Here is a 56,288-nt window from a genome sequence, read left to right on the forward strand (position 1 = left end):
CGCGTCCCTCCTCGCTCCGCTGCTCCCCGAGGCGGTCGACCACGTCCTGCTCCAGGCCGACCTCACCGCCGTCGCACCCGGGCCGCTCCGCCGGCCTCTCGCCGACACGCTCGCCGTTCTCGCCGACGTGGAGTCGAAGGGCGGCGCGACGGTCTACCGCTTCACCCCCGCCACGGTGCGCCGCGCCCTCGACGCCGGCCGTTCCGCCTCCGACCTGCACGACTTCCTGACCTCGCACTCCCGCACCCCGGTGCCGCAGCCACTCGCCTACCTGATCGACGACGTGGCCAGGAAACACGGCCATCTGCGCATCGGCGCCGCGTCCGCCTACGTGCGCTGCGACGACGACACGCTGCTCGGCGAGATCCTGGCGGACCGGCGGTCCGCCTCACTGCGGCTGCGCCGCCTCGCCCCGACGGTCCTGGCCGCCCAGACCGAACCGGCGGCGCTGCTCGACGGACTGCGGTCGATGGGATACGCCCCGGCCGCCGAGTCCGCCGAGGGCGCGGTCCTGATCACCCGCGCCGACGTCTACCGCACCGGCCCGCGCACCGCGCCCGCCCCCGTCCCCGACGGCCCGCCCGTCCCCGACCGGACCCTGCTCGGCGCGGCGGTCCGCGCCATCAGGGCGGGGGACCTGGCGTCGACGGCGGTCCGCAAGGAACGCCCGGAGACGACCCCTCCGGCCGGTGGGGCACTTCCGCGTACCTCCGCGGCCGAGACCCTGGCCACCGTCCAGGCCGCCGCGATGACCGGCTCGGCCGTCTGGATCGGCTACGTCAACGCCGAGGGCGCGGCCAGCCAGCGGGTCATCGCGCCGGTGCGGGTGGAGGGCGGCTACGTGACGGGCTACGACCACACGGCGGACGGGGTCCGCACCTATCCGCTGCACCGCATCACGGGCGTCGCGGAACTGGAGGACGACCAGGTCTGACAGGAGGCGGTGCTCCCGGGGCGTACGCACCGACACCAGCCCCGAACGCCACGCACCACCCCAGGGTCGCCAAACGGCCCGCCACAGGGTCCTTCCCCCGTCAACGTGCTGCGAACGGCGCTCAGGGCGGTCTCAGGACGGTTCAAGGGGCGCAGTCCGCACTCTGACGCTCGGGCGAGGTAGAGTTCTCTGTTTCCCGCGAAAGGCGGACACAGATGGCTGCGCGCATTCCCGGCGCATTGGCCGAGACGCCCTCGGGGCGACGGGTATGGGGCAAAGTCCGGGCCGTGGCAGATGTGGTGTCTGTCACGCGGCGATCCTATCTGCGGAGGTACGTGTGTCCTGCCTGATCGTCCAAAGCGACAAGACTCTTCTCCTGGAGGTCGATCACGAGCAGGCCGACGCCTGCCGCCGTGCCATCGCGCCCTTCGCCGAGCTGGAGCGGGCACCGGAGCACATCCACACCTATCGGGTGACCCCGCTCGGCCTGTGGAACGCCCGCGCCGCCGGACACGACGCCGAGCAGGTCGTCGACGCGCTGGTGGAGTTCTCCCGCTACCCCGTCCCGCACGCGCTCCTCGTCGACGTCGCCGAGACGATGGCCCGCTACGGCCGGCTCACCCTCGGCAAGCACCCCACCCACGGACTCGTCCTCACCACCACCGACCGGCCGGTGCTGGAGGAGATCCTCCGCTCGAAGAAGGTGCAGCCGCTGGTCGGGGACCGGATCGACCCGGACACGGTCGTCGTGCATCCCTCCGAGCGGGGGCAGATCAAGCAGACGCTGCTGAAGTTGGGCTGGCCGGCGGAGGACCTGGCCGGCTACGTGGACGGTGAGGCGCACCGCATCGATCTCGCCGAGGACGGCTGGGCCCTGCGCCCGTACCAGAAGCAGGCCGTCGAGGGCTTCTGGCACGGTGGCTCGGGTGTCGTGGTGCTGCCCTGTGGCGCGGGAAAGACGCTGGTCGGCGCGGGTGCCATGGCGCAGGCCAAGGCCACGACGCTGATCCTGGTCACCAACACCGTCTCGGCGCGGCAGTGGAAGCACGAGCTGGTGAAGCGGACCTCGCTGACCGAGGACGAGATCGGCGAGTACAGCGGGACGAGGAAGGAGATCCGGCCGGTCACCATCGCCACCTACCAGGTGCTGACGACGAAGCGGAAGGGTGTCTATCCGCACCTGGAGCTCTTCGACTCGCGTGACTGGGGCCTGATCGTCTACGACGAGGTACACCTGCTGCCCGCCCCGGTCTTCAAGTTCACCGCCGACCTCCAGGCGCGGCGGCGGCTCGGTCTGACCGCGACCCTGGTGCGCGAGGACGGGCGCGAGTCGGACGTGTTCTCGCTGATCGGGCCGAAGCGCTTCGACGCCCCGTGGAAGGAGATCGAGGCGCAGGGCTACATCGCGCCGGCCGACTGCGTCGAGGTCCGGGTCAATCTGACGGACTCGGAGCGGCTCGCGTACGCGACGGCGGAGGCGGAGGAGAAGTACCGCTTCTGCGCGACGACGGCGACGAAGCGGAAGGTGACGGAGGCGCTGGTGCGGAGGTTCGCCGGGCAGCAGATCCTCGTCATCGGCCAGTACATCGACCAGCTCGACGAACTCGGCGAGCACCTGGACGCACCGGTCATCAAGGGCGAGACGTCCAACGCGCAGCGGGAGAAGCTCTTCGACGCGTTCCGCAACGGCGAGATCAGCGTGCTCGTGGTGTCGAAGGTGGCGAACTTCTCGATCGACCTGCCGGAGGCGACGGTCGCGATCCAGGTGTCGGGGACGTTCGGTTCACGCCAGGAGGAGGCACAGCGCCTGGGCCGGGTGCTGCGTCCGAAGGCCGACGGTCACCAGGCGCACTTCTACTCGGTGGTCGCCCGGGACACCATCGACCAGGACTTCGCGGCGCACCGGCAGCGGTTCCTGGCGGAGCAGGGCTATGCGTACCGGATCTTGGACGCGGACGAGCTGCTCGCGGGCGACACCCCGGAGGACTGAGGCGGGTGCCGTCCCCTACGGGGCGTACGGCGCCGGTCCCCCGGCCGTACGCCCCCGGGGGGCGAAGGCCGCGCGGCAGGGCCGTCCGGGTGGGAATTCCGTTCGCCGACGCCTCCGCCCGGAAGCTACACTCACCGACTTCCCGCCTCCCCCCGTGGAGAGCCACCGCCCGGTCGGAAACCGGCGGTCGCCGCGACACACCCGCACACGCTCTGGAGGCACCGCCATGTCCGCGCCCGCACCCGGCGACCCGCTCGCGCGCGAACGCGCCCATCTCGCCGATTCCCGCGCCGCCCTGCGCGCGATGCGCGAGGACGTGGAGGCCCTCGACATCAAGGACGTCACCGCGAACTGGGTCAACTCGCTGGTGCTCGGCCGCCAGATCGAGGAGCGGATCAAGGCGCTCGCGGACCTTTCCCACACCCCGCTCTTCTTCGGCCGGCTCGACTACCTGAGCAGCACGCAGGAGGGACGGCGGTTCTACATCGGCCGACGGCACGTCCACGACGCCGGCGGCGACCCGATGGTGATCGACTGGCGTGCGCCGGTGTCGCAGCCCTTCTACCGGGCGTCGCGGAAGGACCCGCAGGACGTGGGGCTGCGCCGCCGTTTCGGGTACACCGGGGGCGACCTCACCGCGTACGAGGACGAGCGGCTCTCCGACCCCGGGGAGGAGGAGCGGACCAGCAGGCTGCTGCAGGCGGAGATCGAGCGCCCGCGCGTGGGTCCGATGCGGGACATCGTCGCCACCATCCAGCCGGAGCAGGACGAGATCGTCCGGTCCGGTCTCTCCGGCACGGTGTGCGTCCAGGGCGGACCCGGCACCGGAAAGACGGCCGTCGGCCTGCACCGTGTCGCCTATCTGCTGTACGCCCACCGGGAGCGGCTGGCCCGCACCGGCACGCTGGTCATCGGGCCGAACCGGTCCTTCCTGCAGTACATCGAGCAGGTGTTGCCCGCCCTCGGCGAGCTGGAGGTGCGGCAGGCGACGGTCGACGACCTCGTGGCGCACGTCGAGGTACGCGACGTGGACGAGGCGGCGACGGCCGTGGTCAAGGGCGACGCGAGGATGGCGGAGGTGCTCCGCCGGGCGGTCCGTTCCCACGTCACGCTCCCGACGGAGTCACTCACGGTGGTGCGCGGCTCGCGGCGCTGGCGGATTCCTGCGTACGAACTGGAGGAGATCGTCCGGGAGTTGCTGGACCGGGACATCCGCTACGGAGCCGCCCGCGGCGCCCTTCCCCAGCGGGTCGCGCACGCCGTCCTGGTGCGGATGGAGCAGGCGGGCGAGGCGCCGGACGACCGGGTGCAGGACGCGGTGGCGCGCAACGCGGCGGTGAAGGCGTTCGCGAAGGCGGTGTGGCCGCCGGTCGATCCGGCGAAGCTGGTGCTGCGGTTGCTGGGCGACGCCGCGTTCCTGACGGAGCACGCGGAGGGTGTCCTCGACGAGGACGAGCGTAAGCTGCTGCTCTGGGCGAAGCCGGCCAGGTCGGTGAAGTCGGCGAAGTGGTCGGCGGCGGACGCGGTGCTGATCGACGAGGCGCGGGACCTGGTGGAACGGACGCATTCGCTCGGTCACGTGGTGATCGACGAGGCGCAGGACCTGTCACCGATGCAGTACCGGGCCGTGGGCCGCCGCTGCACGACGGGGTCGGCGACCGTCCTGGGCGACCTGGCGCAGGGCACGACGCCGTGGGCGACGGAGAGCTGGGCCGAGGCGCTGGCTCACCTGGGCAAGCCCGCGGCGGTCGTGGAGGAGCTGACGGCCGGCTTCCGTGTCCCGCGCGAGGTCATCGCATACGCCTCCCGGCTGCTGCCGCACATGTCGCCGGGGCTCGCGGCGGTGGAGTCGGTCCGGGAGAACCCCGGCTCGCTGACGGTCCGCGCCTGCGCACCGGAGGCGCTGGACGCGGAGGTGGTGGCGGCGTGCGTCGCGTCCCTCGGGCACGAGGGCTCGATCGGCCTGATCGCCGCGGACGCGCGGATCACACCGCTGGCGGAGGCGCTGACCGCCGCCGGCCTGCCGTACCTGTCACCGGGTGACGAGACCACGGCCGCCTCCCGGCTGACCCTGGTCCCCGCCTCGCTGGCGAAGGGCCTGGAGTACGACTACGTGGTGCTGGACGACCCGGCGGCGGTCGTCGACGGCGAACCCGACGAGCGGACCGGTCTGCGTCGGCTGTACGTCGCGCTGACGCGTGCGGTGTCGGGACTGACGGTTCTCCACTCCTCACCGTTGCCTCCGCAGTTGGCGTAGCCGCGCGTGCCCGGCGGCCCGCGCCGGTGCGGCGTCGTGTGCCCCCGTCGTGCGGACCGGGTGGGCTCGATGCCGCGTCTGCGGACGACCAGGATGATCACTATGACGATGTCGGCCAGGATGAACAGGCCCGCGCCCGGATGCATCTCGTCGGCGACCCGCCGCCTCATGGGACACGGAGACGCCGGAGCGGGATCGGGCGCGGGACCACCCGGCGGCCCCTGGCGTTTCTCCGGTGGCGGAGGAGGCGGGAGCGGCGGGGTCCGCCCGTGCGTCATGCCCCGGCGGCGTACTCGCCGAGCGCTTCGGTGAAGGTGCGGCGGGCGACGGTGGCCAGGACCGGGTTCCCGACCCGGTAGTGGTGCTCGGTGACCAGGCCCCAGCACAGCGCCCAGCCGCGCCCGCGGGCCCAGGTGGCGTCGTCGACCCGTGCGGCTTCCCGGAACAGCGGCCGGGTCTCGGGGGTCAGCAGGGTCCAGGCGACCATCATGTCGCAGGCGGGGTCGCCGGTCCCGACGCCGCCGAAGTCGATGACGGCGCTGAGGCGCCCGGCGCGGCCGAGGAGGTTGCCCGGCAGCAGATCGCCGTGGACCCAGACCGGGTCGCCCCGCCACTGGGGGAGGCGGAGCACCGACTCCCACGCCTCGGTCACCAGGGCCCGGTCGGCCGTGCCGTCGCCGTCGAGGGCGCGCAGGGCGCGCTCCGGCTGGTCCCCCGCCCACTCGGTGATCCGGCCGCCGCGGAAGGAAGCCGGGCCGCCGTCGGCGTCCACCGCGCGCAGGTCCCGTCCGAAGCGGCCCAATGCCTCTGCCGCGTGGGCGAGATCGTAGATCGGCGCGGTGAAGGCGTCGTCCCCTTCGAGCCAGCCGTACACCGACCAGGGCAGTGGGAAGTCCTTCCCTGGCAGGCCGAGACCGAGGGGCACCGGCACGGGCAGCGGAAGACGCGGGGCGAGGTGGGGCAACCAGCGCTGCTCCTTCGCGACCTGGCGGGCCGCGCCGGGCGCGCGGGGCAGCCGGACGACGAGGTCGTCGCCGAGGCGGTACATGGCGTTGTCCGTACCGGCCGAGGGCACCGCGCGGACCGCGAGCCCGGCCCACCGGGGGAAGCGGTCCGCGACGAGTCCGCGGACGAGGTCCTCGTCGATGTGCGGTTCACCGGTCTTCTTCCTCGGGTCGGCCATGACCCGGGACGGTAACCGGCCGCGGCGCGCGGCGGCCACCACATAAATGCGGGGCCCACGGCCACGGGGCCCCGGAGCCACCGGGCACCCCCCCCGGTCGCTCCTGACGCTCTGGTCGCTCCGACGACGCCCTCTCGGAGCGGAACCAGCGGGAGGCGGAGTCGGCGGGAGCGGAGTCGGCAGGTGGCCGGACCCGCCGGTTCCGGAACCACCGGATTCCATCCGCGCGGCGGCGAGGGCGTGTGGGGGAAGTAGCCCCGTCCGCCCGGAGGGCGGGGCCCGCGGCGCCTGGTGCGTGCGACCGCGAGGCGGAGGATCGTCCTCGTACCGGGCGTACTCGGATGACTCCGACAACGCGGCGAGCGTGCGTACCAGGCGTCACGGGCCGGGAGGGACTCCCGCGACACGTCCTAGGCGTCCAGCGCCTCGCGCCAGGTGCGGACCGCGTCCGCCGAGACCGGGGCGGCCCAGCCCTGGGGGCGGGCCGCGCCGCCGATGTGGAACGCGCCGAGGCCGGCGGCCCGCAGCGTCGGCAGGTGGTCGAGGCGGAGGCCGCCGCCGACGAGGATCTGCGGCTCGTAGCCGGGTTCGTCGCCGCGGGCCGCCTCGGCGCGCAGGACGGGCAGGCCGTCGTCGACGCCGGTCGCCGCGCCCGCTGTGAGGTAGGTGTCCAGGCCCGGGAGGTCCGCGAGTTCCTTGCGCAGCGCGTCGCGGTCGCCGGCGCGGTCGATCGCCCGGTGGAAGGTCCAACGGCAGCCGTCGAGTACCGCGAGAAGGCGTTCGACCGCCACCAGGTCGGGCGCCCCGTCCTCCGTCAGGAAGCCGAGGACGAACTCGTCCGCGCCCGCGTCCCGCAGGTCCCGCGCGCGGTCGACCAGCGCGTCCACGTCTCCGGCCGCGAACCCGTCGGTCAGCCTGAGCATCACGCGCAGCGGGATGTCGACCGCGGCACGGATCGTCTGGAATCCGGTCCGGGAGGGGGTCAGCCCGTCCGCCGCCATGTCGGTGACCAGCTCGAGGCGGTCCGCCCCGCCGGCCTGGGCAGCGACCGCGTCCTCCTCGTCGAGGGCGATCACCTCCAGCACTGCACGGTTGCTCATTGAGCCCATTCCTCCAGGGATGACGACTTCTACAGGTCTAGTCCATTCCCCAGCCTAGCCGTGCCCGTGACCTCCCGCACCGCGCATCGCACTCCCACGCCCGGGCGACCGTCGCACCCGACCCCGGGAATACCCCTAAGAGGTATGTGATCCACCTGTCGGAACGCCTTGCACCCAATACCGCCTGGGGGTATACATGACCAGAGAAAAGATACCCCCCTAGGGTATCTACTACCGCACCGCGCACCGACGTGCCTCGTATCCCTGACGACCGGGTGACACCCGCCGGAAGAGAACCGAACCCAGAGGAGAAAGGCCCCTCATGACCACGACCACGTCCGGCGCCACCCGGGTCGAACTCGCCATCGGCGGCATGACCTGCGCCTCGTGCGCGGCCCGCGTCGAGAAGAAGCTCAACCGCATGGACGGGGTCGAGGCCACCGTCAACTACGCCACGGAGAAGGCGTGGATCACCTTCGGCGCGGACGTCACCACCGCCGACCTCGTCGCCACCGTGGAGGCCACCGGCTACACCGCCACCGCGCCACGGCCGGAGCGCCCCCGGGGTGAGGAGTCCGGCGGCGACGGCCCCTCCGGCGAGGAGCGGGCCGAGGAGGAACTGCGCCCCCTCAGACAGCGGCTGGTCACCGCCGTGACCCTCGCCGTCCCGGTCGTCGCGATGGCGATGATCCCGGCGCTCCAGATCGAGTACTGGCAGTGGCTGAGCCTCACGCTCGCCGCGCCCGTCGTCGTCTACGCCGCCTGGCCCTTCCACCGGGCCGCCTGGACCAACGCCCGCCACGGGGCGGCCACCATGGACACGCTCATCTCGGTCGGTACGACCGCCGCGTTCCTGTGGTCGCTGTGGGCGCTGTTCTTCGGCACCGCCGGAACACCCGGGATGACCCACCCCTTCGCCTTCACCATCGCCCGCACCGACGGCGCCGGGAACATCTACCTGGAGGCCGCGGCCGGCGTCACCGCCTTCATCCTGGCGGGCCGGTACTTCGAGGCCCGCTCCAAGCGCAAGGCCGGGGCCGCCCTCAGAGCCCTGATGCGACTCGGTGCCAAGGAGGTCACCCTCCTGCGCGGGGGTCAGGAGATCACCGTGCCGACCTCCGAACTCCTGGCCGGCACCCGCTTCCTGGTCCGGCCCGGCGAGAAGATCGCCACCGACGGCGTCGTCGTGGAGGGCTCCTCCGCGGTGGACACCTCGATGCTCACCGGCGAGTCCGTACCGGTCGAGGTGTCCGTCGGCGACTCGGTGACCGGCGCCACCCTGAACGCCGGCGGCCGGCTCGTCGTGCGGGCCACCCGCGTCGGCTCCGACACCCAGCTCGCCCGGATGGCGAAGCTGGTCGAGGACGCCCAGAACGGCAAGGCCGCGGCCCAGCGGCTCGCCGACCGGATCTCCGCCGTCTTCGTCCCGGTGGTCATCGCGCTCGCGCTCGCCACCCTCGGCTTCTGGCTCGGCACGGGTTCCGGTCCGACCGCGGCGTTCACCGCGGCCGTGGCCGTACTGATCATCGCCTGCCCCTGCGCGCTGGGACTCGCCACCCCGACCGCCCTCATGGTCGGCACCGGCCGCGGAGCCCAGCTCGGCATCCTCATCAAGGGACCCGAGGTCCTGGAGTCCACCCGCGCGGTCGACACCATCGTCCTGGACAAGACCGGCACCGTCACCACCGGCCGGATGACCCTGCTCGCGGTCCACACCACCGCGGACACCGACGAGAGCGAGGTCCTGAGGCTCGCCGGCGCGCTGGAGCACGCCTCGGAGCATCCGGTCGCCCGCGCGGTCGCGGCCGGCGCCGCCGAGCGGACCGGCACCCTGCCCACGCCCGAGGACTTCGCCAACGTCCCCGGCCTCGGCGTCCAGGGTGTCGTCGAGGGCCACGCCGTCCTCGTCGGCCGCGAGAAGCTGCTCGACGAGTGGGCGGTGGAGCTGCCCGCGGAACTCAGGTCCGCCAAGGCCGAGGCCGAGCGGGCGGGCCGGACCGCCATCGCGGTGGCCTGGGACGGCGAGGCGCGCGCCGTCCTGGAGGTCGCGGACGCCGTCAAGGAGACCAGCGCCGAGGCCATCGCCCGACTGCGCGCGCTCGGCCTCACCCCGATCCTCCTGACCGGCGACAACGAGGCGGTCGCCATGTCCGTGGCAGCCGAGGTCGGGATCGACGAGGTCATCGCCGGGGTCATGCCGCAGGACAAGGTCGACGTCGTCAAGCGGCTCCAGGCGGAGGGCCGTTCGGTCGCCATGGTCGGTGACGGGGTGAACGACGCCGCCGCGCTCGCCCAGGCGGACCTGGGCCTGGCGATGGGCACCGGGACCGACGCGGCCATCGAGGCCGGCGACCTGACGCTCGTACGGGGAGACCTGCGCGCCGCGGCCGACGCCATCAGGCTCTCCCGCAGGACCCTCGGTACCATCCGCACCAACCTCTTCTGGGCCTTCGCCTACAACGTGGCCGCCCTGCCGCTCGCCGCGGCCGGACTGCTCAACCCGATGATCGCGGGCGCCGCCATGGCGTTCTCCTCGGTCTTCGTGGTCGGCAACAGCCTGCGCCTGCGCGGCTTCCGGGCCGCCGACGCGTGACACGGAACCCGGAGGAACGCCCGGCCGGGAACGAACCGGCCGGGCGCAAGCCTGTCGGGGCGCGGGCGGGCCGGCGCCATGTCGGTGGGGTACGCCGCAAGTACCCACGCGCCGGGCCGCCTTCTGCCTACGATCACCCCATGACCCCGCCCCAGACGCCCACCGTGCCCCAGACGCCGCAGCGGTCCTCCTTCCCCCTGCCTCAGTGGCCGTGGGAGTCCGTGCTCTCGATCGGGTCCGTGGGCTCGATCCTCTCGATCGGCTCGGTGGGCTCCACGCTCTCGATCGGCTCCGTCGGGTCCGTCCTGTCCGTCGGGTCGGTCGGCAGCGCGCTCTCGTTCGGCTCGATCGGGTCGGCTCTCTCGCTCCTGTCCACCGGGTCCTGGCTGAGCACCGGCTCGCTGCTGTCGGCGCAGTCGCGGTGGTCCGTCCTGTCCTACCGTTCCCAGCGGGGCTTCATGGCGGTCGGCGCGGTCGCGGCGCTCACCGGCATGACACTGCTGAGCGCCCGCAGGCACGGCGCCCGCTGAGCGACGCCGCCCGCGCCCCCGCACCCCCGCACCCCCGCACCTTGGGGCCGCGCCGACGACCCGGGCTTCGCGACGCGCCCCACCTAGACCACCAGCGTGATCGCCAGGCCGGTGATCAGTGCGCTCGACAGCAGGGCCGTCGCCAGGCGCCCGCGCGGACCGGCCGGCCCCCGCCCCAGCAGTGCCCCGCCCGTGGCCAGGAAGAGCTGCCAGCTGGCGGAGGCGAGCGTCGCGGCCAGCACGAACGCGGCGCGGGCCGTCGTCGTCGGCGGCGCCGAAGGGCCGGTGGCCAGGACCAGGGCCGCGAAATAGATCACCGTCATCGGGTTCAGGACCGTGAGACCGAGGAAGGTCAGGTAGGCGCGCGACGGTGTGAGCGGCTTCCCGCCGCCGTCGCTCGTGGCGCTCTCGCGCGCCCGGTGGGTGCGCAGTGCCGTCAGGGCGCCGCGTGCCGCCAGGAACACCAGCAGCGCCGCCGACGCCCACCGCAGTGGAGCCATGACGGGGGTCAGGAGCGGGACGAGCGCCGCACCGCCCAGGACCGCGATCAGGGCGTAGAGCCCGTCGGCCGTGGCGATGCCGAGCGCAGCGCCCGCGCCGGTACGCCAGCCCGTGCGGGCGGTGACGGCCACCAGGTAGACGCCGACCGCCCCGATCGGGATCGCGATGCCGTAGCCGGCGACCAGGCCCGCCACGAACACGGCGGTCACGCGACGGAGAGGGCCGCGCCTTCGGGGGAGCCGGGCCGCTGCTGTCGGCGGTAGGCCGAGCCGTCCTTCGTGCGGGAGAGGTGGCCGCCGACCACCAGATGGCGGCGGAGGGCCGGGAAGTCCGGGTGGACGGTGCGCAGGGCCTCGTTGACCTCCCGCTCGGTGAGGGAGCGGGCGGGCTCGAAGAGCGACGCGGCGAGATGCGCGAGGAGTTGTTCGCGGCGGGCGGGCTTGCGCGGGATGCCCTTCAGGCGTCCGTCGGCGGTGAACAGGTCGTCCAAGGGGCCCGGCACGGCAGGGGAGGTCATGGCCGGAAGAGTGGCGCCTCGGACCCCTTCCCGGCAACGGCTTTTCGCACGCGCGCAGGCCGCCGCCGGGCGCGTACACGCGGCGGCGGCGGTGCCTTCGCGGAACGCCGCGTCCCGCACCCGGGACCGTTCCGTGGACACGGGGACAACGCGCCCGGGAGGCCGCGCTCTCACCCGGCGGAGCGGCAGAATGTCTCCATGACCGCCGAAGAACAGCACGCGCACGACCACGAGCTGCTCCAGCGCTGGACCTCGACCCTGCGCGCGGCGCGCGCGGGCCGTACGGGGCCGGACCCCGCGCCGTACGGCCGGAACCTGCTGGCCCGCTGGTCCGAGCCGCAACGCCGCTACCACACGGTGGACCACCTGCGGGCGGTCCTGAACCGGATCGACGAACTGGCCGATCTCGGTGGAGAGGGAGGGGAGCTGGAGCTCGTCCGGCTGGCCGCCTGGTTCCACGACGCGGTCTACCGGCCGGACCGCTCGGAGAACGAGGAACGCTCGGCCGCACTGGCCGAAAAGGCCCTGACGGAGGCCGGCCTGACGGTGCACGAGGTGGCCGAGGTGGCCCGGCTGGTCCGCCTGACGGCCATCCACGACCCGGCGGAGGGCGACCTCAACGGCGAGACCCTGTGCGACGCGGACCTGGCGATCCTGGCGAGCGACCCCGAGACCTACGCGAGGTACACGGCGGCGGTCCGCGAGGAGTACGCCTTCGTCCCGGCGGACGCCTTCCGCGAAGGCCGCGCGGCGGTCCTGCGTCATCTCCTGGCGCTCCCCCGCCTGTTCCGCACCCCGTACGGGGCGGCGGCCTGGGAGTCCGCGGCGCGCGGCAACATGGAGCGCGAGCTGAGGGATCTCACCACGGGGCCCTGAGGACGGCCGAGCCGCTGGACGGTTTCCCCGGCTGCCCCGCAACACGACCCTCGTCACCCTGATCGGCGTCTTCCGTCTCGGCCAGGTGGCCGGCGCGCTCGCGCCGAACCACACGGTCCTCTTCGCCTCCCGCGTGGTGAGCGCGCTCGCCTGCGCCGGCTTCTGGGCGGTCGGTGCCGCCGTCGCCATCGCGCTCGTCGGTGTCGTCACCCGTGTCCCGCACATTCCGGCACCCGGGACCCGCCCCGTCCTCCGCCGCGAACGGGTCATCTACCGCGACCGCCAGGTGCTGCTGTCGGTCCTCGTGACCGCGCTCGCCGCGGGGGGCGCGTTCTGCGCCTTCTCCTACCTCGCCCCGCTCCTCACCGACGTCTCCGGCCTCGACGCGGGCTGGGTCTCCGGTGTCCTGGCCCTCTTCGGCGTCGGCGCGCTGACCGGTACGTACCTCGGCGGCCGGATCGCCGACGCGCACCTCTTCGGGGTGCCGCTCAGCGGCATCACGGCGTCGACCGTCTTCCTGGTGGGGCTGGCCGTCTTCGCTACCGGACCGGTGGCCACGGTCACGCTGACCTTCCCGCTCGGCGTGTCCAGCTTCTTCACCGCCCCGGCCTCCGCCGGGCCAGGGCCCGTTCGGGAAGCCGCCCCCGAAGCCATGAGTCCCCGCACGTGGTGCGACGATCTTCGTCGCACCACACACAGGGGGTTCCATGTCTTCTTCTTCCTCTCGTCCGAATCCGACCAGACGGGCGAGACACGCCTTCCGGTCCGTGGCGTTCGCGCTCGGCGTGCCGCTGACCGGCCTCGCCACGCTGCTCTTCCCGGCCGGCACCGCGGTCGCCGTACCGGCCGTGCACCCGGCGGCGGTGACCGCGGACTGTGTGCCCGCCGCCATGGGCCGTCACACCGGCGAGTTCACCGCCGCCGGGCAGACCGTCTGCCTGGAGCTGTCCAGCCCGGAGGGTGCGCGCATCGCCGGGCTCACCTCGCGCGGCGGCGCCGGGACCGAGGTCACCGTCGACGTCGTCGACGCGACCGGTACCGCGCGGTGCGACCAGAGCGCGCTCGCCGCCGGGTCCTGCGCCCTGACCGGCACCGCGCCGTTCCGCGCCCTCGTCCGTGCCGTCGACTCCGACGCCACCGGCCCGTTCGGCCTCCACCTGATCCGTACGGACAGCCCGCGGACCGACGCCTGCCCGGTCCTGCCCGCCGGCTCCTTCTCCGGTGACGCCGCCGCCGTGGCGATGGAGACCGGGGACGGCGTCTTCTCCCACTGTCTGACGATCCCGGGCGACGCCCATGCCGCCGCCGAGCTCTTCCGCTTCCGCTACGCCTTCCCGGACGACATCGAGGAGTTCCCGGACTACGCGGTCTCGCTGGTCGACACCGCGGGCGACGGTCCTTCCTGCACCACCCATCCCACTCCCGGACAGCAGCTGCGCACGGACATCCTCGTCAGTTGCTCCCTCACCCCAGGAGGGACGTACACCGTCCTGGTCGAGGGACAGGACCAGGCGGCCACGCACACCGTGGAGCACCACGACGTGACCTCGTCGGCCGAGGGCTGCGCCGCGACCGCGGCGACCGCCGTCGGTGCCCCGGCCGTCGCCGGCGCCTCCGGTGCGAACGGCACCCTGCGCTGCCACCGGATCACCACCGACGCCGAGTCGGACCGTCTGCTCCTCGACGCGCGGGACGCGAGGAACTCCACCCACATCCTGGTGACGAAGGCCGGCGGAGAGATCGCCTGCTATCTGCAGGCGTCCGAGTGCCTGACCGAGGGGTCCACGAGCTACCAGGTCGTCACCCAGGTGCCGCAGGACTGGACGCTGCCGGACGGCTACCGCCTGGACGCCTGGCGCGTGGCCACCGCGGCCGGTCCCGCGCCCGAATGCACCCGGGCCGGCTCGGTCGCGTACGGGTACGGTCCGGTGACCGGCACCCTTTCCGAGGAGCGGACCGGCATGTGCGCGGTCCTGCCGACCATCGCCGGTGACCGCTTCCTCCAGTCCATCACGTCGACGGACGGCGGGACGGTCACGCCGAAGCCGGCGATCTACAACAGCACGGGGCGGAACCTCTGTTCAGGTGATCGCTGCCAGGCCCTCGACCAGAGCGTCTTCTTCCTCTCGCTGCCCGACGGTGCCGACCGGACGGCGTACCGCGCCGAACTCGTCTGCGACAACGCGCCGTGCGGTCCGGAGGACCATTCCGTCGGCACGGTGACCCCGGCCACCGCGCAGAGCGGCACGGTCGCGACGCTGACCGTGACCGGAACGGCGCTCAGCAAGCACACGACGGTCCGACTCTCGAACGGTGCCACGCGGCTGACGGGCACCACCACCTGGGTCGCCGGCGACGCCCGCACGCTGAAGGCGACGGTCGATCTGCGGGGTGCGGCGCCGGGCGGCTGGGACGTCTCCGTCCTCATGTACGGCAGTTCTTACGCGCGTGGCTCGCTGACCGTGACCCCGCCCGCGGTCTCCGGCTCCACCTTCAAGCCCCTCACCCCCACCCGACTGATGGACACCCGCACCGGACTCGGCGTCCCCAAGGCCAAGATCGGCCCCCGAGGCACCGCCACCCTCCAGGTCACCGGCACCGCCGGCATCCCCACCACCGGCGTCACCGCCGTCGTCCTCAACGTCACCGCCACCAACCCCACCACCAGCAGCTACATCAGCGCCTACCCCAACGGCACCACCCGCGCCGGCGCCTCCAACCTCAACGTCACCACCGGCCAGACCATCCCCAACCTCGTCATCGTCCCCGTCATCAACGGAAAGATCAGCTTCTACAACCACAACGGCACCGTCGACCTCCTCGCCGACGTCTCCGGCTACTACACGACCGACACCACCGGCTCCACCTTCAAGCCCCTCACCCCCACCCGACTGATGGACACCCGCACCGGACTCGGCGTCCCCAAGGCCAAGATCGGCCCCCGAGGCACCGCCACCCTCCAGGTCACCGGCACCGCCGGCATCCCCACCACCGGCGTCACCGCCGTCGTCCTCAACGTCACCGCCACCAACCCCACCACCAGCAGCTACATCAGCGCCTACCCCAACGGCACCACCCGCGCCGGCGCCTCCAACCTCAACGTCACCACCGGCCAGACCATCCCCAACCTCGTCATCGTCCCCGTCATCAACGGAAAGATCAGCTTCTACAACCACAACGGCACCGTCGACCTCCTCGCCGACGTCTCCGGCTACTACACGTCGTAACGCGGGAGGATCGCTCCAGGCGCCGGCCGGCCCTTCGGCCGGCGCAGGCCCGCTTCGGTGATCCGGCGGACGAGTTCCTTGGAACCGATCTCGATCGCGCCCGCGGCCACCGCGTCCGCGTACCGCTCGGACGGGATGTCGTAGTGGTCGCGCTCGAAGGCCCGGGGCGGGGCCCCGATCGAGGCGGCGAAGGCGTGGAGTTCGTCGTGTGACACGTCGCTGACCAGGTGCGACCACATCCGTCCGTGGCCGGGCCAGGTCGGCGGGTCGATGTAGAGCGCCACCTCAGGCCGCCGTCCGCTCGGTATCCGCCGCCGGGCCGGGGGCCGTGCTCCCCGCGGGCGCGCCGAGCGCGCCCGTCACCTCAGACCGCCGACCGGGGCGACGACCACGCCCGCCTTGCCGCACACCCAGTGCGGGTCCGGGCCCAGTTCCGGCTCGACGTCCAGGGCGTGCGGGTCGCCCGTGGAGCAGACCGGGCACAGCGGCCAGCGTCCGTGGTTCTCCAGCAGCGCGTCCTGGACGTCCTGGGCGATCAGACCGGCCACGTACGCGATGCCCTCGGGCCACTGCTCGACCCACCACCGGCGGTGCGCGACGGAGTCCTCCACCATCGAGACCACCTCCGCCGCGGCCACCTCGCGGGCCGCCAGATCGGCCAGTACCAGGGCGCGGGCGGCATGGAGCGCCTGCTCCAGGGGGTCGATGTCGTCCATGGATTCATTGTCACCCCGTGAGCGCCACGGGCGAAGGCCGCGCCCGGGCCGGTGACCGGCGGTCTTGACGCCCCCCGCGACCGAAAATACCTTTCATTTGTGACCAATGACGTGAAGGAAACTTTCACCGGGGTGGACATCAGTCGCGGCTCAGCCGTCGGCGGCGGAGCCGCGCCGGCGCCCGCCGCCCTCGCGGCAAAGGTGCGCACCCTCGCGCCGTCCATGACCCGTTCCATGCAGCGCGTCGCCGAGGCCGTCGCCGGGGACCCGGCCGGCTGCGCGGCCCTCACGGTCACCGGTCTGGCCGAACTCACCGGTACCAGCGAGGCGACGGTCGTCCGCACGGCCCGCCTCCTCGGCTACCCGGGCTACCGTGACCTGCGCCTGGCGCTGGCGGGTCTCGCCGCCCAGCAGCAGTCCGGCCGGGCCCCGTCCGTCACCGCCGACATCGCCGTCGACGACCCGGTGGCCGACGTGGTCGCGAAGCTCGCCCACGACGAGCAGCAGACCCTCGCGGACACCGCCGCCGCACTCGACACCGTCCAGCTCGGCGCCGCCGTGACCGTCCTCGCCGCGGCCCGCCGCGTCGACATCTACGGCGTCGGCGCCTCCGGCCTGGTCGCCCAGGACCTCGGCCAGAAGCTGCTGCGCATCGGTCTGATCGCCCACGCCCACAGCGATCCGCACCTGGCCGTCACCAACGCCGTGCAGCTGCGCTCCGGCGACGTCGCCATCGCCATCACGCACTCCGGCTCGACCGGCGACGTCATAGAACCGCTCCGGGTCGCCTTCGAGCACGGCGCGACCACGGTCGCGATCACCGGGCGCCCGGCCGGGCCGGTCACGCAGTACGCCGACCACGTCCTCACCACCTCCACCGCCCGTGAGAGCGAACTACGCCCCGCGGCCATGTCGTCCCGCACCAGTCAGCTCCTGGTGGTGGACTGCCTGTTCACCTGCGTCACCCAGCGGACGTACGAGACGGCGGCTCCCGCCCTCGCCGCCTCGTACGAAGCCCTGGCCCACCGACACGCCCCGCGCAACCGCTGAACACGCCGACGACGTCGACGGCGACGTCGAAGCACCGAGAGAGCCGCACCACGATGACTTCCACGTACTCCGCCCTCCAGGCGCAGCTGGCCGCGCTCACCACCGAGGCGTTCCGCCCCGAGCTGGCCGAGATAGACCGGCTGCCCACCGCCGAGATCGCCGCCCTGATGAACGGCGAGGACAGCGCCGTGCCCGTCGCGGTCGGCGCCCGGCTGCCGCAGATCGCCGCCGCGATCGACGCCACCGCAGCCCGGATGGCGCGCGGCGGGCGGCTCGTCTACGCCGGCGCCGGCACCGCGGGCCGGCTCGGGGTCCTCGACGCGAGCGAGTGCCCGCCCACCTTCAACACCGACCCCGCGCAGGTCGTCGGCCTGATCGCGGGCGGCCCGCCGGCCATGGTGCGGGCGGTCGAGGGCGCGGAGGACTCCCGGGAACTCGCCGCCACGGACCTCACCGCTCTCGGCCTGACCGGGCTCGACACGGTGGTGGGCGTCTCCGCCTCCGGCCGCACCCCGTACGCCGTCGGCGCCGTGGAGCACGCCCGCCGGACGGGGGCCCTCACGATCGGCCTCTCCTGCAACGAGGGCAGCGAGCTCGCCGACGCCGCCGAACACGGCATCGAGATCGTCACCGGTCCGGAGCTCCTCACCGGATCGACCCGACTGAAGGCCGGAACGGCCCAGAAGCTCGTCCTCAACATGATCTCGACGATCACGATGATCCGGCTGGGCAAGACCTACGGAAACCTGATGGTCGACGTCCGGGCCTCCAACGAGAAGCTCCAGGCCCGCTCACGGCGGATCGTCTCCCTGGCCACCGGCGCGCCGGACGGGCGGATCGAGGGCGCGCTGGCCGCCGCGGACGGCGAGGTGAAGACCGCGATCCTGATGATCCTCGCCGACATCGACGCCAGGGCCGCCGGCCGGCGTCTGACGGACTCCGGGGGGCATCTGCGTGCGGCTCTGAACGCCGACGACACCTCCTGAGTCGCCCCCCACCCCCCGCACAGCGAGGCATCCGCACCATGAGCACAGACGACAAGAACCGCGCCATCGCCGCCGCGATCCTCCCTCTCGTCGGCGGCGCGCGGAACATCGGCTCCGTGGCCCACTGCATGACCCGGCTCCGGCTCGGGCTGCGGGACCGCTCGCTCGTCCGGCACGAGGCCCTGAAAGCCCTGCCGTCCGTGTGGGGCGTGGTGGAGGACGACACCTGCCAGATCGTGCTCGGTCCGGGCACGGTCGCCCGGGTGGCTCCGGAGTTCGAGGCGCTCGTGGCCGCCGGCGCGTCCGGGTCACCCGCCGTGGAAGGACCGGCGGACGGCCCGGAGCGGGAAGCGAAGGACAGCCCGGGGCGGGAAGCGGGGCGGGGTCCGGCGGGCCTGCCCGGCACCGGGGACCTCGCGGCGCGGGGCGCGGCGCTGCGGGCGGCCCGGCGGCGGCGGAACGCCACCCCCGTCAAGCTCTTCCTCCGCAGGATCGCGAACGTCTTCGTGCCCCTGATCCCCGCCCTCATCGGCTGCGGCGTCATCGCCGGCCTCAACGGTCTGCTGGTGAACCTGGGCCTGCTGCCGTCGGTCACCCCCGCGCTGGCGGCCGTGGCGAGCGGTTTCATGGCGCTGATCGCGGTCTTCGTCGGCTACCTCACCGCCGGGGAGTTCGGCGGAACACCGATCCTGGGCGGCGCGGTAGCGGCGATCATCGTCTTCCCCGGCGTCGCGAAGATCGACGCCTTCGGCCGGACGCTCTCCCCCGGGCAGGGCGGCGTGCTCGGCGCGCTGGGCGCCGCGCTGCTCGCGGTGTACGTCGAGAAGGCGTGCCGGCGCCGGGTTCCCGAGGCCCTCGACGTCCTGGTGACGCCGACCCTCACCGTCCTGGTCTCCGGGCTGGTGACGGTCTTCGGACTGATGTTCGTGGCCGGCGCGGTCTCGGCGGCCATCGGCGACTTCGCCGACTGGCTGCTCACGCACGCGGGCGCGGGCGCGGGCTTCGTCCTCGGCGGCCTGTTCCTGCCGCTGGTGATGCTCGGCCTGCACCAGGCCCTGATCCCCATCCACGCCACACTGATCGAGCAGCAGGGCTACACCGTGCTGCTCCCCGTCCTGGCGATGGCGGGGGCGGGCCAGGTCGGTGCCGCGATGGCCGTCTATCTGCGGCTGCCGCGCAACGGTTCGATCCGCCGAACCATCCGGTCGGCCCTTCCCGCCGGATTCCTGGGCGTGGGCGAACCGCTCATCTACGGCGTCTCGCTCCCCCTCGGCCGCCCCTTCGTCACGGCCTGCGTCGGCGGCGCGTTCGGCGGCGGCTTCGTCGGCCTGTTCAGCATGCTGGGCGACAAGGTCGGTTCCACGGCCATCGGCCCTTCGGGCTGGGCCCTCTTCCCTCTCCTCGACGGCAACAAGGGCTTCGGCGAGACGCTCGCGATCTACACGGGCGGGCTCCTCGTCGGGTACCTGGCCGGTTTCGTGGCCACCTACTTCTGGGGTTTCGGCAGCGCCCTCCTGGAGGAGTTCGACGTGGACACCGAGCCGCCCACGGTGACCTCCGAGAGCGGCGAACGGGTGCCGACGCCCGCCTGAGGACCTGTCGGCCGCCCGTCGCGACGCCCGACACCCGGACGCGAGCCGCACCGTCCGCACGCTCCTCCGCCCCTCCGCCCCTCCGCCCCTCCGCCACCGAAGACCCCTGCTGACGCACGGCCGTTCGGATGGCACACTGCCGTGCGTGACCTCGTCGATCGAACAGCCTGTACGACAGCCCCTCCTGGCAGCCGTCGGGGTGAGCGCCGGTTGGCATCTGGTGCTGTTCGCCGTCGCGTTCACCCTGCCGTCGATCGGATTCGCCGGTCCCGTGGTGGTCAATCTCGCCGCCTGCGTGGTCCCGTTGGCCGTGGTGGCCCGGTTCCGCTGGTGGCGGGCGCCCTGGCTGGCGACGGTGTGGCCGCGCCGCCCGTGGCTGCTGGTGCCGCCGTTCGTCGTGGTCGGACTGGAGGCGACGCGCGGTGTCACGGGGTCGGCGGAGGCGCTGGCGGCGAGCGCGCTGCTGATGGTCTCGGTCGGGATCAGCGAGGAATTGTACGCGCGCGGCGTGATGCAGGAATTCCTGCGGGCGCTGTCACCGTGGCGCACGGCCCTCTGGATCGGTCTGCTCTTCGGGCTGGGGCACGTGCTGTCCGGGCTCGTCTTCGGACGGAGTCCGGAGTACATCGCCTTCCAGGTGCTGCACGCCTCCGTCTTCGGTTTCCTGCTGGCGGCGCTGCGGCAGCACACCGTGTCGATCTGGCCCCTGGCCCTGCTGCACGCGGTGAGCAACCTGATCAACTCCAACAGTCCGGGCGCCCTCCCCGACTGGTGGGAGGCCCTGCGCCTGCTCTCGCTGACCGGCTACGGTGTGCTCCTCGTCCGGGCGAGCACCCGGGAGCGCGCGCTGTCTCCGGCCCCGGCCACCTGATTCGGCCCCGCCCCGCCCCGCCCCGAAAGCCGGTCATCCGCGCCGTCGCCTCCGCGCCCGCGGCCCGAAGCTCAAGCCTCGCGCTCCGAGCCCTCTTTCCGCGGAAGGGGTACGGGCCTGGGATACAACCCACCCACCCCGAGAGTTGACCTTCCGCGACCGAATCGCCACGGACTGTCATATGCCTCTACCTTTCGGGAGCGACAAGACACGCAAACGGCCCCCGTCGGTGCGGGAACACCTGCGAGGGCCTCACCAACGAGATCGAGAAGAGCGATCTTATGGCTGACGCCGAGTTTAGTGCCGCCCCGCACCCCTTCGCCAACCCCGGCTACGGCAAGCGCACCGCGCCGTACCAAACCCCCCGCTCCACGGCGGACTTCGCGCACCTCGCGCCGCGTGAGGCCGCCGTCGCCGCGTATATCGACCGGCTGCCGGACGGCAGCGACATCTCGGTGAAGACGCCGGCCAGGCATCTCCCTTACGGCCAGTGCGCCTTGCGCACCGCCCTCACCCGCATTACCCGGGCCGGCCATCTGCGCCGTGGACGCGAGTGCCTCGACGGCCTCTGGATCACCCGGACGTGGTGGTCCCGGACCGCGCGGGACGACTCCTGGTGGTCCGCCTTCCAGCGCGGCGACGTGCCGGAGCGGAAACCCACCCGTTCCCGTGCCTACGTCCTGCTGGCCGCCCTCGGCCGGACCGACGCGGCGATGTCCCTCTCCCACACCGAGTGCCGGGCCCTCGCGCCCCTGGTCGACGCCTGGTTCGCCCGCGACGCCACCGAGGACGACGTGACGCGCGCCCTCACCCGGGGGCTGCCGGTCTCCGTCCACCACCCGGCCGCGCTCGCCCGCAGGCGCCTCACCGACAAGCTTCCGCCCGAGCCCGTGCGTCGCGAGCGCCCGCCGCTCCGCCTCCTGGAATGCGCCACCTGCGGCACCCCCGGGTACGCCGAATCGCTCCGTGACGGTGACTGCGGCCCGTGCCGGGGCGAACAGCCGCCCGCCGCACGCACCGTGCCACTCCCCGCCGCCCGGGTCCGCGACCACGCGGCGGCGGCCCGGAACGCGATGGCCGCTCCGCCCCGGGTGCCCGAATCCCCCCGCTCACCGGCCGGGACCGCGACGCCTTGACGAGGACACGTACGCGTCCCCCGTTCGCCGCTTCCCGGCCCCGCCTCGTTCCGCCGCGGGTACGCCCGAGGGCGGCACCCCCGGCTGGGAGTACCGCCCTCGTTCGCGTGATGCGAGAACGTCCGATCCGGTGAGGATCAGAAGTCCATGTCACCGCCCGGCATGCCGCCCGGAGCGGCCGCGGCGGCCTTCTCCGGCTTGTCGGCGATGACGGCCTCGGTGGTCAGGAACAGCGCGGCGATCGACGCGGCGTTCTGGAGCGCGGAGCGCGTGACCTTCGCCGGGTCGATGATGCCCTCGGCGATGAGGTCGACGTACTCGTTGGTCGCGGCGTTGAGGCCGTGGCCGACGGGCAGGTTGCGGACCTTCTCCGCCACGACGCCACCCTCGAGACCGGCGTTGATCGCGATCTGCTTCAGCGGGGCCTCGAGGGCCAGCTTCACGATCGCGGCGCCCGTGGCCTCGTCGCCCGTGAGGTCACCCTCGAGCTTCTCGAAGACCGAGGATGCCTGCAGCAGGGCCACGCCACCACCGGCGACGATGCCCTCCTCGACGGCCGCCTTGGCGTTGCGCACGGCGTCCTCGATGCGGTGCTTGCGCTCCTTGAGCTCGACCTCGGTCGCGGCACCGGCCTTGATGACGGCCACGCCGCCGGCCAGCTTCGCGAGGCGCTCCTGGAGCTTCTCGCGGTCGTAGTCCGAGTCGGAGTTCTCGATCTCGGCACGGATCTGGTTGACGCGACCGGCGACCTGGTCGCTCTCGCCGGAGCCGTCGACGATCGTGGTCTCGTCCTTGGTGATGACGACCTTGCGGGCGCGGCCCAGCAGGTCCAGGCCGGCGTTCTCGAGCTTGAGACCGACCTCCTCGGAGATGACCGTGCCGCCCGTGAGGATGGCGATGTCGTTCAGCATGGCCTTGCGGCGGTCGCCGAAGCCGGGCGCCTTGACCGCGACGGACTTGAAGGTGCCGCGGATCTTGTTGACGACCAGCGTCGACAGGGCCTCGCCCTCGACGTCCTCGGCGATGATCAGCAGCGGCTTGCCCGACTGCATGACCTTCTCCAGGAGCGGGAGCAGGTCCTTCACGGAGGAGATCTTGGAGTTGACGATCAGGATGTACGGGTCGTCCAGGGACGCCTCCATACGCTCCATGTCGGTGGCGAAGTACGCCGAGATGTAGCCCTTGTCGAAGCGCATACCCTCGGTGAGCTCGAGCTCCAGACCGAAGGTCTGGGACTCCTCGACGGTGATGACGCCTTCCTTGCCGACCTTGTCCATGGCCTCGGCGATGAGCTCGCCGATCTGGGTGTCGGCGGCGGAGATGGAGGCCGTGGAAGCGATCTGCTCCTTGGTCTCGACATCCTTCGCCTGCTCGAGCAGGGCGGCGGAGACGGCCTCGACGGCCTTCTCGATGCCGCGCTTGAGGGCCATCGGGTTGGCGCCGGCGGCGACGTTGCGCAGGCCCTCGCGGACGAGCGCCTGGGCGAGAACGGTCGCGGTGGTCGTACCGTCGCCGGCGACGTCGTCCGTCTTCTTGGCGACTTCCTTGACCAGCTCGGCGCCGATCTTCTCGTACGGGTCCTCGAGCTCGATCTCCTTGGCGATGGACACGCCATCGTTGGTGATCGTGGGGGCGCCCCACTTCTTCTCGAGGACGACGTTGCGACCCTTCGGGCCGAGGGTGACCTTGACGGCGTCAGCGAGCTGGTTCATGCCGCGCTCGAGACCGCGCCGGGCCTCCTCGTCGAACGCGATGATCTTGGCCATGTGAAGTGGTCCTCCCGGACATGGGGTGGATAACGCTCCAGGACCGCGCCGACGCCCGCGACGGACGGCCTGCGTACCCGATGGTTCCTTGCCCCACCTGGCCGCGGGCCTCGTCTGCCCGATCCTCGTCAGCACTCTCACCTTCAGAGTGCTAACGCCAATGATTAGCACTCGACCCCGGAGAGTGCAAGACCGTTCCGAAGGACGTCGGCCGGGGGCCGGGGCCCGGCGGGGCGGGCGCGCGGCCCCTGTCCGGGGTGCCGGACGGCTCGACGCGGCCGGTGCGACCAGGGCGCACGACGGTGCCGCGGCGCCGCGGCACGACCGCGGACGGCGACGGCACGGCGGGCCCGGCACCCGGCGGAACGAGCCGGCGACACGCCGGGAAGGACGGGCGGAGGCGCGGCGGGGGCGCGGTGCGGGTGCCCGTGCGGGTGGGGACGGCGCACGGTCGGCCCGGGGCGCCGGGGAACGCACGAGGGGTCCGCATCCTCACCGGATGCGGACCCCTCGTGCGTGAGTGCGTATGTGGTGGCCGATGGCGCCGCGCTCAGACGGCGAGCTTGACCATGTCCGCCTGCGGACCCTTCTGGCCCTGCGAGATCTCGAACTCGACTCGCTGACCCTCTTCAAGGGTGCGGTAGCCGTCCATCTGGATCGCGCTGTAGTGGACGAATACATCCGCACCACCGTCGACCGCGATGAAGCCGTAGCCCTTCTCCGCGTTGAACCACTTGACGGTGCCCTGAGCCATGCCTAACTCCCCTATTACTGGCCCTTGCGCGGGACCACACCTCGCGGCCCCGGGTCAGACCCTGCGCCGGAACGCGTCGACCGCGGCTGAATGTATCTGCCCAACTGCCCTCTGCAACAGGGCAATCGGGCGAGAATTCTGGGCACGCGAGAAAGGAGGATTAAGGAGGATCCGCTGAATCCCGGGGCAAGTCGGGCCCGGCAAAACGCGCAGAAGGTACACAAGACTCGAACACTTTGGCTGCTTCTTGTCAGGTCGAGGCGCATTCTCATATGCACCCGGCATGAGCAGCGGAGGGGGTTTCCCCAACTCTATCGTGCTCAACCATGCAGAATTGCCCCTTCCGTTTCTCGACGGAAGGGGCAATTCAGGTGACTGCGGGTAACTCCCGGGGCGTCAGCAGCCTCCGGCGACCGCCGGGATGATGGAGACGCCGGCGCCGTCCGGCGTCACCGTCTCCAGTCCCTGCTCGAAGCGGACGTCGTCGTCGTTGACGTACACGTTCACGAAACGGCGCAGCTTGCCCTGGTCGTCCAGGACACGGGCCGCGATGCCCGTGTGGTTCTTCTCCAGGTCGGCGATGACCTCGGAGAGGGTGGTGCCCTCCGCCGGGACCTCGGCCTGACCGCCCGTGTAGGTACGGAGGATGGTGGGGATGCGGACCTTGACGCTCATGGGAGTGCTGCCTTCCGTAACGGGGGTGGTCAGTGGGCCAGGCCGGCGTCGCGGAACGCGTCGAGGCTCGGGCGGATGGTGGCGGTCGCCTGCGAGGTCTCGGCCACCGCGTCCAGCGTCTTGAGGCCGTCGCCGGTGTTGAGGACCACGGTGGTCAGGTTCGGGTCGATGAGGCCGGCCTCGATCAGCTTCTTGGTGACGCCGACCGTCACGCCGCCGGCCGTCTCGGCGAAGATGCCCTCGGTCCGCGCGAGCAGCTTGATCGCCTCGACGACCTGCTCGTCGTCCACGTCCTCCACCGCGCCGCCCGTGCGGCGGGCGATGTCCAGGACGTACGGGCCGTCGGCCGGGTTGCCGATCGCCAGGGACTTGGCGATCGTGTTCGGCTTCTGCGGGCGGACGACGTCGTGGCCGGCCTTGAAGGCGGCCGACACCGGGGAGCAGCCCGCGGCCTGGGCGCCGAAGATCTTGTACGGCTTGTCCTCGACGAGGCCGAGCTTGACGAGTTCCTGGAGGCCCTTGTCGATCTTGGTGAGCTGGGAGCCGGAGGCGATCGGGACGACCAGCTGGTCCGGGATCACCCAGCCGAGCTGCTCGCAGATCTCGTACGCGAGCGTCTTGGAGCCCTCGCCGTAGTACGGGCGCAGGTTGACGTTGACGAAGCCCCAGCCCTCGCCGAGCGGGTCGCCGATGAGTTCGGAGCAGAAGCGGTTGACGTCGTCGTAGTTGCCCTCGATGCCGACGAGCTCGCCGCCGTACACGGCGGCCATGACGACCTTGCCCTGCTCCAGGTCGTGCGGGATGAACACGCACGAGCGGAAGCCGGCGCGGGCGGCGGCGGCACCGACGGCTCCGGCCAGGTTGCCGGTGGAGGAGCAGGACAGGGTGGTGAAGCCGAAGGCGCGGGCGGCTTCGAGGGCCTGGGCGACGACGCGGTCCTTGAAGGAGTGCGTCGGGTTGCCCGAGTCGTCCTTGACGAAGAGGCGGCCCGGCTCGACCCCGAGCTCGGCGGCGAGGTTGTCGGCCTGGACGAGCTTGGTCCAGCCCGGATTCAGGTTCGGCTTCTCGGCGACGTCGGCGGGGACGGGCAGCAGGGGGGCGTAGCGCCAGATGTTGGCGGGGCCGGCCTCGATCCGCTTCCGCAGGGACTCGGGGTCCCCGAGGGGAAGGTCGTACGCGACTTCGAGCGGGCCGAAACACAGCTCACAGGCGAAGATCGGGCCAAGGGGGAAGAGTTCACCGCATTCCCGGCACGAGAGTCCGGACGCGGGACCGAGGTCGACCGCGGAGGCGGTGGAGGCAGTCTGTACAGCCATGGAGGCGAGGCCCTTTCTCCTCATCTTTCTCATGGCGGACGTCGCCATGAGACGGATTTGGCACCTTCCCTAGCCGGGAGCCTCGCGGGCGCAGTGCTGGCGACTGCGGACGAGACCGGCTGGAGGGTTGCCGGGGCTTCAACGGGCCGTTTCCCTCTGCCCCTCTGGATGAGCGGTATTCGATTGTGTGGTGCGGTTGTGTCGCCGGTACCCCGGCGTGCGCCGGGTGTCCGCGTTGTTCAAGACTGTAACCGAAGGCACGGACGGTCGAGACAGTCGTCCGAACCGCGAGATGGATCACACCGACGCCGACTGGGGAGTAACGGACGTGCTGGATGAAGTGGAGCGCTGGCTGGCCCGGCGGTCCTGGTCCGTGACAGACCGTCCGCTCGAGCGGCTCCTGGCCGCGAAGCGCGGGACGCGGGTCAGCGTCGTGCTGCCGGCCCTGAACGAGGAGGCGACGGTCGGGGACATCGTCTCCGTGATCCGGCGGGAGCTGATGTCGGAGGCCGTCCCGCTCGTGGACGAGCTGGTGGTGGTCGACTCCGGTTCCACCGACCGTACGGCCGGGGTGGCGGCGGCGGCCGGGGCCAGGGTGGTGGCACGTGACGCGATCCTGCCGCGGATTCCGTCCCTGCCCGGCAAGGGCGAGGTGCTGTGGCGCTCACTGATGGTGACCGAGGGGGACGTCGTCTGTTTCGTCGACGCGGACCTGCGGGACTTCTCGGCGGACTTCGTCTCCGGGATCGTCGGGCCCCTGCTCACCGATCCGGAGGTCGACTTCGTGAAGGCGATGTACGACCGCCCGCTCGGCGACGCGCCGGCTGGGGGCGGCCGGGTGACCGAGCTGGTGGCGCGTCCGCTGCTGAACCTGCACTGGCCGCGACTGGCCGGCTTCGTCCAGCCGCTGGGCGGCGAGTACGCCGTGCGGCGGTCGCTGCTGGAACGGCTGCCCTTCCCGGTCGGCTACGGGGTGGAGCTGGGGCTGCTCGTCGACGCGCTGCACTCGGCCGGTCTGGACGCCCTCGCGCAGGTGGACGTGGGGGTGCGCAAGCACCGGCATCAGGACGAGCGGGCACTGGGCCGGATGGCGGCGGCGATCTACCGGACGGCACAGCTGCGGCTCTCGCGCGGGAACCTGGTGCGACCTCGGCTGACGCAGTTCGAGCGCGGGGAGGCGGGCGGCGGGCCGGGCGGCTTCGTCCCCCGAACGTATGCGGTGGACACCGAGGAGCGGCCTCCGATGGCCGAGATCGCGGAGTACGCGCACCGTCGCGTGGCGTAACACTCCCCTATGATCCGTTTTGCCTACATTGATCTTCCATGCGACGCACCTCTCATCTGGGCAGAACGGCGGCCACCCTCGGGCTGACGGCGGGCGCGCTCCTCTTCGCGGCCGCCCCCGGCGACGCGGCGAGCGGGGCGGCGCCCGCCGGCTCACGGCCCGACGCCGCACCGGGCCGATACGCGGCCCCGCCGGACCGGCACGGCACGACACACGCCCGGCCGGCCGAGGGGATCACCGCCGCCGCGGTGATCCCCTCGGCGTCCGGCCCCGGAGGGAGCGCGGCGCCGGCACCTGCACAAGGACCCGGCGGTGCCCCGGCGCGGACCGGTGCGGGCGGTGAGCGGCTGTGGCTGCTCGGCGGCCTCGCGCTGGCCCTGGCGGCGACGGCCGTGGTGGCGCGGGCCGCTTGGCGCGGCCGGGCCGACCACTGAAGGTGGCCGAACCCGCCTGTCTTGTATACGTACGTTTGAGCGTTTCCGCGACGGGCTAGGTTGGCCACATGGCTTCTGTGCTGGTGGCTTCCAACCGCGGACCGGTCTCGTACGTGCGGGGTGAGGACGGCTCGCTCGACGCCCGCAGGGGAGGCGGCGGACTGGTCTCCGGCCTGAGCGCCGTGTCCTCCGAGGACAGTCTGTGGGTGTGCGCGGCGCTCGGCGACGGAGACCGTGAGGCGGTCCGGCTCGGGATCGGCGAACCCGGCGTCCGGATGCTGGACATCGACCCGGCCGTGTACGCCGACGCGTACAACGGCGTCGCGAACTCGGTGCTCTGGTTCGTGAACCACATGCTCTACGAGACGCCGCTGGAGCCGGTCTTCGACGCCGGGTTCCGGCGCCGGTGGACCTCGTACGAGACGTACAACCGGGCGTTCGCCGAGGCGCTGGCGGCCGAGGCTGCCGACGGCGCCCGCGTCCTGGTGCAGGACTACCACCTGGCGCTGGTGCCGGGGATGCTGCGCGCGCTCCGCCCCGACCTGCGCATCGGGCACTTCTCGCACACGCCGTGGGCGCCGCCCGAGTACTTCCGGATCCTGCCGGACGACGTGGCGCTCGGGCTGCTGCGCGGCATGCTCGGTGCCGACCGGTTGGGCTTCCTCACCCGGCGCTGGGCGGACGCCTTCGCGGACTGCTGCGCGGAGGTGACGGGCGGCACCGGCGGCACGGAGCTGGGGGTGTACGGACTCGGCGCCGACGCGGACTTCCTACGGGAACGCTCGCGGCGGCCGGACGTCGAGGAACGCCTCGCCGCACTGCGCGAACAGGTGGGACCGGGGCGCCGGATGATCCTGCGGGTGGACCGCACCGAGCTGTCGAAGAACATCGTGCGGGGCCTGCACGCCTATCGCGCCCTGCTGGAGGAGCACCCCGAGTGGCACGGCCGGGTGGTGCACGTGGCCTTCGCCTACCCGTCCCGGCAGGACCTGGCGGTCTACCGCGCCTACACGGAGGAGGTCGGCCGGGTCGCCGCGGCGATCAACGCCCGGTTCGGCACGGACGACTGGACCCCGGTCGTGCTGCACGTGAAGGACGACTTCGCCCGCTCGCTGGCGGCCTACCGCCTGGCGGACGTGGCTCTGGTCAACCCGATCCGGGACGGCATGAACCTGGTCGCGAAGGAGATCCCGGTCGTCTCCGACGAGGGCTGCGCCCTGGTGCTGTCCCGTGAGGCGGGCGCGCACGAGGAGCTGGGCGAGGACGCGATCACGGTCAACCCGTACGACGTGACGGGCACGGCGGACGCCCTGCACGAGGCGCTGACGATGAGCGGGCCGGAGCGTGCCGAGCGCACGAAGCGCCTGGCCGCGGCGGCCACGGCGCTGCCGCCGCAGCAGTGGTTCCTGGCCCAGCTGGAGGCGCTGGGCGGTTAGAACCTGTCGGGTGCCGGCGGGCAGGCGGGACCTCCGGCCCGGGGGCCGGGGCACCCTCGCGGGCGGGTGCGGGCCGCCCGGATTCAGCCCGCGCCGCGCAGCGCCCGCGCCAGGCCCGCCAGGAATCCCACCACCGCGGCCGGGCCCGGGACCGAGAGGTCGGCCCGGTCCGACAGTTCCGGGACCTCCGCCGAACCGCTGCACACCAGCAGGCCGGGCGTCCCGTTCGCGCGCAGCTTCTCCACCGCCGCGAAGGCCGGCAGGTCGCCCAGGTCGTCCCCCGCGTACAGGACGGACCCGGCGCCCACCTCCCGTGCGTACTCCGCGAGTGCCACGCCCTTGTCCACGCCCGGCGGGCGCAGTTCCAGGACCATACGGCCGGGCTCCAGGACCAGGCCGTGCCGAGCGGCGAGGTCCGCGAGCGGGGCCTTGAGCGCCTCGAAGGCGGCCTGGGGGTCGGTGGACCGGCGGGTGTGGACGGCGACCGCGCGGCCCTTCTCCTCGATCCAGGTGCCCGGCCAGGCACCGATGCCGTCCAGGAAACCGGGGAGTTCGGCGCGCACGGCGGCCACACCCGGATGCGGGGCGGAGGCGACGACCGTGCCGGTGACGGCGTCCCAGCGTTCGGCGCCGTAGTGGCCGAGGACGACGAGGTGCTCCAGGCCGGGGACCCCGGCGAAGCCGCCGTAGCGCACCGCGACCCCCGCCGGTCTGCCGGTCACGACGGCGACCGAGGCGAGGCGCGGCGCCAGCGCGGCGAGGGCGGGGACGGCGCCGGGGTGGGCGCGGGCCTGTTCGGGATCGGGGACGATCTCGGCGAGCGTCCCGTCGAAGTCGAGGGCGACGACCGCCTTCTCGGGCCGCGCGAGGAGCGCGGCCAGGCCGTCGCGGCCGGCGGATGTGGTCGGGTGCGGAAGGCTGACCATGTGACGACCCTACCGACGGAGCGGGGCCGTCGCGACGGTGTCGGCAGGAGCCGTGTGCGCTCCGGGAGCGTGGCCCGCGCCGGGAGCCTCTCGGGTTCTCAGCGCCGCTGTTCCCGCTCGGCGCGGACCCGGCGCAGGCGGTTGACGGTCACCGGGTCGTGGACGAGGGCGCGCGGATCGTCCAGCAGGGCGTTGAGGAGCTGGTAGTAGCGGGTCGGCGAGAGGCCGAGCTGCTCGCGGACGGCCCGCTCCTTGGCTCCGGGGCCGGGCCAGGAGCGGCGCTCCACGGCGAGGACGGCGCGCTCGCGCTCTTCGAGGCCGCCGGGCCCGGCTCCGTCATCGTTCGTCATACGAGCCAATTTATGCGCTCGCCGACCCGCCCGGCCCGCGCACGCCCTCGGAAGGGGTTCCGCGGCGGCTTCGGACGGGACCCGGCGGTCGGGGCGCCGGCACCGGCCGGACCGGACCGGACGGCCGCGTGCTACTCGGCGTTCTCCAGGGTCTTCGCCTCCCGGGCGATCTTCCCGAGGACGTCCGACGTGCTGCTCCCCGGCTCGACGGCCTTGCCGATGTTCTTCTTGATGGTGTCGCTGACCTTCGCCCAGGACGTCTTGCCGACCGGCGGGAGCTGCGAGTCCGGCAGCTCCTTGAGGAACTCCCGCAGGTTCTCGTGCTCGGGCGCCTCGCGCATCGTTCCGGAGGCGCTGACGGTGACGGGCAGCAGATCGTTGTCGCCGGCGAACTTCAGGACGTTCTTGTCGCTGAAGACGAAGTTCAGGAAGCTGCCGATCGCCTTGCGGTTGCCGTTCTGCTTGAAGCCCATGATCCAGTCGGCGACGCCCATGGACGACTTGGGCTTGCCCTCGATGCCGGGCAGCGCGACCTTGCCGACCTTGACGCCCTTCTTCTCCGCCTCCTGCAACAGCGAGGGGTGGCCGTTGAGCATGCCGACCTCACCGCGGGTGAAGGCGGCGAACGCCTCCTTGCGGTTGAGCTCGCCGGGGGCGATGGGACCGGTGAGCTCCTTCTCGACCAGGTTCTCCTTCAGCCACTCGAAGGTGTGGACGTTCTGTTCGGAGTCGATCTGGTAGTGGTCGGTGAGGTCCGTGTAGCCGGCGCCGCCGCTGAGCATCCACATCATCGACTCGGCCTGCGCCTCCTCCGGGCCGAGCGGCAGCGCGAACGGGTAGGTCACACCGTCGGCCTTCAGCTTCTCCGCGTCGGCCGCCAGTTCGGCCCAGTTCGTCGGCGGCTTCTTGATGCCGGCCTTGTCGAAGAGGTCCTCGTTGAAGAACATCAGCCGGGTCGAGGCGACGAAGGGCAGGCCGTACTGGGTGCGCTTCATCTCCCCCGCCTCGGTCAGCGGAGCGAGGAAGTTCGCCTGGACGGGTATGGAGAGCAGCTCGTCCGCGGAGTAGAGCTCGTCGGCCGCCGCGTAGTCGGCGTAGGCGCCGATCTGGGCGATGTCGGGCGCGTCACCGGCCGCCACCATGTCGGCGACCTTGCGGTCGATGTCGTTCCAGGACTCGATCCGGACGTCGATCGTCACACCGGGGTGCTCGGCCTCGTACGCCTTCACCAGGCCGGCCCAGTAGTTCTTGGTGGAGTCACCACCGACGAGGTCGTAGTCGGCGGCGACCAGCTTGAGGGTGACGTCGCCGGAGTCCTCGCCGATGCCGGCGAGCCCGCAGCCGGACAGCACGGCACTCAGCCCGAGTGCGGCGACGGTCGCTGTCAGTCCAAGGAATCGCCGCTGCACAGATACTGCCCCACCCTCTGCTCGGAATCGATGTGCGATCGTCTCCCGAAAACGGCGTGCGGTCTACACCACTTGGGTATCGCTTTCGCAACGCGCGCCCGTACCCGGGCGGACGGGGTTCCGACGGGCGGGGGCGGCCCCTCCCCCGGGTGCCGGGGCGTTCGGCGCGGCCTGAATTTGTATGCTCGCGCAACAATCTCGCCCAGTGGACTAGACCTTTTTGCCGTTGACGCGCGAGACTGTTCCCCGTGAGACACGTCATCGCCCTGGATGTGGGCGGCACCGGTATGAAGGCCGCCCTCGTCGGGGCGGACGGGACCCTGCTCCACGAGGCCCGGCGCGCCACCGGGCGCGCGCGTGGACCCGAAGCCGTGGTGGAGTCGATCCTCGGCTTCGCGGCGGAGCTGCGCGCCTACGGCCTGGAGCGCTACGGGCAGCCCGCCGCCGCCGCGGGAGTCGCCGTCCCCGGAATCGTCGACGCCGAGAACGGCATCGCCGTCTACGCCGCCAACCTCGGCTGGCGTGACGTCCCCCTGCGCACACTGCTCAGCGAGCGTCTCGACGGTGTGCCCGTCGCCCTCGGCCACGACGTCCGCACGGGCGGCCTCGCCGAGGGACGGATCGGCGCGGGCCACGGCGCCGACCGCTTCCTCTTCGTGCCCCTGGGCACCGGCATCGCGGGCGCCATCGGCATCGGCGGCGCGATCGAGGCCGGGGCCCACGGCTACGCCGGCGAGATCGGCCACATCGTCGTCCGCCCCGGCGGCACCGACTGCGGCTGCGGCCAGCGCGGCTGCCTGGAGCGCTACGCCTCCGCCTCCGCCGTCTCCCTCGCCTGGGCCGCGGCCTCCGACGACCCGGAGGCGGACGCCGCCGACTGCGCCAAGGCGGTCGAGTCCGGCGACCAGAACGCCGTACGGGTCTGGCGGGACGCCGTCGACGCCCTCGCCGACGGGCTCGTCACCGCACTCACCCTGCTGGACCCCCGCACGCTCATCATCGGTGGCGGTCTCGCCGAGGCCGGGGAAACCTTGTTCACACCCCTGAGGGCCGCCGTGGAGGAACGCGTCACGTTCCAGAGGCTGCCCGCCATCGTGCCGGCGGCCCTCGGGGACACCGCCGGATGCCTGGGCGCCGGCCTGCTCGCCTGGGACCTGCTCGACCGCCGGGCGCCCTTCACCGAAGGGTCCGCCACCCCGCTCCCCACCGACCGGCGACCCACCACCCCCCACGACTCCGATCCGGAGGTATCCGCCTGATGGCCGATCGCAAGGTTCTCGCCGGCGCCCGTGTGGTGCTGCCGACCGGAATCGTCGAGAACGGACGTGTGATCGTCGAGGGCGGCCGCATCGCGGGCAGCACTCCCGCCGAGACGCCCGCCATCGACCTGACCGGCCACTGGGTCGTGCCCGGCTTCGTCGACATGCACAACCACGGCGGCGGCGGCACCTCCTTCACCTCCGGCACCGCCGACGAGGTGCTGCACGGTGTCCACACCCACCGCCTGCACGGCACCACCACCGTGGTCGCCTCCTTCGTGACCGGCGACATGGACTTCCTCGGCCGGCGCGCGGGCCTGCTCTCCGAGCTGGCCGAACAGGGCGAGATCGCGGGCCTGCACTTCGAGGGGCCGTTCATCTCCCCGTGCCGCAAGGGCGCGCACGACGAGACGATGCTGCGCGACCCCGACCCGGCCGAGGTCCGCAAACTGATCGACGCCGCCCGCGGCCAGGCCAGGATGGTGACGCTCGCGACCGAGCTGCCCGGCGGCATCGACTCCGTGCGGCTGCTGGCCGAGCACGGCGTGATCGCCGCCGTCGGCCACACCGACGCGACCTACGAGCAGACGCGGGCGGCCATCGACGCGGGCGCGACCGTGGCGACGCACCTCTTCAACGCGATGCCCGCGCTCGGCCACCGCGCTCCCGGCCCGATCGCCGCGCTCCTGGAGGACGAGCGGATCACGGTCGAGCTGATCAACGACGGCACGCACCTGCACCCGGCGGCGCTGGAACTGGCGTTCCATCACGCGGGCGCGGGACGCGTCGCGTTCATCACCGACGCGATGGACGCGGCCGGCTTCGGTGACGGGCACTACGCGCTCGGATCGATGGCGGTCGAGGTGAAGGACGGGGTCGCCCGGCTGGTCGAGGGCGGCTCGATCGCCGGCTCGACCCTCACCTTGGACCGCGCGTTCAAACGGGCGGTGACCGTCGACGGCCTGCCGGTCGAGTCCGTCGTGGCGGCCATCTCCGCCAACCCGGCCCGGCTGCTGGGCGTCGACGACAAGGTCGGCTCACTGGACCCCGGAAAGGACGCCGACCTGGTCGTCCTGGACGAGAACTTCGACCTCAAGGGCGTCATGCGCAAGGGCAGCTGGGTGGTTGAGCCCCAAGTGGGCTGATTTTGACACGAATTGTTTCATCCGAACGGAAGGCGGCAGGCCCGGGGACTGGGCCTGCCGCCTTCCGTTTGGCATGATCGGGGCGCGAACGGCAGGCGATCGGCACGGCACACGGGGGGTGAACAGGTGATTCTCACGGTCACCCTCAATACGGCACTGGACCTCACCTACCGGGTGCCGGCCCTCACCCCGCACGCCTCGCACCGTGTCACCCAGGTCATCGAGCGCCCCGGTGGCAAGGGGCTCAACGTCGCCCGCGTGCTCGGCGCCCTCGGTCACGAGGCCGTCGCCACCGGCTTCGTCGGTGGCCCCACCGGCGAGGTGCTGCGCTCCCGGCTGGCCGGCCTGCGGGTGCGCGACGCGCTCGTCCCGGTCGCCGGGTCCACCCGCCGTACCGTCGCGGTCGTCGACACCGCGTCCGGGGACACCACCCAGCTCAACGAGCCGGGGCCGACGATCACCCCCGCGGAGTGGTCCGTACTCACCGGCCGCTACGCGCAGCTGCTGGACGGCGCCTCGGCGGTCGCCCTGTGCGGCAGCCTGCCGCCGGGCATCCACGTCGGCGCGTACGCGGAACTGGTCCGGATGGCCCGGAGCGCCGGCGTCCCGGTCCTCCTCGACACCAGCGGCGAGCCGCTGCGCCGCGGGATCGCGGCCCGCCCGGACCTGGTCAAACCGAACGCCGAGGAGCTCGCGGCGCTGACCGGCTCGCGCGAACCGCACCGTGCCACGCGGGACGCCCGGCGTCGCGGAGCGCACGCGGTGGTCTCCTCGCTCGGGCCGGAGGGCATGTTGGCCGCCACCCCCGAGGGTCTGTGGCGGGCGGCCCCGCCGGCCGCGGTGAAGGGCAGTCCGACCGGTGCCGGCGACTCGGCCGTCGCGGGACTGCTGTCCGGCCTGGTCGACGGACTCGCCTGGCCCGAGCGGCTGACCCGCGCGGTGGCGCTGTCGGCGGCGACGGTCCTCTCCCCGGTCGCGGGCGAGTTCGACCGGGGCGCCTACGAGGAGCTGCTGCCTCGGGTGACGGTGACGGAGCAGGCCGCGGCGGCGTGACCGCGGACCCTCCCGGGGGTACTCCAGGACCGCGTCCGGCCCGCCACGGGCGATCCGCACCGCTCGTCCGGTACGGCTGACCGCACGGCTCGGCTCCGCGGACCGGTCGGTTCGCCCCCGTCCGAGGGCGGTCGGGTCAGCTCTTGGCGTGTCCGGCCTTCAGCGAGACCTGGTCGAGGATCGCGTCACACTGGTCACCCTGCTCGCAGGAGATCTTGAGCGCGTTCTGTCCCTTGTCGAGGTTCACGTAGGCGTAGGTGTTGGTCCACCCCTTGGCCCAGTCCCCCTCCGCCGCCTTGGCGAAGTTGGACATGTTGAGCGAGCGTGGCTTCTCCCCGTTGACCGTCAGCGAGGTCTTGGCGTCCCGGCCGGGCACGCTGTAGGTGATGAAGAGCGTGTACTCACCGCTCTCGGGCACGTCGACGGACCAGCTCGCGGAGCCGCCCGGCCCGTTGAAGGAGACGTAGGCGCCGTCGGCGCCCTTGGCACCCTCGATGTCCTTGGCGAGCAGCGCCGGACCGCCCAGCTTGAGCGTCGCGGCGTCCTGCTGCGGCAGCTCCGCCGGGGTGGGCTTCGCGCTGGGCTCGGTGGTCGGTTCGGAGGAGGCCGTCGGCTGGGTGCTCGGCTTGTCGCCCGCGACGCCGCCGTCACCCCCGTCCCCGCCGATGTTGTTGATGACGGCCGCGGTGATCCCGAGCACGACGACCGCGACGACCGCGATCGCGCCGATCAGCAGACCCCTGGTGTTGGGCCCTCCACCCCGCTGGGGCGGCTGCGGCACCTGCCGGGTGCGCTCTCCGCCGGGGTAGGTCTCGGGCGCGGCGTACTGCGGGTTCGGCCGGCCGTACTGCTGCTGGCCGCCGTACGCCGCCTGCTGCGGGACCTGGGCGCCCGGCTGACCCTGACCGCCGCCGTACTGGCGCTCGCCGACCGTCCTGACCTGGTTGTACGAGGTTCTGGGGACACCCGGCTGCGCGGCCGGACCGGGGTAGCCGTAGCCGCCGGCCTGGCCGGGGTGCTGGGCGCCCGCCGCCTGGCCGTCCGCGTACAGGTAGCCGAACGGATCGTCGTCCTCGGGCGTCTTCGCGCCGTCGTTACCGGCAGCCATCCGGGTCACTCCTATCCATGCTCGCCAGCCGTCGCCGACCGGCCGAGCCTACCCCGAACGGGGAAGCGGACGATCCGGTCCTTGACATCGGCGCCGGGGACGATCTCCGTGCGGTCCCTATCCGGCGCGACGGTGGATCTTGGAACGGGAGCGCTTCTCGATGTACATCCGCTGGTCGGCGGAGTTCAGGACCTCTTCGACGCTCATGCCGCACTCGGCCCAGCCGATGCCGAAACTCGCGCCCACCCGGACGGCCCGCCCGTCGACCCGGATCGGCGGGATGATCGCGTTGCGCAGCCGTACGGCGAGGTCGGCGGCGTCGGCCGCGCCGAGGCCGTCGGCGAGGACGACGAACTCGTCTCCGCCGAGCCGGGCGACGGTGTCCCCGTCGCGGACTCCGGTGGTGAGGCGACGGGCGACCTCGATGAGGACGGCGTCGCCGGTGTGGTGACCGAAACGGTCGTTGATCGACTTGAAGCCGTCGAGGTCGCAGAAGAGGACGGCGAGCCCCTTCGTCCCGTCGTCGACCTCACCCCCCGAGGGGGCGACGAGGTGGACGTGGTGGTCGTACGGGCCGGCGACCGTGTCGAATCCGAAGCCGTGCTCGTGGCCGTAGGGCGCGTCGTACCCGCCGTCGTACCCGCCGTCGAGGCCCTCCGCCTCGACGGCTCGGGCGGCGTGCGGGCGCTCGCAGATCCGGGCGCTGAGCCGGGAGCGGAGCTCGGCGCTGTTGGGCAGCCCGGTGAGGGCGTCGTGCGAGGCGCGGTGGGCGAGCTGGAGCTCGTGACGCTTGCGTTCCTCGATGTCCTCGACGTGGGTGAGCAGGAAACGGGGGCCGTCCGCGGTGTCGGCCACGACGGAGTTGCGCAGCGAGACCCAGACGTAGGTGCCGTCCCGGCGGGCCAGACGCAGCTCGGCCCGGCCCCCTTCGGCGGAGGTACGCAGCAGGGTGCCGATGTCCTCGGGGTGGACGAGATCGGCGAAGGAGTACCGGCGCATGATCGAGGCGGGCCGGCCGAGGAGGCGGCACAGGGCGTCGTTGGCGCGCAGCAGCCGCCCGTGCTGGTCGCCGCCCATCTCGGCGATGGCCATGCCGGAGGGCGCGTACTCGAATGCCTGCCGAAAGGACTCCTCGCTGGCCCGCAGCGCCTGCTGCTCGCGTTCCAGGCGGACCAGGGCGCGCTGCATGTTGGCCCGTAGCCGGGCGTTGCTGATCGCGATCGCCGACTGGGAGGCGTACATCTGGAGGGCTTCCTGGCCCCAGGGTCCGGGGTGGCGGCCGTTGCGGGGGCGGTCGACGGAGATCACGCCGAGGAGCTCACGGCCGGAGCCGGAGGCGTACATGGGGGCGTAGAGGCGGTCGTGGGGATGCCATTCGTCCTCGAAACGGGGTGCGGGACCCTCGGTGTGCCACTGCGGCACGTCGTCCTCGATGAGGACCCAGCCCTCGGTGTGCGGTATGAACCGCAGGTCGCCCCAGGCGACCCCCATGGAAAGCCGTCGCTCCCAGGAGGCGCGGGAGCCGACGCGTCCGGTGATCAGGGCCTCGGCGGCGGGGCTGCCGGCGAGGGCGGCGACGACGAGGTCGCCGTCGGGGCGTACGAGGTTGACGCAGGCCAGCTCATAGTTGAGACCGGCGACGATGCCGTCCGCGACGGTCTGGAGCGTGTCGGCCAGACTGCGGGCTGTATTGAGGTCGGCCACGACCCGGTGCAGCTGCCGCAGGGTCGCAAGACGGACATAGGGCTCCGACTCGGTCTCCATCGTTCGCTCTCCCCGAGACCTCGACAGCAACTCCAGGGTTCTCATCGGCACTCGTGCTGCATTGTCCCCGCCACTGAATCACAGCGAGCTGTGCACCCGGTACACAGGGTCAACAAATACTGGGCTCTGTGACTCAAGTCACAAGGGGTGGTGTGGAGGCACGGAGGCGCGCGAAGGGCTCCCGGCCGAGGCACCCGGGGCGCGTGGAACGCGCGGGTCCTAGGACCCGCGAGGGGCCTCGGCTGGTCCCCCGGCCCGATGCGGACCCCGAACCGTCGGACTAGCGTGCGGGTGTGCTGCAGAAGACCCCCACCGCGCCCCCCGTGTCGGATCTCGCCATCCCCCATGCTGAGGGGGTGAGCAACGACGACTTCCGGGCGGCCATGTCCCGCCTCGCGGCGGGCGTGGTGCTGGTGACGGCCCACGACCCGGACGACGGCCCGCGCGGTGAGGACGTCGGCATGACGGCCACCGCGTTCATGTCGGTCTCCCTCGATCCGCCGCTGGTCCTGGTCAGCCTGCGCAACGATTCCCGCATGGACGACCTGCTGGCCGAGGTCCCGGTCTGGGCGGTCTCGCTGCTGACGGAGAACCAGCGGCAGATCGCGGGACGCTTCGCGATGAAGGGCCGCGTGAGCGACCGCCTCCTGTTCGAGGACGTGGACCTCACCCGCGGCGAACGGAGCGGCGCGCCCCTGGTCGCCGGCGCGTTGGCGACGCTGGAGTGCCACACGGAGTCCCGGGTGGTCGCCGGAGACCACACCCTGGTCGTCGGCCGCGTCCTGACGGCCGCGCTCCCGTCGTCGGAGTCCGGCCCACTGACCCACTTCCGCGGTAAGTACCGCCGACTGGGCTGACCCGGCCCCGGCCGCCGCCGGAGAGGACGGAGAGGAACCGGACGCCCGCGGGCCCTGTCCGGTCGCGGCGCGGGACGCCCGGAGGCACCCGGTCAGGACCAGTCGCGGCCCTGGCGGCCCCGCTTGGTCTCGCCGCGCCGCTTCTTCACCCGCAGACGGCGCTCGTTGATGCCGCGGGGGATCCTGGTCGCGCGGCGGGGCTTCGGAGGCGGGGCCGTGGCCTCGGCCAGGAGCGCGGCGAGACGGACCGCGGCCGTCTCGCGGTTGCGCCACTGGGACCGGTGGTCCGATGCCCGGACCGTCAGCACCCCGCCGACCAGCCGGGACTCCAGCCGCTCCAGCGCCCGCGCCTTCCAGACCTCCGGGAGGGCCTCCGTACGCGCCAGGTCGAAGCGGAGCTCCACCTGCGAGTCACTCGTGTTGACGTGCTGGCCACCCGGCCCGGAGGACCGCGAGAAACGCCACATGAGCTCGGCCTCGGGCAGCGAGACGGAGCCGCGGATGAGGTGCTTCCCCGGGGCCCGCGCCCCGGCCCCCCGTACTTCGGAACCGGACATGTCATCCATGGTCCCCCTCGGCGGGCCCCCGCGTCACCCTCTTTTCATACCGTTGCGCCGCTGTGGAACCGGCGCGGCACCCTCCGCGTTATCCCGGGTAGGCGACACCACACTGTCAACGAAGCACGAAGAAAGGGACTTCCCATGGCTGTAAGCCTGTCCAAGGGCGGCAACGTCTCCCTGACCAAGGAGGCACCGGGCCTGACCGCCGTCACCGTGGGCCTCGGCTGGGACGTCCGCACCACCACCGGCACCGACTTCGACCTGGACGCCTCGGCGATCGGGGTCGACGCCGCCGGCAAGGTCGCCTCCGACGCGCACTTCGTCTTCTTCAACAACAAGTCCACCCCGGACCAGACCATCGTCCACACCGGTGACAACCGCACCGGCGAGGGCGGCGGCGACGACGAGCAGATCAACGTCAACCTGGCCGGCCTCCCCACCGACGTCGACAAGATCGTCTTCCCGGTCTCCATCTACGACGCGGTCTCCCGCTCGCAGAACTTCGGCCAGGTACGCAACGCGTACATCCGCATCGTGAACCAGGCCGGCGGCACCGAGATCGCCCGCTACGACCTCTCCGAGGACGCCGCCGTCGAGACCGCCATGGTCTTCGGCGAGCTCTACCGCAACGGCGCCGAGTGGAAGTTCCGCGCGGTCGGCCAGGGCTACGCCGCGGGCCTGGAGGGCATCGCCCGCGACTTCGGCGTGAACATCTGACGTACCCGTCGTCCGGCGGACGCTTCCGCCGGACACGCTGACGGCGGCGGACCGGGACGGCCGCACGCGTGGCCGGTGACCGACTCCTGACGGCGGTCACCGGCCGCGGCGGGACCGGACCGGAACACCGCCGTCGCCACGGAGCCCCGGCCTCACCGCCGGGGCTCTACGCTTTCCCGCGTGATCGTCGAAGCCCTCGCCCCCGGCGAAGCCCACGCCCTGCCCGGCCCGCTGCTCACCGAACTCACCGCGCTCTACGCCTCCAACCGCGCCTTCCACCAGCTCTCCGGTGACTTCCCGGACCCCGACGACATCAGCCCCGAGCAGGTCGCCGCCGCTCTCGCCGACGAGTTGGCACAGCCCGGCACCGAGGTCCTGCTCGCCCGCTCCGAGGGCCGGCTCGTCGGCATCGCCGTCACCCTCGCGCGCCACCCCGACCCGGACCGGCCGGACCCGTGGATCGGCCTGCTGATGATCGACGCCCGCGCGCACGGCGCCGGCCACGGGAGCCGGCTCGCCGGCCTGGTCGAGTCACGCTTCCGCTCGGCGGGGCGCACCGGCCTGTGCCTCGCCGTCCTGGAGAACAACCCCCGGGCCCTCCGCTTCTGGCGCTCCCTCGGTTACGAGGAGACCGACCGCCGGCCGGACCTCCGGCACGGCCGCCCGTGCGTCGTCCTGCGCAAGGCCCTCTGACGCACGGCCGCCCGGCACGCGGAGGCCCGCGGCACGAGGGTCAGGGCGCGTCGGGGCTGTCCGGCTTGTCGTCGCCGTAGAGCCACACGTCCCACAGCTCGCTCAGATCCTCGCCCGCCACGTCCTCCGCATAGGCCGTGAAGTCCTCCGTGGAGGCGTTGCCGTGCCAGTGCTCGACCGGCCAGCCCGCGAGGATCTCGTAGAACGTGTCGTCCCCGACCGTCTGCCGCAGCCGGTGCAGGACCATCGCGCCCCGCTGGTAGACCGGCGGGGCGAAGAGGTCCCGCGCGGTCGGCGGATCGGCCGGCGGGAAGGCCCAGTTGGCCTCGTCGGCGAACGCCTTCTCGAAGCCGCGCTGGGCCGGAGTGTCCTCGAAGTCCTCGGCGTACAGCCACTCCGCGTAGGTCGCGAAGGACTCGTTCAGCCACATGTCCCGCCAGGTCGCGGGCGAGACGGAATTCCCGTACCACTGGTGGGCCAGCTCGTGCACCAGTGTCGGCACGTCGAAGGCACCGTGCGGGAAGACCGGCCGGGTCTGGGTCTCCAGCGCGTAGTCGACGTCGCCGTCCGGTTCGACGATCGCACCTGTGGAGGAGAAGGGATACGGCCCGAAGTTCTCCTGTTCCCAGTCGAGGAGTTCGGGGATGCGGCCGAGCAGCGCGGCGCTCCCGGCCGCGACCGACGGGTCGGCGGCGGTCAGCACGGGGATCCCGGACGGAGTGGTCGTGGCGGTGGTCGTGTAGCGGCCGACGGCGACCATGGCGAGATAGCTCGCCATCGGCTGCGCGGAGTGCCAGACGGACGTGGTCCGGCCGCCGGCCGTCCGCTCCGAGGTCCGCTCGCCGTTGGAGAAGCCCCGCAGCCCCTCCGGGACGGTGAGCGTGATGTCGTACGTCGCCTTGTCCGACGGGTGGTGGTTGCCGGGGAACCAGGCCAGGGAACCGGCGGGTTCGCCGAGCGCGAGCGCTCCGTCCGCCGTCTTCAGCCAGCCCTCCCCCGAGCCGTCCGCGTCGTTGATCTTCTCGGGGGTGCCGTCGTAGGTGACGACGACCCGGAAGGTGCTGCCTTCGTCGATGTCGTCACGGGGCCGGAGCGTCAGCTCGTTCCCCGCCCGGTTGACGGCCGCCGCCGCACCGTCGACGGTGGCCCGGCGGACGGTGAGACCGGCGAGATCGAGGTTGAAGGCGCTGAGGTCCTGGGTGGCGCGGGCGGTGATCTCGGCGGTGGCGTCGAGTCGGTCGCGCGCCGGGTCGTAGTCGAGGCTCAGGGCGTAGTGCCGCACGTCGTAGCCGCCGTTGCCGAGACGGGGGAAGTACGGGTCGCGCAGCCCGGCGGCGCCGGGGGTTCCGTGGACACCGCCGCCGTGCGCCCCGTCCCCGCCGGTGCAGCCGACGAGAGACACCAGCAGAACCGCCGCCGCGGCGGCCGGGACGATGCGGGCTCGGCTGTGCTGTCTCACCCGCCGATCCTACGCAGCGGCTCCCGCCACGGCACGGCGCGGGCCGCCGGAGTACGAGCGGACGCGGCGTCTCCGCGGCGGCCTGACCGCCTCCCGACGCCGGGGGCGCCGGGGCCTGGAGTGCCCTGACCGCCCGTGCCGGGAAGGCACGGCTCCCGGCGGGGAGGTCGTGCCACGCCGGGAGTCTCCCGGTCGGAGCTACTCACCGAGCGCCTCGACACCCGCCCGCGCGAACCTCTCGTCCAGGTCGCCGCTGGGCGCGCCGGCGACCCCGGTACCGGCGACCGGGGCGCCCTTGACGGTGACGGCCGCGCCACCGGCGAGGAAGAGGGTGCCGGAGATGTCCTTCAGCTGGGGCGCCTGGGCGAGGCGGCCGGCCGGCACGGAGGTCGGGGCGTTCCAGGCGACCGCGGTGAACGCCTTGCGCTCGGCGGACACGTGGGACTGCGGGCCGGCGCGTCGCCGCGCAGGGTCACGAGGGTGGTGCCGTCGCGGGCCGAACACACCATCCTGCTACTCTGCGTAGCCTGTCCATCGCAAGGTGTCACCATGAGTGGGAGCGCGCGTGAAGATCGCCTGCGTCGGAGGCGGGCCCGCCGGCCTGTACTTCTCCATCCTGATGAAGCGGCAGGACCCGTCCCACGACATCACCGTCTACGAGCGGAACCCGGCCGGCGCCACCTACGGCTGGGGTGTCACGTACTGGGCCGGGCTGCTGGACAAACTGCGGGCCGGCGACCCCGAGTCCGCCGCGTCGATCAGCGCCGCCTCGGTCACCTGGACCGACGGCGTCGCCATCGTCCGCGAGGAGCGGACGGTCCACCGCGGGGACGAGGGTTTCGGCATCGGGCGCCGCGCCATGCTCGCGCTGCTCACCGAGAGAGCCGAATCCCTGGGCGTACGGGTCGAGTTCGAACACGAGGTCAGCGACCCGGCCGCCGACCCGGAGCTGGCCGGTGCCGATCTGGTCGTCGCGTGCGACGGGGTGAACAGCGCGCTGCGCGAGCGTCACGCCGCCCACTTCGGCTCGGAGGTCGCCCTCGGCCGCAACCGGTACGTCTGGCTCGGCACCACCAAGGTCTTCGACTCCTTCACCTTCTCCTTCGTCGAGACCGACCACGGCTGGATCTGGTGCTACGCCTACGGCTTCAGCGGCGAGCGGTCGACCTGCGTGGTGGAGTGCTCCCCCGAGACCTGGCGCGGGCTCGGGCTCGACCTGCTGGACGAGGCGGACAGCCTGGCCCTGCTGGAGAAGCTCTTCGCGGGCCTCCTGGAGGGGCATCCGCTGATCGGCCGCGCCCAGACCGGCGGCAGCGCGCAGTGGCTCAACTTCCGGACCCTGACCAACCGCACCTGGCACCACGGCAACCTGGTCCTGCTCGGCGACGCCGCTCACACCACGCACTACTCGATCGGCGCCGGCACCACACTCGCCCTGGAGGACGCTCTCGCGCTCGCCGAAGCCCTGCGCGCGAACACCGGGGACCTCGACACAGCACTGAGCCACTACGGGCGGCGTCGGCGCGCCGAGCTCCTCTCGGCGCAGAGCGCGGCCCGCTACAGCGCCCGCTGGTACGAGAACCTCCCGCGCTACATGCGCCTCGCCCCGGTCCAGATGTTCGCCCTCCTCGGCCAGCGGCACTCCCCGCTGCTCCCGCACGTCCCGCCGCAGCTCTACTACCGGATCGACAAGGCCGCCGACCAGCTGGAGCCGCTGCGCCGACTGAAGCGCTGGCTGGGCCCGAGAGTCGCCCGCACCCTGCACGCCCGCACCCGCGACTGAGAGCCTGTCGGGGCCGCCTTCGATCGACAGGCGGATGCGGTCTGATGCGCGCGATTCCAAGGCGTCGGGAGGTGCTGTAGCGGAGCTACCGGGGTATCCCGGTAGCTCCGGCAGCGTGCGTGCCAGGGCGTGACCACCCGTGCAGAGGCCACCCGACAGGCTCTGAGCGCCGAGCGGACGCGCCGGCCGGCCCGCCCACGCCGGGCGGACCGGTGCCACGGCGGGCGGACGTCGCGCTCCGCCCGGCGTGGGACCATCGACCCGTGCTCGACATCGGCTACTCCCTCTCCCGCCGCTTCCCCGACCCCCCGCAGACCGACTACCGGCGGGCGGACGTCCACGCCCTGCGGCACGACCTCTTCTGCGGCGACGTCTACCTCGCCGACCCGAAGGCCGACCGCGAGGTGTCCACAGCCTGGGGATGGGTGCCGGTGCTCGACTTCGCCTGGGCCCTGTGCGACATCGTCGAGCGCCTCGACCGCGACCCGCGCGGCAGCCGGTCCGCGCGACCCCAGTACGCCGAACTCGACTTCACCGAGTCCTCCGACCTCATGCTCTTCGAGCGGCGCTTCGGCTGGGTGGACGTCGAGGCCGACTGGATGCCCGGCGACGAACCCCCGCTCACCTTCGGCCACACCGAGCTGCGCCGCGAGGCACGCGACTTCCTGCACGACCTCATCGCCGACCTCACCGACATGCACGAGGGCCTCGGCGACAACCCGGCGATCTGGGACCTCCAGGCCCGCTTCCCCCGCGTCCCCTGAACGCCTCGGGAAGCACCCGCCCCGCGGCGCGCCACCGACCGTCCGGCCGCCCGGTCCCCGCGCCCCCGTCACGGCGGCCACCACGCATCCGCACGGCCGGTGACGTCAGTCCTCCACCCGCACCCCCAGCCGGGCCGCGAACACCGGCGCCAGATCCAGCAACTGCGCCGTACTGATCACCGCGCCCGACAGCGACTCCACCCCGCGCGCGATCTCCAGCCGCTGTACCGTCCGCAGATCCACGTCCTTGAGCCGCACCCCGCCGAAATCCACTCCCGTCAGCGCGCAGTCGCGAAACTCCACCCGCTCCAGGGACGCACCGCCGAAATCGGGTTCGCTCAGCACACAGCCCTCGAACACGACGTCCCTCAGCTTCGCCGCCCGCAGGTTGAGATAGTCGACCTTCCCTCCGCGCACCACCACCCGCTCCAGCACCGCGCCGTGCAACTGCGCCCCGCCGAGCCGCGCGTCGACGATCTCCACGTCCCGCAGCGACGCCCCCACCAGCTCCGTGCCCACTCCGCGGATCCCGCTCAGCACCGAGTCCAGCACCCGCGCCCCGGTCAGCAGCGTCCGGTCCACCCCACAGTCCCGCACCGCGCAGTCCAGGAACCGCGCCCCCCGCCCGTCCTGATCCGACAGGTCCAGCCCGTCGAACTCCAGCCCGTCGTAGTCCCCGTCCGGCTCCAGACCGCCCTCGTACGCCGCGAGCGGCGGCAGCCGGACATCCGGCCGCCGTACGGCCGCCACCCGCTTCTTCTTCGCCACCATGGGTCCATGGTGCGCCGCCCCACCGACATCGGCCCTGGCACCCGCATCCGGTGGTCGTGAGCCCACGCCGGCCGATCAAGCACCCCTCGGCCTCCACCCGCCGTCCGCCTCCCCCGTGGCAAAGGGCCGGGGCCGCCACGCCCGCTCCGAGACACCCGAAGGGCTCCGAGGCGGGCGTCGCGGGACGCGGCGCGACCGTCTGCTCCTACCCGCCCGTCCCCAGCGCGTGGAGGGCGTCGTCGGTCAACCGGTAGACCTCCCACTCGTCCTGCGGCCCCGCGCCCAGCGACTCGTAGAAGTCGATCGCCGGAGTGTTCCACCGCAGGACCGACCACTCCAGCCGCTCGTAGCCGCGCTCCACACAGGTGCGGGCCAGCTCCCGCAGCAGGGCCTTGCCGTGTCCGCCGCCGCGCGCCCCGGGGCGTACGTACAGGTCCTCCAGATGGATCCCGTGCACCCCGCGCCAGGTCGAGAAACTGACGAACCAGAGACTGAACCCCGCCACCTCCCCCTCGTCCGTCTCCGCGATGTGCGCGAACGCCGCCGGGCGCTCACCGAAGAGGGCCTCCCGGAGCTGCTCCGCCGTCGCCCGCACCTCGCGCAGGGCCTTCTCGTAGTCGGCGAGCTCGCGGACCATCTCGTGGATGACAGGGACGTCGGCGGGTGTGGCGGTGCGAATCATGCACCCACCCTGCACCGGGTCGCGCCGGCCGGGCGAGGAGCGTCCAGGCGGTGGACGCCCCGCCCGCCCCCGCCCGCTCCCGCCCGCCCCCGCCCCGCGGAACGACGAAATCCGCAGGCCCGGGACACGCCCTCATCAAGTAACCTCCCGCCCACGCGCCCCCGGCGGGCCCACAGGGACAGAGGACACCATGAGCAGCACGGTCAACGGCGGCATCTCGTTCTGGTACGCGCAGGAGGGCACCCCCGCCCCCCGCGAACCGCTGCCCGGGGACACCACCGCGGACGTGTGCATCGTGGGCGGCGGCTACACCGGACTGTGGACGGCGTACTACCTCAAGAAGGCTGTCCCCTTCCTCGACATCACGGTCCTCGAGGCCCGCTTCTGCGGCTACGGTGCCTCCGGACGCAACGGCGGCTGGCTCTACAACGGCATCGCGGGCCGGGACCGCTACGCCGAACTCCACGGCCACGAGGCCGCCGTCCGCCTCCAGAAGGCCATGAACGCCACGGTCGGCGAAGTCGTCGACGTCTGCCGGGACGAGAACATCGACGCCGACATCCACCGCGGCGGGGTCCTCGAAATAGCCCACTCCCCGGCCCAGTTGACCCGCCTCAAGAACTTCCACGCCGCGGAGCTGGCGTTCGGCGAGACGGACCGCGAACTCTACGGCGCCCGGGAGACCGCCGCGCGCGTCCGCGTCACCGGCGCCGTCGGCTCCGGCTGGACCCCACACGGCGCGCGCCTCCACCCCGTCAAGCTCGTCACGGGCCTCGCCTCGGCCGTCGAGGCCCTCGGCGTCACCGTCCACGAGTCCACCCCCGTCACCGAGATCAGACCCAAGCACGCCGTCACCCCGTACGGCACCGTCCGCGCCCCCTACGTCCTGCGCTGCACCGAGGGGTTCACGGCGTCCCTCGCCGGACAGCGCCGCACCTGGCTCCCCATGAACTCCTCGATGATCGCCACCGAGCCGCTCTCCGACGCCCAATGGGAGTCCATCGGCTGGAACGGCTTCGAGACGCTGGGCGACATGGCCCACGCCTACATGTACGCCCAGCGCACCGCCGACGGCCGCATCGCCCTCGGCGGCCGGGGCGTCCCCTACCGCTACGGCTCCCGGACCGACAACGACGGACGCACCAGCCCGGCGACCGTGGCGGCGCTGCGCGAGATCCTGATCCGCTTCTTCCCCGGCCTTGCGGGGGTCGGCATCGCCCACGCCTGGTCCGGCGTCCTCGGTGTTCCCCGGGACTGGTGCGCCGGCGTCACCCTCGACCGCTCCACGGGGCTCGGCTGGGCCGGCGGCTACGTCGGCTCCGGCGTCGCCACCGCGAACCTCGCGGCCCGCACCCTGCGGGACCTGATCCAGCAGGACTCGGGCCAGTCGGGCCCCACCGACCTGACCACGCTGCCCTGGGTCGGCCACAAGGTCCGCACGTGGGAACCGGAACCGCTGCGCTGGCTCGGGGTCCGGACGATGTACGCGGCCTACCGTGCGGCGGACCGCCGCGAGTCGACGGCGCACTCGGCCGCTACGGACCGCATCGCCGCCGTGGCGGACCGCCTCTCGGGCCGCTGAATCGATTCCCCCGACCCACCGGGCCCCGCACACGCGCGTGTCCCGGACCGCGACGGTCCGGGACACGGGTTTCGCCTGAGCCCCCTGTCGGATTCGAACCGACGACCTACGCATTACAAGTTGTCGGATCTTGATCCGAGGCTGTCCGTGCTCGTACACAACGCCAGCTCAGTGGCCACTACGAACCACAACGGAACAGTGCGGACCACTGCGGACGGTTTGTCAACCGAGACCCCGAGTGAGACCAGGGTCATCGCTCGAACGCCCGGACCTAGGCCCGCCCCTCGGTGCTCGGAACCGTGATGTGCAGCTGGTGAAGGCCAGAGAGGGCGGCGTGGAACGCGGCCGCGATCTCCCGCGCCTTCTCCTCGCCCTCGATCGCGCTCAGCGAGATGTAGTCAGGGCCGATGTTGGCCTGAGTGACTGTTCCCGCGAGTACCAAGGCTTCGACCGCAGACCGCAGAACCGCCAATGACTGCTCCGGGATGAGTGGCCCTCTGCTGGCGAAAGCGTCCAGCTCCACCTTCCAGCGTTGACCCTGACGAGCGATACACACAAAGATCGCATTGCTCGCTTTGGCGCTTTTGTAGGCCGCGTGGTGGGCTTCCGGCTCGGTGCAATCGGGGATGTGGGTTGCTTGGAGAGGCATTCCAGGCGTCGACATGGCCACATCGTTGCAGGAGCCCGCGCCGTTGATCAGGCGAACGCCCATGCCCACGGCGAGATGTCTGGTCAGGCAGACTCAAGCAGGCGGCGGCCGTCGTGCGAGCGGACGTGGGGGGCGCTCGCGACATCAAGGGCATCGAGCACGCGCACTGCGTAAACCTCCCCCATCGCCTTCTCGGCTTCCTCGGGAGTCAGCCACTCCACGGCGGTCGACTCACTCGACGTCTGCTCAACGCCGGCGACTGGCCGACACCGGAAGACGAGAGCCACCACACCCCGAGTCATGTTCTTGTAGACCCCCGTCAGTCGCTCGACTGAGACACGGATACCTGTCTCTTCGAGGACCTCGCGCGCCGCGCCATCCTCGGGGCGTTCATCCAGTTCGAGGACGCCTCCAGGCGGTTCCCAGGTGCCATTGTCTGCGCGCCGGATGACCAGGACGCGGCCGTCATCACGGACCACCACCCCAGCAACCGAGACCGAGTGAAGCGGCATAGACGCGCCCTCCGGGTAGCGTTGCTTATGTACAGGAGCCTAGGAGGAACAGTAGGACATGCCCACTCCTTCCCGAGACTCAGGAAAGCCGAAGTACCTACAGATCGCGGACGACCTGGTTCAGCAGATCAAGGAACAGATCCTCGCGCCGGGCGAGCAGGTACCCAGCGAGTCCGGACTGATGAAGAAGTACGCCACGTCTCAAGGAACTGTCCGCAAGGCGTTCGCTGAGCTGCGAGCCACCGGGCTTATCGAGACGCGGCACGGCAAGGGCTCGTTCGTGAAACGACGCCCGCCCGTCCGGCGAAAGTCGTCGGACCGTTTCCGTCGTTCGCACCGCACGGCGGGCAAAGCGGCCTACCTGGCAGAGGCAGAGCAGGCGGGCAGCATGCCCAGCGTCAGCGTCCTGTACGTAGGACCGACCGAGGCCCCAGACGAGATCGCGGAGCGGCTGTCGGTTCCGGTCGGCGCGAAGGTGCTGGCGCGGCGCCGCCTGTACTTCAGCGACGGCATCCCCACGGAGGAAGCCACGTCCTACCTCCCGTGGGACATCGCGAAGGACATCCCCGAGCTATTCGAGGAGAACCCCGGCGGCGGCGGGATCTACGCCCGACTTGAGGAGCACGGGCACACCCTGAAGGAGCTGTCAGAGACGGTCCGGGTCCGCCTCGCAACCAAGCAAGAGATCGGTGCACTGAGCCTGAGCCCCGGTTCGCCCATCATTCATCTGACGCGGAACGCGGAATCTGAAGGTGGCCGAATCATTGAGGTCTGCGACACCTTCATGGCGGCTGACCAGTTCGTTTTGGAGTACCGCATCCCTGCGGGTGACTGAAACACACAGCCCCTAGTACTCCAGCTGTAGATCGCGATCTTGATGGTCGGGGCTGGTCCGGGAACGGGTGCGGCCACCGGTGATCATCGGTGTGTGAAGACAGAAGATCAGACGGTGGCCGCAGGCCACAGCATAGATCCCGCCCGCTGGCAGGAAGCGTTCGAGGTCCTGATGGGCCGTATCGCGGGACGGTTCGTCCGGGTGGAACCCCGGCGCCGGGCACGGGCGTTCGTGCTCGGGCTGTTGTCGGACCTGCCGCGCAAGAACTGCTGGACGCTCGCCGAGCATGCCGGGGACGCGACCCCGTACGGTCTGCAGCACCTGCTGTCGAGGGCCAAGTGGGATGCCGACGCGGTACGCGACGACGTCCGCGGCTTCGTCGTCGAGCACCTGCGCCACGAGGACGCGGTGCTGGTCGTGGATGAGACCGGCGACCTGAAGAAGGGCACGCACACGGTGGGCGTGCAGCGCCAGTACACCGGCACCGCCGGACGCATCGAGAACAGTCAAGTCGCTGTCTACCTTGCCTACTCCACCCCGCTCGGGCACGCGGCGATCGACCGGGAGCTGTACGTCCCACGTTCCTGGGCCGAGGACACGGCCCGCTGCCGGGCCGCCGGGATCCCCGACGCCGTCGGCTTCACCACGAAACCTGCTCTCGCCGCCCGGATGATCGGCCGCGCACTGGACGCCGGCGTCTCCGCATCCTGGGTGGCCGGCGATGAGGTCTACGGAGGCAACCCGCACCTGCGAACCGAGCTGGAGAGGCGCGAGATCGGCTACGTACTCGCCATCGCCCGCGACCACCAGATCACCACCCACGCGGGCAAACTCCGCGCCGACGCCCTGGTCAAGAAGCTGCCGAAGCGGGCCTGGCAGAAACTGTCCGCCGGCGCCGGAGCCAAAGGGCACCGCTTCTACGACTGGGCCCTGGCCGACATCGCCGACGACCGGCCCGGCAACCATCAGCTACTCGTCCGCCGCAACCGGCGCACCGGCGAACTCGCCTTCTACCGCTGCTACTCAGCGACCCAGGTTCCGCTGTCCACCCTGGTGCAGGTCGCCGGACGCAGATGGACGGTCGAGGAGACCTTCCAGTCCGGCAAAGGCCTGGCCGGACTGGACGAACACCAGGTCAGACGCTGGACGTCCTGGCACCGCTGGGTCACCCTCGCGATGCTCGCCCACGCCTTCCTCACCGTCGTCCGCGCCGAGGAACACGCCCGCCACCCCGGGCCGGACAGGCTGATACCGCTCACCTGCAACGAGATCCAGCGCCTGTTCAACGCGCTCGTCGTCCCGCTCGTCCACGGTGCGGCTCACTGGCTCGACTGGTCCCACTGGCGACGCCGCCACCAGGCCCGATCCCAGGCCAGCCACTATCAGCGACAAGCCGTTCAGGAATGAAGATCGCGATCTACAGCTGGAGTACTAGCCCCAACCCGCCGCAGCAAGTTCGCGCGGCGGGTTGACTCATGTACAGGAGTTAGGCACTCTCATACCTGTCACTCCTACACATGAGTACATAAGTGCAGGTGCCGAGAACGCACACCTGCTTGACCTGCACGAATGGGCGCCGATCCTTCGGGTTCGGCGTCAAGGGGCCCGGGATAGATCGGGCCGAGGCGACCGGCGCCTGGTCAGTCCGGATGGTTTAGACCGCAAGGTCACGTCTCCATACGCCTACAACGCGGGACATGCAGCGCTACCTGATACGGGCGCTGCACCCGCGAAGGAGACATTCCACCAACTCAACTCCGCAGTGCACGCTGCGGCCGGTTGCCTCCCCCGCCCGTCCGGTCCGCTTCACGCGGTGCCGTACGGGCGGGGCTGAGGGGAGCCGGATGGTTCCAACGGCGAGACCCCCGGGGGTGCCACCCCGGGGGTCTCTGTGAGCCGTTCCTGTATGAGAGGAACTGACCCAATGAAGAGCATCGCAGCATTTCAGGCTGTTGTTACGGCCGCCCCGTTCGACGGTGAGCCGTCGGACGCCGAGCTGGACGCGATCGAGACGGAGATGCCCGCCATCCTGGCGGACGTCGCCCTGCTGGACGCGCAGATCATGACCATCGACCGCACCCCGACCGAGCTGGACGAGCGGCGTATCCGCCGGGCCCGCCGACGGGTCCTGGCGGCACGCCGGGAGCTGGCCAACCGGTCGGCCGTCGTGAGCCTGTCGGGGGGTGCGGCCTGATGGACGGTCGCTTCGATCTCACCGCGTACGACCGCAGCCGGATCCTCGCCGCCCGGCAGGTCCTGGCGGACGCGCAGTCCGTGAGTCTGCTGGATGGGTCCGCCATGGCCCGGATGATCGGCCGCCTTGAGGTGACCGTGGAACAGCTCGTCGAGATGGTCGACGGCCCGCCCGCCGGCACTCCGGTGCGGTGCCCGGCCGCGCACCCGGAGGACGCAACGCCGTGCGGGGGCCCGGTCGTCGTGACCGTCATCGACGCGCAGAACGCGGGCGCCGACGGGTGCGAGCACCACGCCGCCCGCATGCTGGCCTCGATCAGCGGCGCTCACCCGGTCGCCAAGCCCGACGCCCCCGCCGGGGTGGCCGCACGAGTCTTCCGCACCGCCCACCACACCCACCCCTTCCCGTGGCGGGGGAACCAGGCGGGGGGTGCGGCATGAGCGCCAAGGCCGCGAAGACGGTTCTTCCCGCGGTCGCGATGACGGCGGTGTCCATGGTCCTGACGCTGGCCGTGGTCGTGATGTGGCTCGGCACCTCGATGCCGTGGCTGATCGCCCTGGTGGTCGGTCTCGGGATCGACGGCGGGTGGCTCGCGACCCTCGCCTACGAACGCCGTCTTGCCGCGCAGGGGGACCACTCCACCCCTGTCACGGCGGTGGGCTGGGGCTTCGGCCTGGTCGCCACGGGCGTCCTGGTAGCCCACGCCGTCACCGCCGACGAAAGCGCCGGCGCGTGGCTCGCGGTCGCCTGGCTGCCCCTGGCCGCGAAAGCCCTGTGGCTGGTCCACGGGCTGTGGGAGCGCACCGCGCTGACCGGGTCCGCGCTGGAGGCGATCCAGGGCATCCAGCAGGAAGCCCGCGACGAAGCCGCCGTCGCCCGTGCCCGGCTGCGGGCCGAGGCGGGCACGGAGGAAACGCGTCTGGCGGCTGTGACGCAGGCCGGGGCGCGCGTCGCACGCGTCCAGGCACAGACCGCCACCACCCTCGCCCGGGCCTGGTCGATGCTGGAGAGCACCCGGTCCGGGAAGGACACCGGCAGGGCGCTGACCAGCGTGACGACCCGCGTCACGCCCGGCGTCACACCCACGTGGGAGCTGCCCGTGTGGGGCCCCACCAACCCCGTCCCGGCGCTGGACGCGGCCCCCGCGCTGACGGATGCGGAGCTGGACCGGTTGGTGGATGAGATCCGGCACAGCGAGACCCCGGCCCTGTCCTACCGGGAGATGTCCACCCGGTTCCGGGCCGCCGGGCACTCCGCCTCCGAGGTCCGGCTGCGGGGCGCGTGGAAGCGCGTCGCGGTCGCCTGATGGCCGACGTCTACCGGTGGCGTCTCGCCCCCGATGGTCTGGCCACCCGCCGTCAGCTCCGCGCCCTGGGGCTACGGCCGGGTGGTCAGGACGTCGTCGCCGAACTCCACCGCCCCCGCCGCCGACGGGGCCCGCTGGTCGCCTACCTCTACCGGGTCGACCGGGCCAAGCCCGTCCGCCCCATGACTCCGGCCCGCGCCACTGCTCTGGCTGCGGCGATGCTCGCCCGCCGGACCTGCCCCAACTGCCGTACCGACGTGGGGTACTGCATCCCGCGCTCGCTCGGCATGTGCGTCACCTGCCATGACGCCCCTGCCGCCTGACCCGAAGGGACACCACATGGACCACCTGCCCGCCCCCCGACCCCCGTCCGTCGTGCGCCTCCCCGATGGCACCCCCGCCTATGCCGACCAGCTTCCTGCCACCTATCAGCCCACCAACGCCGTGCCGCAGGTGGTGCACGTCCACCAGGCACCCCCGGACCGCACCGTTCAGCGCCTCGCGCTCGGCTCCGGCATGGGCGCCGGGGCCGTCGCCGCCGGCGTCTACTTCGGCCCCCTCCTCGTCGGCGCGCTCACCGCGATCGCCGCGAACCTGGCGATCCTCGCGTTCCTCGCCGTCGCCCTGACCTGGGGCGTGGTGACCGTCGTGAAGTCGGTCGGCGGTGCGGACGGCCAGGCCGCCACGTCGTCGCTGCGTAGGGGCCGCCGTCGCTGACGGCCCTCTGTCCGCCCGGTCTCGCAACCGGGCGGGCGGAGGGCCGGACAGACCGGCCCCACCAGGGAGGTTCACCGTGTACAGCTACACCCGAGCCGAGTCCCGCGAGCGCGCCCGCCTGTTCCGCAAGGGCTTCAAGCAGGCCCTTGCCGACTGTGTCGACAGCAAGGTCACCGCCCGCATCGCGGCCATCGACGCCGCGGCCGCCGAGCGCGGGCAGCGGGAGCTGAAGGCGCTGCACGAGGTGCAGGCCACCGCCCGCCAGAACCTGGCCGCCGCGAAGGCCGCCGAGCGCACCGCACCCCGCACGGAGCGGGCCGCCGCCCGCCAGGCCCGCAAGGACGCCGAGCAGCGCGTACGCCTCGCGGAGCGGGCCGTTCACAAGGCCGAGCGGAGCTGAGCGGGGACGGCCGGCCCCGGCCAAGGAAACCGGCCACCCCCTTCTTTCCCCCGGTCCCGAACCATCGAGCAGGAGGAAGTACCAGCATGACGGACACCGCCGCCCCGGCCGCGCATCTGCGGCCGGTCCCCGACCTGAACGACGACCACGAACCGGCCGTGCCCGTCGCGGTCGACAACCCCGCCCTGCCCGAGCCGAAGGTGAGCGTGGAGAAGCGCAAGCCGGTGCTTGCCGGGTGGCTGACCGACCGGCGCGACTTCACCGCCACCGCCCGCCACGCCGGGGCGAACGCCGGATACAGCGCCCTGTTCCACGGCGTGCGGCTCCCGGTGTATGCCGGGCGGCTTGCGCTGATGTCGCCGCGGGGAGCCTGTCGGTTCATCGCCACCACCAACCGGTGGGTCTGGGACCGCGAAGCCGCACCGTTGCGGGCCGCCGCCGTGCGTGCGGAGGATGTGGAGGAGTACATGCGCCTGGCTCGGCTGCGGGCCGGGCGGGTGCGGCTGCGGGGCCTGGTCGCCCTGGTTGCCGCCGTGTTCGGCGTCGGCTTCGCCCTGTGGCTCTACGTCATGGCCCCCGCGCTGATGTACGCGTTCGCGGCCGGCGGGGTGCTGCTGCTCGGCATGGCCGGTCAGCAGCCCGACGCCCCCGTGATCGGCCCCGCCGTCCTGAAGACGGAGGTGCAGAAGCTCACCGGCAGCATCGTGCTGCGCGGTCTCGACTCGATCGGGAGCGCGAAGATCTCCGCCGCGATCAAGAAGGGCGGCGAGATGAACGGGCTGCGCTTCACCAGCGAGATCGTCCGTGACGGCCCCGGCTACCGTGCTGACCTCGATCTCCCGTATGGGGTGACGCCCGAGGACATCATGGAGGCCCGTAAGCCCTTGGCGTCCGGGTTGCGCCGCAAGGTCGGCTGTGTCTGGCCCTCACCCGATCCGGCCGAGCACGAGGGGCGGTTGGTGCTGTGGGTGGGGGACAAGCCGATGAACGAGACCACCAAACCCGCCTGGCCGCTGCTGAAGTCCGGCACGGTCGATCTGTTCCGCCCGGTGGTGTTCGGCAACGACC

Annotated in this window: 54 protein-coding genes, 1 tRNA gene, 2 pseudogenes and 1 riboswitch (2 of these 58 only partly in view); of the genes and pseudogenes, 34 read left to right on the top strand and 23 right to left on the bottom strand. The window is 72.2% G+C overall.

Annotated elements, in window-relative coordinates; all coding sequences use genetic code 11:
* From OG393_RS13355 to OG393_RS13365, 3 genes are all read left to right on the top strand, one after another.
* Positions 1-934: the end of a helicase C-terminal domain-containing protein gene (locus OG393_RS13355; protein WP_327374882.1), read on the top strand. It extends 1,664 nt beyond the left edge of the window; the window shows 934 of its 2,598 coding nt (coding positions 1,665-2,598); the start codon falls outside the window, past its left edge; it ends in the stop codon at positions 932-934.
* A 337-nt stretch (positions 935-1,271) separates the two neighbouring features.
* Positions 1,272-2,924, top strand: a complete 1,653-nt coding sequence (locus OG393_RS13360) for a DNA repair helicase XPB (protein ID WP_327374883.1) — start codon at positions 1,272-1,274, stop codon at positions 2,922-2,924.
* Between the two features lie 226 nt (positions 2,925-3,150).
* Positions 3,151-5,181 (top strand): HelD family protein, encoded by a 2,031-nt coding sequence (locus tag OG393_RS13365; RefSeq protein WP_327374884.1) that lies wholly within the window; start codon positions 3,151-3,153, stop codon positions 5,179-5,181.
* A gap of 274 nt (positions 5,182-5,455) precedes the next feature.
* Here the strand turns inward: OG393_RS13365 and OG393_RS13370 are convergent, their stop codons facing one another.
* Together OG393_RS13370 and OG393_RS13375 are read right to left on the bottom strand one after the other, a co-directional pair.
* Complete coding sequence (locus OG393_RS13370) at positions 5,456-6,364, bottom strand: aminoglycoside phosphotransferase family protein (protein WP_327374885.1); 909 nt, start codon at positions 6,362-6,364, stop codon at positions 5,456-5,458.
* A gap of 410 nt (positions 6,365-6,774) precedes the next feature.
* A complete protein-coding gene (locus tag OG393_RS13375) occupies positions 6,775-7,464 on the bottom strand; it encodes a copper homeostasis protein CutC (protein ID WP_327374886.1) in 690 nt (229 codons plus the stop codon).
* Between the two features lie 322 nt (positions 7,465-7,786).
* Between OG393_RS13375 and OG393_RS13380 the strand changes: the two genes are divergently transcribed.
* Positions 7,787-10,057: a heavy metal translocating P-type ATPase gene (locus OG393_RS13380; protein WP_327374887.1), complete on the top strand. Its 2,271-nt coding sequence runs from the start codon at positions 7,787-7,789 to the stop codon at positions 10,055-10,057.
* A 140-nt stretch (positions 10,058-10,197) separates the two neighbouring features.
* Positions 10,198-10,587, top strand: a complete 390-nt coding sequence (locus tag OG393_RS13385; protein WP_327374888.1) for a hypothetical protein — start codon at positions 10,198-10,200, stop codon at positions 10,585-10,587.
* Positions 10,588-10,670: 83 nt separating this feature from the next.
* Here OG393_RS13385 and OG393_RS13390 read toward each other — a convergent pair whose 3' ends face one another.
* Together OG393_RS13390 and OG393_RS13395 are read right to left on the bottom strand one after the other, a co-directional pair.
* Positions 10,671-11,297 carry a LysE/ArgO family amino acid transporter gene (locus OG393_RS13390; protein ID WP_327374889.1) on the bottom strand — a complete coding sequence of 209 codons (627 nt, stop codon included), beginning with the start codon at positions 11,295-11,297 and terminating at the stop codon, positions 10,671-10,673.
* The gene (locus OG393_RS13395) at positions 11,294-11,605 is read right to left on the bottom strand and encodes a DUF2087 domain-containing protein (protein WP_327374890.1); all 312 of its coding nucleotides are present in this window, start codon (positions 11,603-11,605) and stop codon (positions 11,294-11,296) included. The genes OG393_RS13390 and OG393_RS13395 overlap by 4 nt, the downstream gene beginning before the upstream one ends.
* Positions 11,606-11,803: 198 nt before the next feature.
* Here OG393_RS13395 and OG393_RS13400 point away from each other — a divergent pair, with 198 nt between their 5' ends.
* The 3 genes and pseudogenes from OG393_RS13400 (at position 11,804) to OG393_RS13410 (ending at position 15,708) form a co-directional block, all read left to right on the top strand.
* On the top strand, positions 11,804-12,481 hold the full coding sequence (locus tag OG393_RS13400; protein WP_327374891.1) for an HD domain-containing protein: 678 nt from the start codon (positions 11,804-11,806) through the stop codon (positions 12,479-12,481).
* 28 nt (positions 12,482-12,509) lie between these two features.
* Positions 12,510-13,091: pseudogene (locus OG393_RS13405) on the top strand (Cmx/CmrA family chloramphenicol efflux MFS transporter); the annotation flags it as partial.
* A gap of 157 nt (positions 13,092-13,248) precedes the next feature.
* Entirely contained in the window at positions 13,249-15,708 is a 2,460-nt protein-coding gene (locus OG393_RS13410) for a hypothetical protein (RefSeq protein WP_327374892.1), read from the top strand.
* On the opposite strand, the gene OG393_RS13415 is transcribed toward OG393_RS13410, so the two are convergent.
* Together OG393_RS13415 and OG393_RS13420 are read right to left on the bottom strand one after the other, a co-directional pair.
* A complete protein-coding gene (locus OG393_RS13415) occupies positions 15,696-15,992 on the bottom strand; it encodes a DUF4031 domain-containing protein (RefSeq protein WP_327374893.1) in 297 nt (98 codons plus the stop codon). The two genes, OG393_RS13410 and OG393_RS13415, sit on opposite strands and share 13 nt — an antisense overlap.
* A gap of 75 nt (positions 15,993-16,067) precedes the next feature.
* The gene (locus OG393_RS13420; RefSeq protein ID WP_327374894.1) at positions 16,068-16,424 is read right to left on the bottom strand and encodes a hypothetical protein; all 357 of its coding nucleotides are present in this window, start codon (positions 16,422-16,424) and stop codon (positions 16,068-16,070) included.
* Positions 16,425-16,523: 99 nt separating this feature from the next.
* On the opposite strand from OG393_RS13420, the gene OG393_RS13425 reads away from it, so the two are divergent.
* The 5 genes from OG393_RS13425 to OG393_RS13445 all read left to right on the top strand — a co-directional run bounded on the left by OG393_RS13425 (position 16,524) and on the right by OG393_RS13445 (position 22,059).
* Entirely contained in the window at positions 16,524-17,474 is a 951-nt protein-coding gene (locus OG393_RS13425) for a MurR/RpiR family transcriptional regulator (RefSeq protein WP_442817303.1), read from the top strand.
* 53 nt (positions 17,475-17,527) lie between these two features.
* Positions 17,528-18,460: an N-acetylmuramic acid 6-phosphate etherase gene (gene murQ, locus OG393_RS13430; RefSeq protein WP_327374895.1), complete on the top strand. Its 933-nt coding sequence runs from the start codon at positions 17,528-17,530 to the stop codon at positions 18,458-18,460.
* A gap of 38 nt (positions 18,461-18,498) precedes the next feature.
* A complete protein-coding gene (locus OG393_RS13435; RefSeq protein WP_327374896.1) occupies positions 18,499-20,052 on the top strand; it encodes a PTS transporter subunit EIIC in 1,554 nt (517 codons plus the stop codon).
* Positions 20,053-20,197: 145 nt separating this feature from the next.
* On the top strand, positions 20,198-20,923 hold the full coding sequence (locus OG393_RS13440) for a CPBP family intramembrane glutamic endopeptidase (RefSeq protein ID WP_327374897.1): 726 nt from the start codon (positions 20,198-20,200) through the stop codon (positions 20,921-20,923).
* 281 nt (positions 20,924-21,204) lie between these two features.
* Entirely contained in the window at positions 21,205-22,059 is an 855-nt protein-coding gene (locus OG393_RS13445; protein ID WP_327374898.1) for a hypothetical protein, read from the top strand.
* Between the two features lie 137 nt (positions 22,060-22,196).
* Here the strand turns inward: OG393_RS13445 and groL are convergent, their stop codons facing one another.
* The 4 genes from groL to thrC form a co-directional block, all read right to left on the bottom strand.
* Complete coding sequence (groL, locus tag OG393_RS13450) at positions 22,197-23,825, bottom strand: chaperonin GroEL (protein WP_327374899.1); 1,629 nt, start codon at positions 23,823-23,825, stop codon at positions 22,197-22,199.
* A 550-nt stretch (positions 23,826-24,375) separates the two neighbouring features.
* Complete coding sequence (locus OG393_RS13455) at positions 24,376-24,579, bottom strand: cold-shock protein (RefSeq protein ID WP_005315736.1); 204 nt, start codon at positions 24,577-24,579, stop codon at positions 24,376-24,378.
* 396 nt (positions 24,580-24,975) lie between these two features.
* Positions 24,976-25,254 (bottom strand): MoaD/ThiS family protein, encoded by a 279-nt coding sequence (locus OG393_RS13460; protein WP_327374900.1) that lies wholly within the window; start codon positions 25,252-25,254, stop codon positions 24,976-24,978.
* 29 nt (positions 25,255-25,283) lie between these two features.
* Complete coding sequence (thrC, locus tag OG393_RS13465) at positions 25,284-26,594, bottom strand: threonine synthase (RefSeq protein ID WP_327378417.1); 1,311 nt, start codon at positions 26,592-26,594, stop codon at positions 25,284-25,286.
* Positions 26,588-26,745: riboswitch (SAM riboswitch) on the bottom strand. Its footprint overlaps the gene before it by 7 nt.
* A gap of 153 nt (positions 26,746-26,898) precedes the next feature.
* Here thrC and OG393_RS13470 point away from each other — a divergent pair.
* The 3 genes from OG393_RS13470 to OG393_RS13480 all read left to right on the top strand — a co-directional run bounded on the left by OG393_RS13470 (position 26,899) and on the right by OG393_RS13480 (position 29,725).
* A complete protein-coding gene (locus tag OG393_RS13470; RefSeq protein WP_327374901.1) occupies positions 26,899-27,855 on the top strand; it encodes a glucosyl-3-phosphoglycerate synthase in 957 nt (318 codons plus the stop codon).
* Positions 27,856-27,893: 38 nt separating this feature from the next.
* Entirely contained in the window at positions 27,894-28,289 is a 396-nt protein-coding gene (locus OG393_RS13475; protein WP_327374902.1) for a hypothetical protein, read from the top strand.
* 68 nt (positions 28,290-28,357) lie between these two features.
* Positions 28,358-29,725: an alpha,alpha-trehalose-phosphate synthase (UDP-forming) gene (locus OG393_RS13480; RefSeq protein ID WP_327374903.1), complete on the top strand. Its 1,368-nt coding sequence runs from the start codon at positions 28,358-28,360 to the stop codon at positions 29,723-29,725.
* An 83-nt stretch (positions 29,726-29,808) separates the two neighbouring features.
* Here OG393_RS13480 and otsB read toward each other — a convergent pair whose 3' ends face one another.
* The 3 genes from otsB to OG393_RS13495 form a co-directional block, all read right to left on the bottom strand.
* Complete coding sequence (gene otsB, locus OG393_RS13485) at positions 29,809-30,651, bottom strand: trehalose-phosphatase (RefSeq protein WP_327374904.1); 843 nt, start codon at positions 30,649-30,651, stop codon at positions 29,809-29,811.
* Positions 30,652-30,749: 98 nt separating this feature from the next.
* Positions 30,750-31,001, bottom strand: a complete 252-nt coding sequence (locus OG393_RS13490; RefSeq protein WP_327374905.1) for a DUF3263 domain-containing protein — start codon at positions 30,999-31,001, stop codon at positions 30,750-30,752.
* A 131-nt stretch (positions 31,002-31,132) separates the two neighbouring features.
* Complete coding sequence (locus OG393_RS13495) at positions 31,133-32,410, bottom strand: ABC transporter substrate-binding protein (protein ID WP_327374906.1); 1,278 nt, start codon at positions 32,408-32,410, stop codon at positions 31,133-31,135.
* A 248-nt stretch (positions 32,411-32,658) separates the two neighbouring features.
* Here OG393_RS13495 and OG393_RS13500 point away from each other — a divergent pair, with 248 nt between their 5' ends.
* The 3 genes from OG393_RS13500 (at position 32,659) to OG393_RS13510 (ending at position 35,867) form a co-directional block, all read left to right on the top strand.
* Positions 32,659-33,669 (top strand): ROK family protein, encoded by a 1,011-nt coding sequence (locus tag OG393_RS13500; protein ID WP_327374907.1) that lies wholly within the window; start codon positions 32,659-32,661, stop codon positions 33,667-33,669.
* Positions 33,669-34,814, top strand: coding sequence for an N-acetylglucosamine-6-phosphate deacetylase (gene nagA, locus OG393_RS13505; RefSeq protein ID WP_327374908.1), 1,146 nt, complete (start codon positions 33,669-33,671; stop codon positions 34,812-34,814). Before OG393_RS13500 ends, nagA begins: the two co-directional genes overlap by 1 nt.
* Positions 34,815-34,940: 126 nt before the next feature.
* Positions 34,941-35,867, top strand: a complete 927-nt coding sequence (locus OG393_RS13510) for a 1-phosphofructokinase family hexose kinase (RefSeq protein ID WP_327374909.1) — start codon at positions 34,941-34,943, stop codon at positions 35,865-35,867.
* A gap of 136 nt (positions 35,868-36,003) precedes the next feature.
* Here OG393_RS13510 and OG393_RS13515 read toward each other — a convergent pair whose 3' ends face one another.
* Together OG393_RS13515 and cdgB are read right to left on the bottom strand one after the other, a co-directional pair.
* Complete coding sequence (locus tag OG393_RS13515; protein ID WP_327374910.1) at positions 36,004-36,975, bottom strand: CBM35 domain-containing protein; 972 nt, start codon at positions 36,973-36,975, stop codon at positions 36,004-36,006.
* Between the two features lie 117 nt (positions 36,976-37,092).
* The gene (gene cdgB / locus OG393_RS13520; protein WP_327374911.1) at positions 37,093-38,739 is read right to left on the bottom strand and encodes a diguanylate cyclase CdgB; all 1,647 of its coding nucleotides are present in this window, start codon (positions 38,737-38,739) and stop codon (positions 37,093-37,095) included.
* Positions 38,740-39,032: 293 nt separating this feature from the next.
* Between cdgB and OG393_RS13525 the strand changes: the two genes are divergently transcribed.
* Complete coding sequence (locus OG393_RS13525) at positions 39,033-39,596, top strand: flavin reductase family protein (protein ID WP_327374912.1); 564 nt, start codon at positions 39,033-39,035, stop codon at positions 39,594-39,596.
* 92 nt (positions 39,597-39,688) lie between these two features.
* Here OG393_RS13525 and arfB read toward each other — a convergent pair whose 3' ends face one another.
* Positions 39,689-40,162, bottom strand: coding sequence for an alternative ribosome rescue aminoacyl-tRNA hydrolase ArfB (arfB, locus tag OG393_RS13530; RefSeq protein ID WP_442817304.1), 474 nt, complete (start codon positions 40,160-40,162; stop codon positions 39,689-39,691).
* 135 nt (positions 40,163-40,297) lie between these two features.
* Here arfB and OG393_RS13535 point away from each other — a divergent pair, with 135 nt between their 5' ends.
* Together OG393_RS13535 and OG393_RS13540 are read left to right on the top strand one after the other, a co-directional pair.
* The gene (locus tag OG393_RS13535; RefSeq protein ID WP_327374914.1) at positions 40,298-40,873 is read left to right on the top strand and encodes a TerD family protein; all 576 of its coding nucleotides are present in this window, start codon (positions 40,298-40,300) and stop codon (positions 40,871-40,873) included.
* A 180-nt stretch (positions 40,874-41,053) separates the two neighbouring features.
* Positions 41,054-41,566, top strand: coding sequence for a GNAT family N-acetyltransferase (locus tag OG393_RS13540; RefSeq protein WP_327374915.1), 513 nt, complete (start codon positions 41,054-41,056; stop codon positions 41,564-41,566).
* A 40-nt stretch (positions 41,567-41,606) separates the two neighbouring features.
* Here the strand turns inward: OG393_RS13540 and OG393_RS13545 are convergent, their stop codons facing one another.
* Positions 41,607-43,025 (bottom strand): M1 family metallopeptidase, encoded by a 1,419-nt coding sequence (locus tag OG393_RS13545; protein ID WP_442817305.1) that lies wholly within the window; start codon positions 43,023-43,025, stop codon positions 41,607-41,609.
* 198 nt (positions 43,026-43,223) lie between these two features.
* Positions 43,224-43,519: pseudogene (locus OG393_RS13550) on the bottom strand (GlcG/HbpS family heme-binding protein); the annotation flags it as partial.
* A 71-nt stretch (positions 43,520-43,590) separates the two neighbouring features.
* Between OG393_RS13550 and OG393_RS13555 the strand changes: the two are divergent.
* Positions 43,591-44,808: an FAD-dependent monooxygenase gene (locus OG393_RS13555; RefSeq protein WP_327378419.1), complete on the top strand. Its 1,218-nt coding sequence runs from the start codon at positions 43,591-43,593 to the stop codon at positions 44,806-44,808.
* A gap of 263 nt (positions 44,809-45,071) precedes the next feature.
* Positions 45,072-45,572: a hypothetical protein gene (locus OG393_RS13560; RefSeq protein WP_327374916.1), complete on the top strand. Its 501-nt coding sequence runs from the start codon at positions 45,072-45,074 to the stop codon at positions 45,570-45,572.
* A gap of 105 nt (positions 45,573-45,677) precedes the next feature.
* Here OG393_RS13560 and OG393_RS13565 read toward each other — a convergent pair whose 3' ends face one another.
* On the bottom strand, positions 45,678-46,343 hold the full coding sequence (locus OG393_RS13565) for a pentapeptide repeat-containing protein (protein WP_327374917.1): 666 nt from the start codon (positions 46,341-46,343) through the stop codon (positions 45,678-45,680).
* A gap of 205 nt (positions 46,344-46,548) precedes the next feature.
* Positions 46,549-47,025 carry a GNAT family N-acetyltransferase gene (locus tag OG393_RS13570; RefSeq protein ID WP_327374918.1) on the bottom strand — a complete coding sequence of 159 codons (477 nt, stop codon included), beginning with the start codon at positions 47,023-47,025 and terminating at the stop codon, positions 46,549-46,551.
* A 190-nt stretch (positions 47,026-47,215) separates the two neighbouring features.
* On the opposite strand from OG393_RS13570, the gene OG393_RS13575 reads away from it, so the two are divergent.
* The gene (locus tag OG393_RS13575; protein WP_327374919.1) at positions 47,216-48,607 is read left to right on the top strand and encodes an NAD(P)/FAD-dependent oxidoreductase; all 1,392 of its coding nucleotides are present in this window, start codon (positions 47,216-47,218) and stop codon (positions 48,605-48,607) included.
* 78 nt (positions 48,608-48,685) lie between these two features.
* On the opposite strand, the gene OG393_RS13580 is transcribed toward OG393_RS13575, so the two are convergent.
* From OG393_RS13580 to OG393_RS13590, 3 genes are all read right to left on the bottom strand, one after another.
* Positions 48,686-48,749 (bottom strand) — tRNA-Thr (locus tag OG393_RS13580).
* Positions 48,750-48,878: 129 nt separating this feature from the next.
* Positions 48,879-49,325, bottom strand: coding sequence for a hypothetical protein (locus OG393_RS13585; RefSeq protein ID WP_327374920.1), 447 nt, complete (start codon positions 49,323-49,325; stop codon positions 48,879-48,881).
* A 14-nt stretch (positions 49,326-49,339) separates the two neighbouring features.
* Positions 49,340-49,768, bottom strand: coding sequence for an NUDIX hydrolase (locus tag OG393_RS13590; protein WP_327374921.1), 429 nt, complete (start codon positions 49,766-49,768; stop codon positions 49,340-49,342).
* Between the two features lie 58 nt (positions 49,769-49,826).
* Here OG393_RS13590 and OG393_RS13595 point away from each other — a divergent pair, with 58 nt between their 5' ends.
* The 9 genes from OG393_RS13595 to OG393_RS13635 all read left to right on the top strand — a co-directional run.
* Positions 49,827-50,603: a GntR family transcriptional regulator gene (locus tag OG393_RS13595; RefSeq protein WP_327374922.1), complete on the top strand. Its 777-nt coding sequence runs from the start codon at positions 49,827-49,829 to the stop codon at positions 50,601-50,603.
* A 171-nt stretch (positions 50,604-50,774) separates the two neighbouring features.
* On the top strand, positions 50,775-52,010 hold the full coding sequence (locus tag OG393_RS13600) for an IS701 family transposase (protein ID WP_327378420.1): 1,236 nt from the start codon (positions 50,775-50,777) through the stop codon (positions 52,008-52,010).
* Between the two features lie 517 nt (positions 52,011-52,527).
* On the top strand, positions 52,528-52,797 hold the full coding sequence (locus OG393_RS13605) for a DUF6284 family protein (protein ID WP_327374923.1): 270 nt from the start codon (positions 52,528-52,530) through the stop codon (positions 52,795-52,797).
* Positions 52,797-53,237: a hypothetical protein gene (locus tag OG393_RS13610; RefSeq protein WP_327374924.1), complete on the top strand. Its 441-nt coding sequence runs from the start codon at positions 52,797-52,799 to the stop codon at positions 53,235-53,237. Before OG393_RS13605 ends, OG393_RS13610 begins: the two co-directional genes overlap by 1 nt.
* Positions 53,234-54,103, top strand: coding sequence for a protein spdB (locus tag OG393_RS13615; RefSeq protein ID WP_327374925.1), 870 nt, complete (start codon positions 53,234-53,236; stop codon positions 54,101-54,103). Before OG393_RS13610 ends, OG393_RS13615 begins: the two co-directional genes overlap by 4 nt.
* Entirely contained in the window at positions 54,103-54,426 is a 324-nt protein-coding gene (locus OG393_RS13620) for an RRQRL motif-containing zinc-binding protein (RefSeq protein ID WP_327374926.1), read from the top strand. The genes OG393_RS13615 and OG393_RS13620 overlap by 1 nt, the downstream gene beginning before the upstream one ends.
* A gap of 16 nt (positions 54,427-54,442) precedes the next feature.
* Positions 54,443-54,820 carry a DUF6251 family protein gene (locus tag OG393_RS13625; protein WP_327374927.1) on the top strand — a complete coding sequence of 126 codons (378 nt, stop codon included), beginning with the start codon at positions 54,443-54,445 and terminating at the stop codon, positions 54,818-54,820.
* Between the two features lie 76 nt (positions 54,821-54,896).
* Positions 54,897-55,220, top strand: coding sequence for a hypothetical protein (locus OG393_RS13630; RefSeq protein ID WP_327374928.1), 324 nt, complete (start codon positions 54,897-54,899; stop codon positions 55,218-55,220).
* A gap of 86 nt (positions 55,221-55,306) precedes the next feature.
* On the top strand, positions 55,307-56,288 hold the 5' portion of the coding sequence (locus OG393_RS13635; protein ID WP_327374929.1) for a cell division protein FtsK. It continues 1,097 nt past the right edge of the window; the window shows 982 of its 2,079 coding nt (coding positions 1-982); it begins with the start codon at positions 55,307-55,309; the stop codon falls past the right edge of the window.

The organism is Streptomyces sp. NBC_01216 (assembly GCF_035994945.1).
Classification (GTDB): Bacteria; Actinomycetota; Actinomycetes; order Streptomycetales; family Streptomycetaceae; genus Streptomyces.

Excerpts from the sequence above, each read along its gene's own strand:
- OG393_RS13400 (WP_327374891.1), top strand. The coding sequence starts at position 11,804 with ATGACCGCCGAAGAACAGCACGCGCACGACCACGAGCTGCTCCAGCGC.
- OG393_RS13565 (WP_327374917.1), bottom strand. The coding sequence starts at position 46,343 with ATGGTGGCGAAGAAGAAGCGGGTGGCGGCCGTACGGCGGCCGGATGTC.
- OG393_RS13625 (WP_327374927.1), top strand. The coding sequence starts at position 54,443 with ATGGACCACCTGCCCGCCCCCCGACCCCCGTCCGTCGTGCGCCTCCCC.
- groL (WP_327374899.1), bottom strand. The coding sequence starts at position 23,825 with ATGGCCAAGATCATCGCGTTCGACGAGGAGGCCCGGCGCGGTCTCGAG.
- OG393_RS13480 (WP_327374903.1), top strand. The coding sequence starts at position 28,358 with ATGGCTTCTGTGCTGGTGGCTTCCAACCGCGGACCGGTCTCGTACGTG.
- OG393_RS13460 (WP_327374900.1), bottom strand. The coding sequence starts at position 25,254 with ATGAGCGTCAAGGTCCGCATCCCCACCATCCTCCGTACCTACACGGGC.
- otsB (WP_327374904.1), bottom strand. The coding sequence starts at position 30,651 with ATGGTCAGCCTTCCGCACCCGACCACATCCGCCGGCCGCGACGGCCTG.
- OG393_RS13375 (WP_327374886.1), bottom strand. The coding sequence starts at position 7,464 with ATGAGCAACCGTGCAGTGCTGGAGGTGATCGCCCTCGACGAGGAGGAC.
- OG393_RS13490 (WP_327374905.1), bottom strand. The coding sequence starts at position 31,001 with ATGACGAACGATGACGGAGCCGGGCCCGGCGGCCTCGAAGAGCGCGAG.
- OG393_RS13420 (WP_327374894.1), bottom strand. The coding sequence starts at position 16,424 with ATGGACGACATCGACCCCCTGGAGCAGGCGCTCCATGCCGCCCGCGCC.
- OG393_RS13380 (WP_327374887.1), top strand. The coding sequence starts at position 7,787 with ATGACCACGACCACGTCCGGCGCCACCCGGGTCGAACTCGCCATCGGC.
- OG393_RS13575 (WP_327374919.1), top strand. The coding sequence starts at position 47,216 with ATGAGCAGCACGGTCAACGGCGGCATCTCGTTCTGGTACGCGCAGGAG.
- OG393_RS13610 (WP_327374924.1), top strand. The coding sequence starts at position 52,797 with ATGGACGGTCGCTTCGATCTCACCGCGTACGACCGCAGCCGGATCCTC.
- OG393_RS13395 (WP_327374890.1), bottom strand. The coding sequence starts at position 11,605 with ATGACCTCCCCTGCCGTGCCGGGCCCCTTGGACGACCTGTTCACCGCC.
- OG393_RS13455 (WP_005315736.1), bottom strand. The coding sequence starts at position 24,579 with ATGGCTCAGGGCACCGTCAAGTGGTTCAACGCGGAGAAGGGCTACGGC.
- OG393_RS13600 (WP_327378420.1), top strand. The coding sequence starts at position 50,775 with ATGGGCCGTATCGCGGGACGGTTCGTCCGGGTGGAACCCCGGCGCCGG.
- OG393_RS13620 (WP_327374926.1), top strand. The coding sequence starts at position 54,103 with ATGGCCGACGTCTACCGGTGGCGTCTCGCCCCCGATGGTCTGGCCACC.
- arfB (WP_442817304.1), bottom strand. The coding sequence starts at position 40,162 with ATGGATGACATGTCCGGTTCCGAAGTACGGGGGGCCGGGGCGCGGGCC.
- murQ (WP_327374895.1), top strand. The coding sequence starts at position 17,528 with ATGACTTCCACGTACTCCGCCCTCCAGGCGCAGCTGGCCGCGCTCACC.
- thrC (WP_327378417.1), bottom strand. The coding sequence starts at position 26,594 with ATGAGGAGAAAGGGCCTCGCCTCCATGGCTGTACAGACTGCCTCCACC.
- OG393_RS13445 (WP_327374898.1), top strand. The coding sequence starts at position 21,205 with ATGGCTGACGCCGAGTTTAGTGCCGCCCCGCACCCCTTCGCCAACCCC.
- OG393_RS13435 (WP_327374896.1), top strand. The coding sequence starts at position 18,499 with ATGAGCACAGACGACAAGAACCGCGCCATCGCCGCCGCGATCCTCCCT.
- OG393_RS13385 (WP_327374888.1), top strand. The coding sequence starts at position 10,198 with ATGACCCCGCCCCAGACGCCCACCGTGCCCCAGACGCCGCAGCGGTCC.
- OG393_RS13370 (WP_327374885.1), bottom strand. The coding sequence starts at position 6,364 with ATGGCCGACCCGAGGAAGAAGACCGGTGAACCGCACATCGACGAGGAC.
- OG393_RS13615 (WP_327374925.1), top strand. The coding sequence starts at position 53,234 with ATGAGCGCCAAGGCCGCGAAGACGGTTCTTCCCGCGGTCGCGATGACG.
- OG393_RS13595 (WP_327374922.1), top strand. The coding sequence starts at position 49,827 with ATGCCCACTCCTTCCCGAGACTCAGGAAAGCCGAAGTACCTACAGATC.
- nagA (WP_327374908.1), top strand. The coding sequence starts at position 33,669 with ATGGCCGATCGCAAGGTTCTCGCCGGCGCCCGTGTGGTGCTGCCGACC.
- OG393_RS13570 (WP_327374918.1), bottom strand. The coding sequence starts at position 47,025 with ATGATTCGCACCGCCACACCCGCCGACGTCCCTGTCATCCACGAGATG.
- OG393_RS13605 (WP_327374923.1), top strand. The coding sequence starts at position 52,528 with ATGAAGAGCATCGCAGCATTTCAGGCTGTTGTTACGGCCGCCCCGTTC.
- OG393_RS13535 (WP_327374914.1), top strand. The coding sequence starts at position 40,298 with ATGGCTGTAAGCCTGTCCAAGGGCGGCAACGTCTCCCTGACCAAGGAG.
- OG393_RS13475 (WP_327374902.1), top strand. The coding sequence starts at position 27,894 with ATGCGACGCACCTCTCATCTGGGCAGAACGGCGGCCACCCTCGGGCTG.
- OG393_RS13365 (WP_327374884.1), top strand. The coding sequence starts at position 3,151 with ATGTCCGCGCCCGCACCCGGCGACCCGCTCGCGCGCGAACGCGCCCAT.
- OG393_RS13515 (WP_327374910.1), bottom strand. The coding sequence starts at position 36,975 with ATGGCTGCCGGTAACGACGGCGCGAAGACGCCCGAGGACGACGATCCG.
- OG393_RS13590 (WP_327374921.1), bottom strand. The coding sequence starts at position 49,768 with ATGCCGCTTCACTCGGTCTCGGTTGCTGGGGTGGTGGTCCGTGATGAC.
- cdgB (WP_327374911.1), bottom strand. The coding sequence starts at position 38,739 with ATGGAGACCGAGTCGGAGCCCTATGTCCGTCTTGCGACCCTGCGGCAG.